We start from the raw sequence: 57,671 nt of genomic DNA, 5'->3' as shown, positions 1-57,671 counted from the left end.
CTCAACCTTCGTCTCCCAGGGGGGTGCGTCACATCGGGAGAGTTCCGCATCTTGCGCACGGGAGGGGCCTTAGGTCCGCCGTAAGAAGCTCGCGGCGGACCTAAGGCCCCTCAGGACGTGCGGTTTTCCAGACTGCTTCCCGGTGGGCGGTTCAGCCTGCGGAGGGCACGGAGAGCAGGACGTCGGAGTACTTGAGGGCGGCCAGCAGCAGGCCGACGACGGCGAGCGAGACGCCCGCCCAGGCGACCGACTTGACCCACGGGGCCTGCACCCGGTCGGGGTTCCCGAACGCGGGCCGGACGAGCACCACGACGCCGACGATCAGTGCGGCCAGCGCGAAGAACCCGCCCCACAGCGCGGTGGTCTGCCAGGCATCGCCGTAGAGCGCCTTGAGCTGTGTGGCGACGCTCGCGTTGCCCGCGGCCTGCATCTCCAGCTGGCCGGTGATCTCCTGTCGCGCGGAGGCCACGGTGCCGACCCAGCTGCCGGTCAGCGAGACGATGCCGAGCCCGGCGGAGACGACGGCGGCGGCACCCTGGCCCACACCGGAGCCTCCGGTGGCCGCACCGGCGCTGTCACCCGAGTCCGGGTGTTCCTGCTCGTCGTCCTGGTCCACCTCGGCGTCGGCCTGGTCCGCGGCCGTGTCGCCGTCCTTCGTGAGCTGCACGTCCTCCTCGTCGCGCTTTGCGTCGGTGCCGGTGGGGGTGCCGGCCTCGTCAACTGTCTTGGATCCCATGCTCCGCACCGTACGGACGCTGTCTGAGAAGTGTCTTAATGATCGCCGAGGCGCCTTAGTGATCGTCGCGAGCTGCACGCGCGCGTGCGTCACGCCATTCCGGCGCGAGCACGGACCACACTTCGAGGTCCTGGCGCCCACCCCGGTACGGGTAGCTCTCCCGGAGCACACCGTCACGGCTCATGCCCAGCCGCCGCGCCACATTGATGCTCGGTTCATTGGCTGTGGACGCCTGCCACTCCACCCGGTGGATGCCGCGCTCGTCGACCGCCCAGTCGATGAGGATCCGCATGGCGCGGGTGACCAGTCCGCGTCCCGCGGCGGCCGGCTCCAGCCAGCACCCGACCTCGCTGGTGCCCAGCTCGGCGTCGAAGTGCAGGAACAGCACCCCGCCGACGAGCTTCCCGTCCAGCCACAGCCCGTGCAGGTTGCCGGTGTCTGCGGCGCGCTTGTCGGCGTACGACTGGAGGAGTTCGCGCGCGGAGTCGATATCCGTGGCGTTCGCCCCGAAGGGGATGTGCCGTCCGATGAACTCGCGTCCCCGGTCCAGGTGCGCAAGGAACTCCTCAGCGTGCCAGGGCTCCAGGGGTCGCAGTTCGGCGCCGTCCTCACCCAGGGATATCGCGTACATCCTGCTGCCGCTCCTTCACGAGTACGTCCATCAGCGCGCCGTCGCGCGCAGCCGGAATCGTCGCATGGGAGGGGATGGCAGGGCTGGAGTCGGGCGGTTCGATGCTGATGCGCGGCAGGCGGCGGTCGAGCCAGCGGGGCAGCCACCAGTTGGCGCCGCCGAGCATGTGCATCAGGGCGGGCACCAGGAGCGTACGCAGGACGAAGGCGTCGAGCGCGACCGCGGCGGCGAGCGCGATGCCGAACATCGCGATGACGCGGTCGCCGCTGAGCACGAAGGCGAGGAAGACCGAGATCATGATCACGGCGGCGGAGTTGATCACCCGGCTGGTCTCGGCGAGGCCGACGCGCACAGCCCGCCGGTTGTCGCCGGTCTCCAGCCATTCCTCGTACATCCGGCTGACCAGGAAGACCTGGTAGTCCATGGAGAGCCCGAAGAGCACGGACACCATGATCACGGGGAGGAATGGTTCGATCGGGCCCGCGCTGCCGAGGCCCAGCAGCTCACTCCCCCAGCCCCACTGGAAGATCGCGACGACGACGCCGAAGGCGGCGGCGACGGCCGCGACATTCATCGCGGCGGCCTTCAGGGGGATGCCGACGGAACGGAAGGCGAGCAGCAGCAGGAGGCAGCCGAGCCCGATCACGACGCCCACGAACAGGGGCAGCTTGCCGATGATGACCTCGGCGAAGTCGTCATAGCCGGCCGTGACACCGCCGACGTGCAGGTCCAGCGAGGTGTCCGTCTCGGCCCGGGGCAGCACGTCGGAGCGCAGCCGGTCGACGAGGTCGCTGGTCTTCTCGGACTGCGGCGAGGACTCCGGGGTGACGGTGAGGTACGCGGTGTCGCCGCCCTGGTCGTACGTCACCGGGGTCACCGAGGCGACACCTTCGGTGGACCGGAGCGTTTCGTCGAGGTTGTCCAGGGCCAGCCGGTCCTGGCCGCCGTCGACCTCGGTGACGAGGGTCAGCGGGCCGTTGACGCCGGGGCTGAAGCCGTCGGCCAGCAGGTCGTACGCCTGGCGGGTGGTGGCGGTCTCGGGGTTGTTGCCCTGGTCCGAAGTGCCGAGGTGCAGGCCGAGGGTGGGCAGCGCCAGCACGGTCATGACGGCGAGGGCGACGACTCCGAGCAGCTTGGGATGCCGCTCGACGAAGGCGGACCAGCGGGCGGCGAGACCGGTGGGGATCTCCGGTTCGGGACCGTGTTCGTCCAGGTGGCGGCGCTCGCGGCCGCTGAGGGCGCGCATGCCGATGAAGGAGAGCAGTGAGGGCAGCAGGGTCACGGAGGCCGCGACCGTGAGCAGCACGGTCAGGGACGCGGCGATCGCGACGCCGTTCAGGAAGCTGAGCCGCAGGATGAGCATGCCGAGCAGGGCTATACACACCGTTGCACCCGCGAAGACGACCGCGCGCCCGGTGGTGGCCACGGCGTTCCGCGCGGCCTCCTCGACCGGCAGCCCGCGCTTCAGGCCGCGTCGGTGTCTGGTCACGATGAACAGCGCGTAGTCGATGCCGACGCCGAGGCCGACCAGCATGCCGAGCATCGGCGCGAAGTCGGCGACGGTCATGAAGTGGCCGAGCAGCACGATCCCCGCGTACGCCGTGCCGACGCTCACCAGGGCCGTGGCGATCGGCAGCAGCGAGGCGGCGAGCGAGCCGAAGGCCAGGAAGAGAACCACGGCGGCGACGATCACGCCGACGACCTCGGCGATATGGCCGCCCGAGGACTCGGTGAGCCCGATGGCGTTACCGCCCAGCTCGACCTGGAGGCCGTCCGTCTCGGCGTCCTTGGCGGTGTCCACGACCGCCTGGACCTGGGCCGGGTCGATGTCCTTGGACTTCTCGTCGAAGGTGACCGAGGCGTAGGCGGTGTGCCCGTCGGCGCTGATCCGCCCGGCGGTCTGGCTGTCGTACGGGTCGGTCACGGAGGCCACGCCGGGCAGTTCCTCGATCTTGTCGAGGGTGCCCTTCATCGTCTGCTCGACGTCGGCGGCTCGTACGGAACCCGCGTCGGAGGCGGTGTGCCAGACGATGGTGTCGCTGTCCCCGCCCATGTCCGGGAAGCTCTTCTGCAGCAGCTGGGCGGCGCGGCCGGATTCCGTGCCGGGCACCTTGTAGTCGTTCGAGTAGGCGGATCCGGCGACCGCCGCGGCGACGGTGGTACCGCCGAGCGCCAGGACCCAGAGCAGAACGACAAGAAGGCGGTGCCTGACACACCAGCGTGCGAGTGCTGCCACGAACAAGCTCCCAGTGGGGGTGGGGGTTGTGGATCTTTACCGGGAACCGCCGAGCAAAGAACACATGAGCAATACGTGGACAACTCTGGCAGGCCGTAGAGATCGTTAGCCGTTTTCGTGGACTTACTCACAGAAATGCGAGCGAGTTCACAGCACGCTTCTGTGAACCCCCTCGCATTTCCCGGCGTCCGCCCCACCCGGCGAATCGCCGCCGGATACTCTCGCGCGTTTCAGCCGGACGCAGTCGGTCCTAGCGAGTCGGTCCAGCCAGTCGGTCTTCAGCCGGACACGCTCGCGCGCCCGTTCTCGATGTGCCCCATCAGCCGCCTCCGGAAGGCGTCCCCGGCCGCGGTCACCTCCACGTCGTACCAGCCGTGGGCGTCCCGCGTGGCGTGCGCGAAGGCGACCGCCCGGCCCGGCTGCACGGTGACCTTCCGGTCGCCCGCGGCGGCGTAGCCGAGCTGCCGGACGGTGAAGGTCAGCGGCCTGGTTCCGGTGTTGCGGAGCGTGAGGCGCAGGGCACGCGCGCCCGCGTCGATGGCGGAGGCGAGCTCGGCACGCGCGAGCGTGTCTCCCGCGAACTCGCGCCGGAAGCCGTTCGGCCCGGTCACCGTGAAGTCGTACGACGTCCCCCGCACCGGCACCTCCCAGGCGCCCTCCCGCTCGACGTCCTGGTGCTGCGGCTTCTTGAACTCGCCGGCGTACGGGTAGAGCGCGAAGTGCGCGCTGGAGCGTCCGGCGTTGACCAGCCGTACACGTACCTTTTCGTCCTCCACGCGCGCGTGCGCGTCGGGCTGGTACGGCAGCGGGCGCGCCGGGCGGGTGCCGGGCTCCTGCCGGGGCATCGACTGCTGCGCGGGCGGCTGCGGGTTCCAGCGCCCGGTGAACGGCGGGATGACACCGGGCTGCTCGGCCTCCGGCTGCGGATGGCCGCGGCTGAAGTCGAAGGCGCCGGTGAGATCGCCGGTGACCTGACGCCGCCACGCGCCGATGTTGGGCTCGCTCACACCGGTCAGCTTCTCCAGGAAGCGGACTACGGAGGTGTGGTCGAAGACCTCGGAGCAGACGAAGCCGCCGACGGTCCAGGGCGAGACGACCAGCATCGGGACGCGCGGCCCGAGCCCGGTGGGCAGGCCCTTGAAGTACTCCTCCTCGTTCCCGGCGGCCGGAACGGGCGGGGGAACGTGATCGAAGAAGCCGTCGTTCTCGTCGTAGTTGATGAACACGGCGGTACGCCGCCAGACCTCGGGGTTCGAGGCGAGGGCGTCGAGCACCTTGTAGACGATGGTCGCACTGTGGACGGGCGAGGACACGGAGGGGTGCTCGGAGTCGACGGCCGAGGGCACCAGGTACGTCACCTTGGCGAGCTTCCCGCCCGCCACGTCCTTGGCGAACGCTTCCGCCAGCTTGCCCGTGGGCACCCGGCGCAGCCCGCGCTCGAACAGCGACCGCTCCTCGGTGCCAAGTGTGGAGACGCCCTCCTCCAGGACGGCCAGCAGCCGCTCACGCTCGGCCTCGTCGGCGGCGTCCCGCACCTTCGCGTAGAAGGCCTCCAGGTACGTGAACTCGGTCTTGGCCAAGACCTTGCGGGCGATCGCCTTGAAGGTGGTGAAGAACTCGACCTGGTTGTCGGTGAAGTTCTCCCACTCGGTGTACGTCTGCCAGCTCACGCCCGCCTTCTCCAGGCGCTCGGCGTACGTGCCCCAGTCGTAGCCGGGATGGGTGCCCTCGTCGTACGCGTCGTTGTCGACGGCCCGGTCGCCGTTCGCCTCGTAGCCCGTCTTGCCGCTCCACAGGTGGTTGCGGTTGGGGCTGGTGGAGGTGTGGATCGAGGAGTGGTAGGCGTCGCAGACGGTGAAGGTGTCGGCGAGCTCGTAGTGCAGTGGGAGGTCCTCGCGGGTGTAGTGCGCCATGGTCGCGGGCGTCTTGGCCTTGATCCAGCCGTTCATCCACCCGTCGTTCCAGGCCGTGCCGCCGCCGGTCCAGGAATGGTCGAGCGCCCCGATGTACTGGAGGTCCTTCTGCTGCGCCTCGGCGGCCTCGCGGACGGAGAACGGCAGGACGGTGCGCGAGGCGTCCGGCTGCTCGAAGACCGACGTCCCCTCGGGCAGACGGATCGCGTTGCGGTCGGAGAAGCCGCGGACGCCGCGCAGGGCACCGAAGTAGTGGTCGAAGGAACGGTTCTCCTGCATCAGGATCACCACATGCTCGACGGCCTCGAGACCGCCGCTCGGCGGTTCCTGGGCGAGCGCCTCCTGGAGGGAGGGCGGCAGGAACGAGCCGATGGCGGCGGCGCCGAGCGCGCCGCCGCCGAGGGCCATGAGCCGTCTACGGGTGAGCTCCGGTGACGAGGGTGACGAGGATGACAAGGCCGACCTCCCAGTCGAGACCAATGGTTCGCGAGTGACCCATTGACAGTCCGGCTGGGACCGTAGTGACGGCAGATGACGGACGGAAGTACCGGAACGGGCCGAGAGGCAAAAGGTCCGGAGTACGGGACCTGGGCTCCGCCCTTCCTGGACGGCGAGGTGCCTGATCCCTGAATGCCAGAACGCCGGTCGGGCTGGAGACTTCAGCCCGACCGGCGTTCAGACACGCTCCCGAAGGATCAACCCTCGACGCCCAGCTTCTCCAGGATCAGTTCCTTGACGCGCGCCGCGTCGGCCTGACCGCGCGTGGCCTTCATGACCGCGCCCACGAGGGCGCCCGCCGCGGCCACCTTGCCGCCGCGGATCTTGTCCGCGACACCCGGGTTGCCCGCGATGGCCTCGTCGACGGCGGCCGTGAGGGCGCCCTCGTCCGAGACGACCTTCAGCCCGCGCTTCTCGACGACCTCGTCCGGGGTGCCTTCGCCCGCGAGAACGCCTTCGATGACCTGACGGGCCAGCTTGTCGTTGAGTGAGCCGTCCTTGACCAGCGAGGTCACCCGGGCCACCTGCTCGGGCGTGATCGGCAGTTGGTCGATCGGACGCCCCGACTCGTTGGCGTTCCGGGCCAGTTCGCCCATCCACCACTTGCGGGCCGAGACCGAGTCGGCGCCCGCCTCGATGGTGGCGGCGATCAGATCGACCGCGCCCGCGTTCAGGATCGACTGCATGTCGTGCTCGGAGATCCCCCACTCCTCGCGCAGCCGGTTGCGGCGTACCCGCGGCAGTTCGGGCAGCCCCGCCCGCAGCTCCTCGACCCATTCGCGGGTCGGGGCGACGGGGACGAGGTCCGGCTCGGGGAAGTAGCGGTAGTCCTCCGCCTCTTCCTTCACGCGCCCGGAGGTCGTGGAGCCCGTGTCCTCGTGGAAGTGGCGGGTCTCCTGGATGATCGTGCCACCGCTGTTCAGGACGGCGGCGTGCCGCTGGATCTCGTACCGGCAGGCACGCTCCACCGACCGCAGCGAGTTGACGTTCTTCGTCTCGGAGCGTGTGCCGAACTTCTCGGTGCCGTTCGGGCGCAGCGAGAGGTTCACGTCGCAGCGCATCTGCCCCATCTCCATGCGGGCTTCCGACACACCGAGCGCCTTGATGAGCTCGCGCAGTTCGGCGACGTACGCCTTGGCGACCTCGGGAGCGCGCTCCCCCGCCCCCTCGATCGGCTTGGTGACGATCTCGATGAGCGGGATGCCGGCGCGGTTGTAGTCGAGGAGGGAGTGCGAGGCGCCGTGGATACGGCCCGTCGCGCCGCCCACGTGCGTGGACTTGCCGGTGTCCTCCTCCATGTGGGCGCGCTCGATCTCCACACGGAAGACCTCGCCGTCCTCCAACTGGACGTCCAGATAGCCGTTGAAGGCGATCGGCTCGTCGTACTGGGAGGTCTGGAAGTTCTTCGGCATGTCCGGATAGAAGTAGTTCTTCCGGGCGAAACGGCACCATTCGGCGATCTCGCAGTTCAGCGCGAGCCCGATCTTGATCGCGGACTCGACACCGGTCGCGTTCATGACCGGGAGCGAGCCGGGCATGCCGAGGCAGGTCGGGCAGGTCTGCGAGTTGGGCTCGGCGCCCAGCTCGGTCGAACAGCCGCAGAACATCTTGGTCTTGGTGCCGAGTTCGACATGGACCTCGAGGCCCATGACGGGGTCGTACGACGCCAGCGCGTCCTCGTACGACACCAGGTCGGTCGTGGTGGTCACGGTGAAACTTCCCTCTCAGCCCAGCAGGACGTCGTCGTCGCCCAGCCGCTTCAGCTCGCGGTAGAGCAGTGCGAGACCGGTGACGACGCCGGCGGCGGTCACCACGGCGTCGACGAGCCGCAGTGTGTCGTTCTCGACGCGGGCCTTCTTGATCTGCTTGGCGACACCGATCGCGCCGAACGCGGTCGTGGCGATGGACAGGTACGTGCCGGACTTCGACTTCTTGAAGCCCTTGGCCTTCGACAGTGCCTTGCTCACAGCGACGGAGCCTCCTCGATCAACGGGTGTCCCCACCTTTCCACGAAGGCGGCCTCGACCGCGGCGCCCACCTTGTAGAGGCGGTCGTCCTGCATCGCGGGGGCGATGATCTGCAGACCGACCGGGAGGTTGTCCTCCGGCGCAAGACCGCAGGGCAGCGACATGGCGGCGTTGCCCGCCAGGTTGGTCGGGATGGTGCACAGGTCCGCGAGATACATCGCCATCGGGTCGTCGGCGCGCTCACCGATCGGGAAGGCGGTGGTCGGCGTCGTCGGCGAGACGATCACGTCGACCTGCTCGAAGGCCTTCTCGAAGTCGCGGGTGATGAGCGTACGGACCTTCTGGGCGCTGCCGTAGTACGCGTCGTAGTAGCCGGAGCTCAGGGCGTACGTGCCGAGCATGATGCGGCGCTTGACCTCGTCTCCGAAGCCCGCCTCACGGGTGAGGGAGGTGACGTCCTCGGCGGAGTGTGTGCCGTCGTCGCCGACGCGGAGGCCGTAGCGCATGGCATCGAAGCGGGCGAGGTTCGACGAACACTCGGACGGCGCGATCAGGTAGTACGCGGACAGCGCCAGGTCGAAGGACGGGCAGTCCAGCTCGACGATCTCGGCGCCCAGCTCCTTGAGGAGCGAGACCGACTCGTCGAAGCGCTGCACGACACCGGCCTGATAGCCCTCGCCGCGGAACTGCTTGACGACACCGACGCGCATACCCGCGACGGATCCATTGCGGGCGGCCTCGACGACGGCCGGTACGGGCGCGGCGATGGAGGTCGAGTCGAGGGGGTCGTGACCGGCGATGACCTCGTGGAGGAGGGCCGCGTCCAGGACCGTACGGGCACAGGGCCCGCCCTGGTCGAGGGAGGACGAGAACGCCACCATGCCGTACCGGGACACCCCGCCGTACGTCGGCTTCACGCCGACCGTGCCGGTGACGGCCGCGGGCTGGCGGATGGAGCCGCCGGTGTCGGTGCCGATGGCGAGCGGCGCCTGGAAGGAGGCGAGGGCGGCGGACGACCCACCGCCGGAGCCGCCGGGGATGCGGGTGAGGTCCCACGGGTTGCCGGTCGGCCCGAACGCGCTGTTCTCGGTGCTGGACCCCATGGCGAACTCGTCCATGTTGGTCTTGCCGAGGATGACGACGTCGGCGGCCTTCAGCCGCTGGGTGACGGTCGCGTCGTACGGCGGGATCCAGCCCTCGAGGATCTTCGAACCGACCGTGGTCGGAATCCCCTCGGTGGTGAAGATGTCCTTGAGCGCGAGCGGTACGCCAGCGAGGGGGCCGAGCTTCTCCCCTCGCTCCCGCTTCTCGTCGACGGCACGGGCCTGGGCGAGCGCGCCCTCCCGGTCGATGTGCAGGAAGGCGTGCACCTTCTCGTCGACGGCCTCGATACGGGCGAGATGGGCCTCGGTGACCTGCACGGCCGTGAGCTCGCCGGCGGCGATCTTCTGGGCGATCTCGGCGGCGGTGAGCTTGATGATGTTGACGTTGCTGTCCGTCATGTCGGGTTACTCCTCCCCCAGGATCTGCGGCACCTTGAAACGCTGCTGCTCCTGGGCCGGGGCGCCGGACAGCGCCTGCTCGGGGGTGAGCGACGGACGGACCTCGTCCGCGCGCATGACGTTCGTCAGCGGCAGCGGGTGGGAGGTCGGCGGTACGTCTTGGTCGGCGACCTCGCTGACGCGGGCGACCGCGCCGATGATGTCGTCGAGCTGACCGGCGAAGTGATCGAGCTCTTCGCCCTTCAGCTCCAGACGCGCCAGCCGTGCGAGGTGGGCGACCTCCTCGCGCGTGATGCCAGGCATGCAGCGATCCTCAGGGGTGAGTGTGTGTGCTTTGGCCCAATCCTATGGCGCGCACACGACTGCCTGCGCCCGGGTTTCTGTTCTCCCACCCGCACTCTGGGGCGCCGTGCCTCCAAGGGGTCCCCTAAACGACCCGCCCCGGATCATCCGCCGCAGCCGCGGGCAGCGCGGCCCGAGGCCGCTGCCACCCCCGGGACCCGCGGGCCCGGAGCCAGGCGGTCGTCTCCTCCGCGGGCATCGCCGCGGCGACCAGCCACCCCTGAACCGCGTCGCATCCGAGGTCCCGGAGCCGCTCCCACGTCTCGTCGTCCTCCACCCCTTCGGCGACGACGAGAAGCCCCAGCGAATGAGCGAGATCGACGGTGCAGCGGACGATCTCGGCGTCCTCCGTGTCGACGGCCAGCCGGGCCACGAAGGACCGGTCGATCTTCAGCTCGCTCACGGGCAGCCGGCGCAGGTGCACCAGCGAGGAGTATCCGGTCCCGAAGTCGTCGAGCGACATCTTCACGCCGTGCCCGGTCAGCGCGGCCAGCGTGGCCGCGGCCCGGTGCGGATCCTCGAGCAGCACATGCTCCGTTATCTCCAACTGCAGGGCCCCCGCCGGGACTCCGTGCCGGGCGAGCCGCGCGGCGACCGACCCCGCGAACCCCGGCGTGTGCACATCCCGCGGCGACACATTGACCGCCACGGGCACATAAAGCCCCTGGGCCCGCCACCGGGCCACCTGCCCGAGCGCCGTCTCCAGCACGTATTCCGTGAGATGCGGCATCAGCCCGGACGACTCGGCGATCGCTATGAACTCGTCCGGCGGCACCTTCCCGCGCTCGGGATGCACCCACCGTACGAGCGCCTCGAGCCCGGCCACCTGCCCGTCGAAGCGGACCTTCGGCTGGTAGTGCAACTCGACGTCCCCGGAATCCAGCGCCCGGCGCAGATCCCCCAACAGCCCCAGCCGGTCAGGGGTGTTGGAGTCCCGCTTGGACTCGTACACCTCCACGCCCGTACGGTCCCGCTTCGCCTGGTACATCGCGACATCCGCCCGCCGCAGCAAGCCCTCCGCGTCCAGCGCGTGATCGGGGAAGACGGCGAGCCCGGCGCTGGCCTCCAGTACGAGCGTCAGCCCGTCGAGATCCAGCGGCGAACCGAGCGCGCCGACGAGGTTACGAGCCACCCGCGTCGCGGACGTCGTCGAATCGGCCACCGGCAGCAGTACGGCGAACTCGTCACCGCCGAGCCGCGCGGCCTCCGCCCCGCGCGGCAACGCCAGCCGCAGCCGATCCGCGATCTGCAACAGCAGCCGGTCCCCCGCAAGATGCCCCAGCGTGTCATTCACGGACCGGAAACGATCCAGGTCGATCAGCATTAGTGCGGAACGCGCACCGATCCGCTCGGCGTCCTCGAGCGCCGTCCAGGTGCGTTCGAGGAGCCACTGACGGTTGGGCAGCCCGGTGAGCGGGTCGCGCAGTTGTTCCTCGGCCCGGGCGCGGGCTATCCACAGACTGAAGTCGAGCGCGATGAGAGGGATCGAGAAAAGCGGCAGCAGTACGGGGAGAGACATGGCGACGACGCAGATCAGCGGGGCGATACCGAGCAGCGCCACGGCCACGAGCCCGTGTCTGACCAGTGCCGTGCGGGCGATGGTCGGCACTCCGGCACGGGGCGCATGGAGGTACCAGAGGAGCGCGCGCGTCACAGCGAGGTACGCGACTGCCACCAACACCACCTCGGGCGCGGTGTAGACGGTCCAGCTCTCCGGGTTCCAAGGCTCCTCCACGGACGGGACCCGGCCGAACACGGCCAGCACCAGCGCACCGCCGCCGATACCGAGAATGTCCACCGCGCCCTGCAGCACGCCCTGCCGCCAGCGGTGCCGCCGGGCTATGCCGACGAGCACGACGACGGTGAGGCTGACCATCCCCGCAGGCACCCAGCCGTACAGCAGCAGGACGGCGAGCGTGAGGGCCGCGCCAGAGCCCGTGCTGCCCCACCAGCGGGCGCGGCCGAGCGCCAGCAGATGGCCGACGATGAGGCCGACCAGCACGGCGAGGGACCAGCCGACGGAACCGGACGGAAAGAGCGCCTGGTGCCCGGTGAACCCCCGGAAGAAGCCCGCGCCCAGCACGAACCCGGCCGCCGCGACGACCGCGGTGGGCAGTGTGGGCCAGTGCGTCTGCCGCTCGGATTCATGGCCGGGCAGCCCGTGCCCGGAGCCGGTGCTTCCCTGGCCGGATGTTCCCAGCCCGGAACCCGTGCTCTCCCGGCCCGGCATCCCAAGTGCGGGGCGGGTCCCGGAGTTCCCGAGCTCGGAGCGGGTGCCAGGGTTCCCGAGCCCGGAGCCGGCGCTCATCTGGCCCTGCCCGCGCCCCTGTCCGCGCGGGTCCGTGCCCGGCTCCTGCCCGTCCACTCCATTGCGCTGCCCGCCCACGACTCGCTGTCCGGCGGCCCCCAGGGACGCCCCCCATCTCCGCACGCCGGTCACCCAGCGCGGGCGCAGCCGTGAGTCCGGGGCGGCGCTCTCGGTCGGTTCCATTCCCGTCCCTCTCACAGCCGGCGGTGCCCACGCCACGCGGCCCGATGCCCGACACACCCTCAACGGCACCGCGTCTGAAAACTCTTCCCCCGCTCTTGACGAGCGGGGGATGCCCCAACCGCAGCTGGGCACGGCAGGCGCACATCTCAACAGTAGGCCGCAGAAGGCTTCTACGGGCACCGGTCGTCTACCGTTGCCCGAATGCGACCCGGCCATCCGTATGCATCTGGTATGCGCCGAACGGATGGCCTTCAATCGCTACTCCTCGATCGGAAGCGCGACTTCAGCGGCTGCTTCCGGCCCTTGTTCGAGCAGAACGGCAAAGCCGTCCTCGTTCAGAACAGGCACTTTGAGTTGCATCGCCTTGTCGTACTTCGATCCAGGATTGTCACCTACGACCACGAAAGACGTCTTCTTCGAAACCGATCCGGTCACTTTCGCACCCCGGCTCTGGAGTTCCTCTTTCGCGACGTCCCGTGTGTGGTGTTCGAGCGTTCCGGTGACGACGACGGTGAGCCCTTCGAGCGGGCGCGGTCCTTCGTCCTCGCCCGAACTCTCTTCCGCCATCCGGACACCGGCGGCCCGCCACTTACGCAGTATTTCCTGGTGCCAGTCCACCGCGAACCACTCTTTCAGGGAGGCCGCGATGATCCCGCCGACTCCCTCGGTGCCGGCCAGCTCCTCCTCCGTGGCCTGCTCGATACGGTCGATCGAGCGGAACTCACGCGCCAGTGCCTCAGCCGCGACCGGTCCGACGTGACGGATCGACAAGCCGGTGAGGATACGGGCGAGCGGGCGCTGCTTGGCGGCCTCGATGTTCTCGAGCATCGCCAGCGCGTTCTTCCGCGGCCCGCCCTCCTTGTTGGCGAAGATCCAGGCGTCCTTCTCCTCACCGGTCTCCGGGTCCCGCTTCGGCAGGCCGCTGTCCTGGTCGAGCACGTAGGCCTTGATGGGCAGCAACTGCTCGATGGTGAGGTCGAAGAGGTCGCCCTCGTCTTTCAGAGGCGGCTCCGCCGGCTCCAGAGGCTTGGTCAGCGCGGCGGCGGCGACGTATCCGAAGTTCTCGATGTCGAGCGCCTTGCGTCCCGCGAGGTAGAAGAGGCGCTCGCGCAACTGGGCCGGGCACGTACGCGCGTTGGGGCAGCGCAGGTCGACGTCGCCTTCCTTCATCGGCCGCAGCGCCGTACCGCACTCGGGGCACTCGGCGGGCATCACGAACTCCCGCTCGCTGCCGTCGCGCAGATCGGCGACCGGACCGAGGATCTCCGGAATGACGTCACCGGCCTTGCGCAGCACCACCGTGTCGCCGATGAGGACGCCCTTGGCCTTGACCACGTCCTGGTTGTGCAGCGTGGCGAACTCGACCTCGGAGCCCGCCACGGTGACCGGCTCCACCTGCGCGTACGGAGTGACGCGGCCCGTACGGCCCACGCCCACACGGATGTTGACCAGCTTGGTGTTGACCTCCTCCGGCGCGTACTTCCACGCGATCGCCCAGCGCGGGGCGCGCGAGGTCGAGCCGAGGCGGCCCTGGAGGGGAATCTCGTCGAGCTTCACGACGACGCCGTCGATCTCGTGCTGCACGGAGTGGCGGTGCTCGCCGTAGTACGCGATGAACTCCCGTACGCCATCCAGGTCGTCGACCACCTTGCTGTACGGGGTCGTCGGCAGGCCCCATTCGCGCAGCAGGTCGTAGGCCCCTGAGAGCCGGTCGAGTCCGTCGAAGCCCTCTCTGGCGCCGATGCCGTGGACGACCATGTGCAGCGGGCGGGTGGCGCTGACGCGGGGGTCCTTCTGGCGCAGTGAACCCGCCGCGGCGTTGCGCGGGTTGGCGAAGGGCTTGTCTCCGGCCTCCACCAGGCGGGCGTTGAGCTCCTGGAACTTCTCCATCGGGAAGTAGACCTCGCCGCGGATCTCCACGAGGCCGGGGATGCGGTCGCCCCTGAGGCGGTCGGGGATCTCGGCGATCGTCCGGACGTTCGGCGTGATGTCCTCGCCCGTGCGGCCGTCGCCGCGGGTCGCCGCGCGGGTGAGACGGCCGTGCTCATAGGTGAGATTGACCGCGAGGCCGTCCACCTTCAGCTCGCACAGGAAGTGGTGGTCGGAGGTGCCGACCTCCTTGGCGACGCGGTCGGCCCAGGCCGCCAGCTCCGCGTCGTCGAAGGCGTTGTCCAGCGACAGCATGCGCTCGCGGTGCTGGACGGCCGTGAAGTCCGTCTCGTACGCCCCCGCGACCTTCTGGGTAGGCGAGTCGGGGGTGCGCAGCTCGGGATGCTCGTCCTCCAGGGCCTCCAGGGTGCGCAGCAGCCGGTCGAAGTCCGCGTCGCTGATGACCGGCGCGTCCTTCACGTAGTACCGGAAGCGGTGCTCCTCGATCTGCTCCGCGATCTGTGCGTGCTTCTCCCGTGCCTCGGCGGGCACGGGCCCCGCAGTCGAGCCAGTCTGTGCGTCCTTGTCGCCGGCCACCGTGTCGTCCTCCCGTTACTCTGGGTTGTCCGCGAGGGATCTCGCCGCCTGGACGCAGTGGGCGAGCGCCCGGCGTGCGTACTCGGGCGAAGCACCCGCGAGTCCGCACGTCGGAGTGACCGTGACCGACTCCGCGAGAAGCCCCGGATTCAGCCCCAGCCTGCGCCACAGCGTCCTGACACCCATGACGCTACCGGCAGGGTCTGACAATGGTCCGTCCGTGCCCGGAACGACGCCCGCGAACAGCTTCGTGCCCCCCTCCACTGCTTCCCCGATCGCGTCGTCGTCACGCTCGGTGAGGAGCCCGAAGTCGAAGGAGATCGCGGTGACCCCGGCCCGCCGCAGCAGGGCGAACGGGACGTCGGGGGCGCAGGTGTGCAGGACGACGGGCCCGCCGTCCTGCACGCCGGCGACGTCCCGCAGCGTGCTCTCGGCGACCTGGCGGTCCACGGCCCGGTGGGTGCGGTAGCCGCTGGCGGTCTTCACCTGGCCGCGCAGCACGGAGACGAGCGAGGGCTCGTCGAGTTGCAGCACGATCTCGGCGCCGGGCACCCGCCGACGTACGTCGTCGAGGTGGGCGCGCAGTCCCTCGGCGAGCGATCCGGCGAGATCCCGGCAGGCTCCGGCGTCGGACAGCGCGGCCTCGCCGTTCTTCAGCTCCAGCGCCGCCGCGAGCGTCCAGGGCCCCACCGCCTGCACCTTCAGCGGCCCCTCGTATCCCTGCGTGAACTCCTCCAGCGCGTCGAGATCCTGGCCGAGCCACGACCTGGCCCGCCGGGTGTCCCGCCCCGGCCGGTCCCCGATCCGCCATCCGCTGGGCTCCACGCGCGCGTACAGCTCGACCAGCATCCCGGCGGTCCGCCCGATCATGTCGGCCCCGGGCCCCCGGGCAGGCAGCTCCGCCAGATACGGCATCCCCGTCTCCGGCCCCTCGAAAGTGCCGGTCACGGTTTTGGCGGCCTCCCGGGCGTCCTCGCCCGGCATCGACCCGATGCCGGTCGCGGGGCCGGGCCTGAACTCGCGTTGGCTGGGGGTCCGGGGGGCTTCCCCCGGGAAAATGGTGTCGCTCACTCGGGAAGTGTCGCTCACCCCGGAAGCGTACGGAATCCGTACGGGATCCTCGTGCCGCGGTCAGCGCCCCGGCCGCACCGTCAGGTCGTGGACCTCCGCGTCCCGGGGCAGGTCGAGGGCCATCAGGATCGTCGTCGCCACCGTTTCGGGGTCGATCCACTTCGAGGGGTCGTACTCCTTGCCCTCCTGCTGGTGGACCTTGGCCTGCATGGGGCTGGCGGTACGGCCCGGGTAGACGGAGGTGACGCGGACGCCGTTCGTGTGCTCCTCGTGGCGCAAGGAGTCGGCGAGGGCCTTCAGGCCGTGTTTGGAGGCGGCGTACGCGGACCATTCGCGGCCGGCGTTGAGACCGGAACCGGAGTTGACGAAGATCACATGCCCTTGGGCGGCGCGGAGTTGGGGCAGGAAGTGCCGGGTCAGCTCGGCGGGCGCGATCAGGTTGACGTTCAGCTGGTGGCGCCAGGTCTTGGGGGTCAGCTCGCCGACCGTCCCGAGGTCGATGACGCCCGCGATATGCATGAGCGAGTCGATCCGGTCGGGCAGCGTCTGGTGCGAGAACGCCCAGGACAGTCGGTCCGGGTCCGCGAGGTCGCCGACGAGGGTCTTGGCCCCCGGGAACTCTGCGGCCAGCTCCTTCGCGCGGCCCGCGTCGCGCGCGTGCAGCACGAGTTCGTCCCCGCGCGCATGAAGGCGGCGGGCGACGGCCGCGCCGATACCGGAACCGGCCCCGGTGATCACATGTGTAGCCATGCCCGCCATGCTCGCATCACCGCTGGCCCAACGACTCCTCCAGGTACGCCAGCGCTCCCACCGGCTCCTCGGCGAAGAACACCAGGTCGGTCAGCGGCACCGGCAGGAAGCCTTCGTCCTCCATGCGCCGGAACTGCTCCTTGAGGCCGTCGTAGAAGCCCGCCGTGTTGAGCAGCACCACCGGCTTGGTGGTGTGGCCGTGCTTCTTCAGCTCCAGGATCTCCGTCGCCTCGTCCAGCGTGCCGGTCCCGCCGACCATGATCACCACGGCGTCGGCCTTCTCCAGAAGCAGTCTCTTCCGCTCGGCGAGATCGCGCGCCACCACCATCTCGTCGGCGTCCGGCCGCGTCCTGGCCGCCAGGAACTCCACGGAGACCCCGATCAGCCGCCCACCCGCCTCCTGCACCCCGTCGGCGACGACCTTCATGAGCCCGACATCCGAACCGCCCCACACCAGGGCATGCCCACCCTTGCCGAGCAGTTCGGCGAACTCGCGGGCGGGACGCGTATAGCGCGCGTCGAGGTCGGCGGCCGAGAGGAAGACGCAGATGTTCATGGCTTCACGGTACGGGCCACCTCTGACATGTGGGTCACGCGGAGCTTCGACTGACCGTGCGGCAGCTTCTCCCAGTCGTCCATGAACTGGGCCGAAAGGCCGTGTTTCGCGGCCAGTTGGACCAGCGTCTCGGTGCGGTAGTAGAAGTCCTCGTGCAGCACCTGGTGTTCGCGGCCCTCGGTCCGGTCGAAGGTGAAGTCGAACCACCCGCCGGGCGCGAGTACACGGCCCACGTTGGCGAGACACTGCTCGATGACGTCCGGCGGCGAATGCGAGAACACGCTGTGCGCGTGCATCACGTCGAAGGACGCGTCGGGCAGGAAGGCGAAGGTCAGATCGTCCGTGAGCGTCAGATGGGGCAGCTTGTCCTGGAGACCTTCTCGTACGAGGGTGTCCTGGGCCGCGATCAGGATGTCCGGCGAGATGTCGATCCCGTAGTAGTTGCCGCTCTCCAGGTAGTCGATGAACAGCCGCCCGGCGCGCAGGTTCCCGCAGCCGATCTCCAGCATCCTGTGCTGCGGCTTCAGGCCGTGCCCCACCAGGTAGTCGAACTGCATGCGCCCGAGCTTCGCCCACCGCTCGCGTGACGGGTTGTGGCCCACCGCCGCCTCCGTGCTGCGCGCGGCGTCGGAGGCCATCACAGCCCGGTAGTACGCGATGTGGTCGCGGTACCTGAGCCGCAACCAGGCGTCACGCGCGGCCCGGCGGGCGTACGGGGGCACCTTCTTGGGGTTCCGCAGCGCGTAAGTCACTTGGTGGGCAAGGCTCTTGCGGTAGCGGCTCAGTCGTGTGGCTCCCATAGGGACTCCTGATCCAGACGATGTCAGGGAAGAATCCGCCGGCGACGTGCGCTTGCACCCGGTGAGACCCCTACGCGAGGAGCCGGAACGTGACCGCAGGCCACCGCATCACCATCGAGCAGGGCACCGAGCACGTACGCGTGGTGCACGACGGGCAGGTGCTCGCGGAGAGTACACGCCCCTTGCTGCTGCGCGAAACTGGCTTGCCCGTGCGCTATTACCTGCCTATGGAGGACGTACGCACCGAATTGCTGACGCCCTCGGACACCCACACCCACTGCCCCTTCAAGGGCGACGCGTCCTACTGGTCAGTGCCCGGCGCCCCCGACCTCGTCTGGACCTACCCGGACCCGAAGCCGGAGGTCGCGGAGATCAAGAACCACGTGTGCTTCTACGAAGTGAAAGTCATCTGACCGAAACCAGGCCGGCCAGGCCGACCAAGCCACCAACCTGGCCGACTAGGCGACCGCAGTCGTCGCCCGCACCGTAGTGGCGATCGTCGCCGAGCCCACCACCCGCGTGCCGTCGTACAGGACGATCGCCTGGCCGGGGGCGACGCCGCGGACGGGCGCGGTGAAGGTGACCTCCAGGGAGCCGTCGACAAGTTCGGCCGTGACCGTCGTCTCGCCTCCGTGAGCGCGGAGTTGGGCCGTGTAGGTGCCGGGGCCGGTGGGGGCCGCGCCGCACCAGCGGGGCTTGATGGCCGTCAGGGCGCGGACGTCCAGGGAGGCCGCGGGACCCACGGTCACCGTGTTGTTCACCGGCGAGATGTCGAGGACGTAGCGCGGCTTGCCGTCGGGGGCGGGCGTGCCGATGCGGAGCCCCTTGCGCTGGCCGATCGTGAAGCCGTACGCGCCCTCGTGGGTGCCCACCTTGTCACCCGACTCGTCGACGATGTCGCCCTCCGACTTGCCCAGCCGGTTCGCAAGGAAGCCCTGGGTGTCGCCGTCGGCGATGAAGCAGATGTCGTGCGAGTCCGGCTTCTTGGCGACGGCAAGGCCCCGGCGCTCGGCCTCGGCGCGGATCTCGTCCTTCGTCGTGACCGTGTCGCCGAGCGGAAAGAGAGCGTGCGCGAGCTGGCGGTCGTCGAGGACTCCGAGGACGTACGACTGGTCCTTGGCCATGTCGGAGGCGCGGTGCAGCTCGCGCGTGCCGTCGTCGTTCACGATCACCTTGGCGTAGTGACCGGTGCAGACGGCGTCGAAGCCCAGGGCGAGGGCCTTGTCGAGCAGGGCCGCGAACTTGATCTTCTCGTTGCAGCGCAGGCAGGGGTTCGGGGTGCGCCCGGCCTCGTACTCGGCGACGAAGTCCTCGACCACGTCCTCCCGGAAACGCTCGGCGAGGTCCCATACGTAGAAGGGGATGCCGATCACGTCCGCGGCGCGGCGGGCGTCGCGCGAGTCCTCGATGGTGCAACAGCCACGCGCGCCCGTGCGGAACGATTGCGGGTTCGCCGAAAGGGCGAGGTGGACACCGGTCACGTCGTGGCCGGCTTCCGTGGCGCGGGCGGCGGCGACGGCGGAGTCCACACCGCCGGACATGGCGGCGAGTACGCGAAGGGGGCGCTGTGAGATCTCTGTCATAACGCTTCCAGGGTACGGGTCTCCGGGAACCGGGGCCCGCGGGTATCCGTTGGCCCTTTCATGGGAGAGGACTGGACGAATCAGTGGTCAGGTCTGCGGGCGGCGGACTCCCGGGAGGAGTCCCGGCAGGAGCCCCGCCCGGAGTCCCCTCAGCCCCGGCCGGAGTCCCCCCGCAGACACCGCCGGGAGAAGGAGGCAGGGCGGCCCATCGGCCGGCGGGCGCTGATCGTCGGTGGGGCCGCGGCTGCCGTGGGCGGGGCCGTGCTGGGCTGGGACCAGATGGCGCAGGACGGCGCCATGCGCGAGGGGATGGCCCGGGACATGTGGAAGGTGCCCGGCATGCGCAAGCCGCGGAAAGAGGGAGAGGTCGACTTCACGGGCGCCCAGTGGGTCGCCGCGTCCTCGGCGAACTGGCGGATGGCGGACCGGCCCGCCGACTACACGATTGACATGGTCATCATCCATGTCACGCAGGGCAGTTTCGACTCGGCGGTGAAGGTCTTCCAGAATCCGGCACACGGCGCGGCGGCGCACTACATCTTCCGCAAGGACGGGCATGTCGCCCAAATGATCCGCGAGCTGGACGTGGCGTACCACGCGGGGAACCGGGAGTACAACGAGCGGAGCATAGGCATCGAGCACGAGGGCTTCGTGGACCGTCCGGAGGACTTCACGGACGAGATGTACCGCGCGTCGGCACAGCTGACCGCCCGGCTCTGCGCGCGGCACAAGATACCCGTGGACCGGAAGCACATCATCGGCCACATCGAGGTGCCGGAGGCGACCCACACGGACCCCGGGGACGGCTGGGACTGGGACAAGTACATGCGGCTGGTACGTGCGGCGCGCAGCGCAAACGCGTGAGCGCACCGAACTTCGGCGAGCCCGCTTAGCTCAGCCCTGCCGTCCGCGCCCTCTCCACCGCCGGGCCGATCGCCTTGGCCACCGCTTCGACGTCGGCCTCCGTGGAGGTGTGGCCCAGGGAGAAGCGGAGGGTGCCGCGGGCCAGGTCCGGGTCGGCGCCCGTGGCGAGGAGGACATGGCTGGGCTGGGCCACGCCCGCCGTGCACGCCGAGCCGGTGGAGCACTCGATGCCCTGGGCGTCCAGGAGCAGCAGCAGTGAGTCGCCCTCGCAGCCGGGGAACGTGAAGTGGGCGTTCGCGGGCAGTCGGCCCTCGCCGGCCGGGTCGCCGCCGAGGATGGCGTCGGGGACGGCCTTGCGTACGGCGTCGACCAGGTCGTCCCGCAGCGCACCGATCTCCCGGGCGAACCACTCGCGCTGCTCGGCGGCGGTCCGCCCGGCGACGGCGAACGCGGCGACGGCGGGCACGTCCAGAGTCCCGGAGCGGACGTGACGCTCCTGGCCACCGCCGTGCAGGACGGGTACGGGACTGTGCTCGCGGCCGAGGAGCAGAGCACCGATGCCGTACGGGCCGCCGATCTTGTGACCGGAGACGGACATCGCGGCGAGCCCGGAAGCACCGAAGTCGACCGGAAGCTGGCCGAAGGCCTGGACGGCATCGGCATGCAGCGGGATGTCGAACTCGGCGGCGACATCGGCCAGTTCACGGACCGGCAGCACCGTGCCGATCTCGTTGTTCGCCCACATGATCGTGGCGAGCGCCACATCGTCGGGGTTACGGGCGATGGCCTCGCGCAGGGCTTCGGGGTGGACGCGGCCGTACGCGTCGACCGGGAGGTACTCGACTGTGGCGCCCTCGTGTTCGCCGAGCCAGTGCACGGCGTCGAGGACGGCGTGGTGCTCGACGGGGCTGGCCAGGACCCGGGTGCGGGCCGGGTCGGCGTCGCGGCGGGACCAGTACAGGCCCTTGACGGCGAGGTTGTCGGCCTCGGTGCCGCCCGAGGTGAAGACCACCTCGCTGGGGCGTGCGCCGAGGGCTGCCGCCAGGGTTTCGCGGGCTTCCTCGACGGTTCGCCGCGCGCGGCGGCCGGCTGCGTGCAGGGACGAGGCGTTGCCGGCGACGCTCAGCTGGGCGGTCATTGCCTCGACCGCCTCCGGGAGCATCGGGGTGGTCGCGGCGTGGTCGAGGTATGCCATGGTGGCCCAATTCTAGAGCCCGCCGATGTGTGACTCCGCTGGGCCAGTCCGTCAGCCGCCGAGGCTCCACGACAACGTGTTGTCAGCCGACATGAAGGCCGCCAGGACCAGGAGGTCGGCGATGCCGAGGCCCAGGCCGAGGTAGGCGCGGCGGGGCCGGGTGGTGTTGCGGTAGAGGGCCACGGATGCCAGGGCTATGGCGATGGGGCCCAGGAAGATGTTGAAGACCAGGAGGCCCACGAGTCCGAGGATGAAGGACGCCACGGCCATGCCGTCGGCGTCGCGACGGACGGCGTTACGGCGCTGGGGCGCGGCGGTGGTCAGTTGCATGGGTCTGCTCCCAACAGGCGTAGGGACGTTGTCAGTTGGTGTTCTCGCGGCGGCGCGAGTGACGCTCGCGGGCCGCGAACACGGCCAGCCAGGCGCCGATGACCGCGGCGGCGACGAGGGTGACGGGGAGCGGCGCGTGGGCCACGGTGCCCAGGACGACGCCCAGCAGCAGGAGTGCCGCGACGAGGAACAGCATGGGATGCCTCTCGTGATGTCGTGGGGTCGTGTTCGTTGGTCGGTTGAAGTTCGCAAGTCGGTGAACGCTTGTAGTTACAGTCGTTCACTGACTAACGAGTCTAGCGCGTCCCTGACTTTTCAAATCACAGAGAACAGTTGTTAACTGCATGGCATGAGTCACACACTCGGCGTCCGACAGGCCCGAAAGCAGAAGACGAGGCAGGCGTTCCTGGACGCCGCGCTGAGCCTGCTGGAGGAGCAGAGCCTCAGCAGTCTGGGGCTGCGCGAGGTCACCAGGGCCGTGGGCGTCGCCCCGACCGCCTTCTACCGGCACTTCCCCTCGACGGCGGATCTAGGGGTGGCCCTGGTCGAGGAGGCGCTGGGCAGCCTGCACACGGTGATCGCCGGCACGGTGTCCGCGGCCGGTGACGGCGACGAACGTATCCAGCGCGCCGTCGAGCTGATCGCCCGTCACGTACGCGAGTACCCAGCCCACATCCGCTTTATCGCCCGCGAACGGAACGGCGGGGTCCAGAAAGTCCGGGCCGCGATCGCGGAGCAACTCGCCCGGTTCACCGACGAGGTGAGGACCGCGCTGGCCGAACACCCGGAGTCGGCCGGCTGGAGCGACGACGACCTGCTGATGCTCGCGGGCCTGTACGTCGACCAGATGCTGATGACCGCCTCCAACCTCCTGGACGCGTCCCCCGAGGAGCAGGACCAGGTCCTCCGGGTGGCGACCCGCCGGATGCGCCTGATCGCCGTCGGACGCCGGCACTGGCTGGGGTGACCTCCCCCGCGCAAGGACGCGCACGCAGGATGGCGAAAGGGCGCGTACGAAGCTGCCGTACGCGCCCTTTCGCCATCCTGCGCGCAACGGGCCTGCGCGCAACAGGCCTGCGTGCAATAGGTCAGAGCCTGACCCGTGCGAGCTGTCGCGACTGCGCCACCAGCCGGTCCGCGCTGTCCCAGACCTCGGCGTCCTCCTCCAGGAAACCGCCGGCGAGGTTGCGCGTGGTGATCGAGACCCGCAGCGGACCCGGCGCCGGACGGCAGCGGATGTGCACGGTCAGCTCGACGGTCGGGACCCAGCCGGACAGGCCCAGTTCGAAGGCGGTCGGCGGCAGCGCGTCGACCGCGAGCAGCAGCGAGAGGGGGTCTGCGTCCCGGCCGTCGGCGAGCCCGAACCAGGCCCGCATCTCCCCCTTGCCGGACGGCGAACCGAGGGCCCAGCCCAGGGTGGAGGGGTCGAGCTTGAGCATCAGCCGGTCGGTGATGGCGGAGCTGCCGGGTACGGGACCGGGCGAGTCGGCGGGCCCGAAGCACTGGTCGAGCGGCGGAATCGCGGGCGGCTTCGCCATCGTCCGTACGTCGTCGGGGAGCGCGTCCAGGTCCCCGTAGGAGGCGAGGACGCGGATCCGTTCGACCTCCCGGCCCGCGTCGTCGTACTGGAAGAGGGAGGCCTGACCCGTCGACAGGGTGCGGCCGGTGCGTACGACATCCGTGCGGACGACTGCCGGACCCGGCTCGGACGCGGTCAGGTAGTGCGCGGAAACGGTGAACGGGTCGCCGTGCGGCAGGGCGTCCGCGAGTGCGCGGCCCAGAACGGCCAGCAGGTAACCGCCGTTGACGGCGTTGATGATCGTCCATCCGGCAGACAGGTCGATGTCGTAGACGCCGGGGGCGCGGCGCGTGACCGCGGTGTCGCGGTCGAACTCGCTGTCGCCGATCGCTGCCTGTACGAGAGCTGCTTCTGACATGCCTGAACGGTACAACAACTAACTACTAAGCAGTAGCTTTTGAGATGTCAGCCACGTGACATCTCCCCCGCGCACCACATCTCTCCCCGCGCACAGAAGCGGGAGAGCGCGTGTGCGCTCTCCCGCTTCCGTATGCGTGGGCTGCTACTTGGCGTCCTCGGGCTCCTCGCCCGTCGCCTCCGCCCGGGCCTTCTGCGCCGCGTCCGCCGACACCACCGCGTCCGGTACCAGCTCCACCGCCTCCTTGGCGGCCGTCAGCAGCACCGTGTCCTGCGGCGCCTGGTCCTCGGCGTTCTCCGGGTGGTGGCAGGCCACCTGCTGACCGGGCTTCAGCTCGAGGAGCGGCGGCTCCTTGGTCGTACAGATCTCCGTGGCCTTCCAGCACCGGGTGTGGAAGCGGCAGCCGCTCGGCGGCGAGATCGGCGAGGGCACATCGCCCTTGAGCAGGATGCGCTCGCTCTTGGCGGCCCGGCGCCGGGGGTCCGGGATGGGCACGGCCGACATCAGCGCCTTGGTGTACGGGTGCATCGGCGCCTTGTAGAGCGACTCACGGTCCGCGAGCTCGACGATCTTGCCGAGGTACATCACCGCGATACGGTCCGAGACATGGCGTACGACGGACAGGTCGTGCGCGATGATCACGTACGTCAGGCCCAGCTCCTGCTGGAGGTCGTCCAGCAGGTTCACGACCTGCGCCTGGATCGACACGTCCAGGGCGGAGACCGGCTCGTCCGCCACCACCAGCTTCGGGTTGAGCGCGAGCGCGCGGGCGATGCCGATGCGCTGGCGCTGGCCGCCGGAGAACTCGTGCGGATAGCGGTTGTAGTGCTCGGGGTTGAGGCCGACCACCGAAAGGAGCCGCTGGACCTCCTTCTTGATGCCGCCCTCGGGCGTGACGCCCTGGAGCTTGAAGGGGGCCCCGATGATGGTGCCGATCGTGTGGCGCGGGTTCAGCGACGAGTACGGGTCCTGGAAGATCATCTGGACGTCGCGGCGCATCGGGCGCATACCACTGACGCCCAGGTGCGTGATGTCCCTGCCCTCGAACTCCACGGTGCCCGCGGTCGGTTCGAGCAGCCGGGTGATCAGCCGGCCCATCGTCGACTTGCCGCAGCCCGACTCGCCGACGACGCCGAGCGTCTCGCCGGACTTGACCTCGAAGTCGATGCCGTCGACCGCGCGCACCGCGCCGACCTGCCGCTGGAGCAGGCCCTTGCGGATCGGGAAGTGCTTCTGGAGCCCGGTCACCTTCAGCAGGGTCTCGCCGGGGGCGGCGTCCTTGGTGAGGGTCGTCCCCGCGGCCGGCTTCGGGCCCGCGCCGTCGCTCTGTGCGGATGTGGTCACTGCCGCGTCCTCGGGTTTCTCACTCACAGCTTGGGCGCAATCTCTTCGGTCCAGATACGCTCCCGCTGCTCCTGCGTCATATGGCAGGCGGCCCAGTGCTGGCTGCCGACCTCGGTCAGCTCGGGGCGGACCGTGCGGGTGACGTTGTCCTTGGGGACGTCCGCGTACGGGCAGCGCGGGTTGAAGGCGCAGCCCGACGGGATGTTGATCAGCGAGGGCGGGGAGCCCTTGACCGGGATGAGCCGCTCCTGCTGTTCGCGGTCGAGGCGCGGCATCGAGCCCAGCAGGCCCCAGGTGTAGGGGTGGCGGGGCTCGTAGAAGACCTTCTCGGCGGGGCCACGCTCGACGCAGCGGCCGCCGTACATCACCAGGAGATCGTCGGAGAGCTCGGCGACGACGCCCAGGTCGTGGGTGATGATGATGACCGCGGAGCCGAACTCCTTCTGCAGATCCCGGATCAGGTCGAGGATCTGCGCCTGGACGGTCACGTCCAAGGCGGTCGTCGGCTCATCCGCGATGAGCAGTTCGGGGTTGTTGACCAGCGACATCGCGATCATCGCGCGCTGGCGCATACCGCCGGAGAACTCGTGCGGGTAGCCGTCGACGCGCTTGTCCGGCTGCGGAATGCCCACACGGTCGAGCATCTCGATCGCACGCCGCCGTGCGGTCTTCTTGTCGACGTCGTGGTGTATGCGGTACGCCTCCACGATCTGGTGGCCGATCGTGTAGTACGGGTGCAGCGCCGACAGCGGGTCCTGGAAGATCATCGCCATCTCGCGGCCACGCAGTTTGCGTACGTGGTCGGGGTCGGCGGTGAGCAGTTCCGTGCCGTCCAGCCAGATCTCGCCGGAGATCTGCGCCTTGCGCTTGCCGTACTGGCCGGTGGTGTGCAGGCCCATGATGCCGAGCGAGGTCACCGACTTGCCGGAGCCGGACTCGCCCACGATGCCGAGGGTCTTGCCCTTCTCCAGCGAGAAGCTGAGCCCGTCGACGGACTTGACCAGTCCGTCGTCGGTCGGGAAGTGCACCTTCAGGTCGCGGACTTCGAGGAAGGCGGTCGGGGCGGGCGAGTCCTTGACGGGCTCGCCCAGCGCCGACCCGCTCTTGCTGAGTTCGGTCATGCGAGCCTCACTCGGGGGTCGATCACGGCGTACAGGATGTCCACGACGAGGTTGGCGACGATCACCGCGAGCGAGGTGATCAGCGTGACGCCCAGGATCACCGGGAGGTCCTTGTCGCTGATCGCCTTGAGCACGGCGGCGCCGAGGCCCGGCAGGCTGAACGTGGTCTCGGTCAGGATGGCGCCGCCGATCAGAGCACCGAGGTCCATGCCGAGCATGGTCAGGATCGGCGTCATGGTGGAGCGCATGGCGTGCTTGCCTATGACGACGGGTTCGCGCAGGCCCTTGGCTCGGGCGGTGCGGATGTAGTCCTCGCCCATGATCTCCAGCATGGTCGCTCTGGTGATACGGGCGTACATGGCCGCGTAGAGGAAGGCGAGGGTGATCCAGGGCAGGATCATGCCGCCCAGCCAGCCGCCGAAGCTCTCCTCGAGCGGGACGTATTGGGCGTCGAGCCAGCCGAGTCCGTAGCTGAAGATCGCCAGCGACAGCAGGCCGGTGAAGTAGATGGGGAGCGAGACGCCGCCGAGGGCGACGACCATCGCGCCGCGGTCCCACAGGGAGCCGCGCTTGAGCGCGGAGAGCACGCCCGCCGCGACACCGAACAGCAGCCACAGAACGGCGGCACCGAGCGCGAGGGCCAGGGTGACCGGGAAGCGGTCGGTGAGCACCGGCCAGATGGCCTGCTCGTTGCGGAAGGAGTAGCCGAAGCACGGCGCCGCGCACTCCGTGACGTCACCGCCGGCCGCGTACGTGCGACCCGCGAAGAGGCCTTTGAAGAACTCCCAGACCTGCACGAGGATCGGATCGGCGAGGCCGAGCTTCTGCCGCACGTCCTCGATGGCCTGCGGGTCGGCCTGCTTGCCCACGAACATCGTGGCCGGGTCCACGCCCGCCCACCTGGGGACGAGGAAGAAGATGCAGAAGACCACCAGAATGATGACCACCAGCATCACTGCGGCGGCGAAGAGCCGCCTGAAGAGGTATGCGAGCACTGCTCTCGGCCCGGCGGCGGACCGTGGGCCACCGGAGGTCTTCCGGTGGCCCACGGGTTACGCCGCGCCGGCCTTCACCTGCCTTTCGTGCCGTATGGCGGGTGCGCCGGTCGGAATTACTTCTTGAGGCCCAGGTTCACGAAGTCGTACTGACCGCTGTAGTTGTCGGTCGTGTAGACGTTCGCCAGGTTGGATCCGCGCCAGTTGATGAACTTCTCGAAGACGAAGGGCAGGTAGTAGCCGCCCTCCATGACCTTGTGGTTGATCTCCGTGGAGATCTGCTCCTTCTTCGCCTCGTCCAGCTCGGTGACGTAGTCGGCGAAGAGGCCGTCGATCGTCTTGTCGTCGATCATCGCGAAGTTGTTGTTGCCGCTCTCAAGGATGTACTTGCTGTTCCACAGCGGCAGACCGAAGCCCTGGACGGTCGGGAAGTCAGGACCCCAGCCCATGATGATGATGCCGTAGCCCTTCTTCTTCACGTTCTCGGGGCTGCCGATGATGCCGGTGGTCTGCGCACCGTCGTACTGGTCGATCTCGACGTCGATGCCGACCTTCTTCAGGGACGCCTGCAGCGACTCGGCGGTGGCCACCTCGACCGGCTTGTTGTTGCGGACCGCGATGGTGGTCTTGAAGCCGTTCGGCTGACCGCAGGCCTTCAGCTCTTCCTTGGCCTTGGCGACGTTGCCCTTCTTGTCCGCACCGGCCATGTCGTACGGGTCGTACTTCTGGCCCTCGGCGCCCGGCACGGACGGCGGCAGCATGTTGGTACCGATGTCGCCACCGGCGACCGGGCCACCGCGCGCGGTCTGCAGCGACTCGTGGTCGGCGCCGTAGATCACGGCCTTGCGGCAGTGGATGTTGTCGAACGGCTTGACCGTCTGCGGGAAGACCGCGTAGCGGACGTAGCCGGAGACCGGGTTGTCCAGGTTGCCCTTGTGCTCCTTCAGGGCAGTGGTGCGGCCCTGCGGGGACATGCCGGTCTGGTTGATGTCCAGGTCGTAGTCGCCGTTGATCAGGCGCTGGTCCATGTCATTGGCGTTGGTGAACAGCGTCAGCGAGATCTTGTCCGGGTAGGCCTTGCGGACCGGGTCCGAGGCCTGCTTCCAGTTCTCGTTGCGGACCAGGACCAGCTTCTTGTTCGGCGTGTACGACTGGAACTTGTACGGGCCGGACGAGAACGGCTTCAGGCCGTACTTGGACTTGGTGTCCTTGTCCTGACGGACCGGCGAGGCGAAGGCCATGCCGAGCATGTCCTCGAAGTCCGAGTTGGCCGCGGGCAGGTTGAAGACGATGGTCTTGTCGTCGGGCGTCTCGATCGCCTTCAGACCCAGCTTGTCCGGGGACTTGTCCTTGTAGGGGCCCGGGTACTCGCCCTTCGGGTCGAGCACGTCCTTCAGGTAGACCGGGCCGCCGGACAGCACGTCCTGCGCCCACTGGCGCTCGATGCCGTACTTGACGTCCTTGGAGGTGATCGGCTTGCCGTCCTCCCAGGTCACCCCGTCACGCAGCGTGTACGTGTACGTCTTGCCGTCGTTGGTGATCTTCGCCGTGCTGGTGGCGAGGTCCGGGGTGACCTCGGCGCCCTTCGCTCCGGGCTCCGCCTTGCCGGTCACCAGCGTGCGGCTGTAGTAGCGCATGAAGTTCCAGGCGAAGCCGTAGTAGCCGCGCGTGGTGTCCCACGAGTCGGCGTCCTGGACGCCGGCGAACTTCAGCTCGCCGCCCTTCTTGGCCTCGGAAGCCTGGGCGACCTTGTTGTTGGCGGCGTCGAAGCCGGCCGCGCCGCCTTCCCCGCCGTCGTCGGTGCCGCCGCCGCCGCACGCCGCCGTGGCCAGCAGCGCAGCGGCCAAGGCTGCGGCGGCCACGGCCTTTTTACGCCGCCCTTTGGTGCGTTGGGTAATCACTCGGATCCTCCGTGTGTGTAGCGGCCCGCCGACAGTGACGGGCCCTGGGGGTACGGCAGTTCAGCGGGAACCCTTCGGATCCAGCGCGTCGCGCACGCCGTCGCCGAAGAGATTGAAGGCAAGCACGGTGATGAAGATCGCCAGACCCGGGATCACCATGTACATGGGATCCGAGTCGTAGTAGTCGATCGCGCTCGAGAGCATCTGCCCCCAGGAGGCGGTGGGCGGCTTGACGCCCACACCCAGGAAGCTGAGGGCCGCTTCGGTGAGGATGTTGGTCGGGATCATCATCGTCGTGTACACGATGATGGGCGCGACGAGGTTGGGCAGCAGCTCCTTGAACAGGATGTACAGCCGCCCGGCGCCGAGACTGCGGGCGGCCTCGACGTACTCGCGCTCACGCAGCGAGAGTGTCTGGCCGCGCACCACGCGTCCGACATAGGGCCAGCCGAAGAAGCCGATCACCAGGATCATCACGAAGATGCGCACGCCTGTGCCGGTGAGGCCCAGCATCTCGTTCGGCATGACCGAGACCAGCGCGATGATGAAGAGCAGCTGAGGGAACGCCAGCAGACCGTCCATCACACGGCTGATGACCGCGTCCAGCCAGCCGCCGAAGTAGCCGGCGAGAACACCCAGAACCGTGCCGAGCACCACCGCGACGAGGGCGGACAGGAAGCCGACCAGGAGCGAGATACGGGCGCCGTAGACGATCCGGGCGAACACGTCACGCCCGTTGACCGGTTCGACGCCGAAGGGGTGGTCCGCGCTGATGCCGCCCAAGGAGCCTTTGGGAGTCGAGAAGAGAGGGTCGATCAGATCCTCGTGGTGCGTCTCGGGGTCCTGCCCGACCAGGTTGGTGATCACCGGTGCGAGCAGTGCGATCGCGATCAGTACGAGCACGACGATGCCGCCCGTCAGGGCCAGCTTGTCGCGCTTGAGGCGCTCCCAGGCGATCCGGCCGAGGGAACGCCCCTGTACCGCCTTGCCCTCGGCGGAGCCGGCGAGCACCGCCTCCTCGGCAGCACTCGGGGCCGCTTCCGCGGTCGGCTCGTGCAATGGTGCCGTCATCGTGGCAGCGACCCCTCTCAACCGGCTGTAGCCGGCCCCCACATGCCGCTTGTAAGCGGCGTGATCAGTCCGTCGTACACAGGGGCGAACACCCCCGAAGCCGGAGTCTTCAACGGTTCAGCGATCTGTTGCCAGACCTGGCGGTGAATGGATGCCTAAACGTGATGCTGTCTCGGACGTTCCGTTATCCGAACGGTATGTAGCGAGCTCCGGACGCGGGACAGTTGATACTCAAGAGTCACACGCCGCGTTTACTCGCGTAGATCGGGACAATAAACCCGAACCGGATCCGAAGTCGAATCGAGGTCGAACAGAAGCCGAACGTGCGGGTCAGACAGGGCAGCCGGGGTCAGCCGGGCCCGGAAAGAGTCCGACGGCGCGTCAATACGAGCGTGACAGTACGAGCCTGGCATTACGAGCGGGTCAGTACGAGAGGTCAGTAAGAATCCGGGTAGCCGTAGCCGCCCGCCACCGGTGCCTGTGCGGGGGCCGCGTGGGCCTCGCGGTCGTAGAACGGTCGCGTCATGGCCCGCATCCACATGGCCACCGGGTCGTACTCGTCGGACATCGCGACGGTCGACACCGGCAGCCCTTCCGGCACGGCACCGATCGACTGCTGCATCATCGCCCGCACCGAGTCCACGGCGGGCGGACTCGTGTCGTACACATCGAGGCCGATGGCCAGATACGGGGCGCCCAGCGCGGGCTGTACCCAGGCGCGGCGCAGCGAGCGCACGGCGGCGGTGCGATGCGCGTTCTGTGCGAGGAGGGCGTAGAACTGCGGGAGTTCGATGCTCGGCTCGGCCATCCGGAGCGGTCCCGCGGGCTGCCGCTCCATCCCGGTGGCGATACGGCGCAGGTCGAGCCAGGGGACGCCGACGCCGCCGCCGGGCGCGTGCGGGTTCAGCCACAGGCCGTAGTGGTCGGGGTAGAGGGTGCGGGCCACATCGAGACCGTCGACGACTTCGTACGAACGGTTCCAGCCGCTGGCCGAGAGCTCCTGGGCGGAGGTGACGCAGGGCGCGTAGCTGAAGCCCTCCACCTCCATGTTCCCGTACTGGGCGTCCGGTGAGCCGGCCTGGCCGTGCCAGAGCAGCATCCAGATCTGGCCCGCCGAAGGGGTCGCGAGCGCCCGCAGGAGCGCCTCGTAGGCGTCGTAACGCCCGGGCGTGACCTGGCGCAGCATGTGCTCGACCTGCCCGGCCGCGATGCCGCTGGCGCTCACCTGTACCGCCCCTTCGTGAAGTTGACTCGGATATGAAACCAGCTTATGCGCTGCGCTGGCTTGAGCAGTTGTCGCTGGCCTCCGCTGTAAGTGCCGATTTGAGCTCGGGGCTCCTTGTTGATTGCGGGCTGCGGGTGCGTCGTGGCTGATCGCTCCCCCACTCTCGGCTTCTCCCCCACTCTCGGCTTCGCTCGAGCGGGGGGACCCCCATGAGCGGGGGGACCCCCATCGCGGCGGAGCCGCATATTGATGCAGCCCCGCGCCCCTGAAGGGGCTCCTACAGCTGGCCTGTGTAGAAGGGGCGGACCCGTTCTCGTAGCCAGGTGGTTACTGGGTCTGCCGCTGCTTCCAGGAAGACCAGGTTTACTGGCCAGGGGGCTGGGGCTCGGGTTAGGGCTCTGCCCAAGGCGTCCAGGGGGCGGGCTCGGGCTTCCGGGTCCCAGGAGGTCAGTTCTACGCCTATGAACAGGACCGGATCCGCTGTTTCGATGGCTGCCAGGCAGCGGCGGGCCGTTCGTACGGCACCAGTGGCTTCGAACTCGGTCGCTGCGGCCGTCAGGAAGTCCACCGGGTCCTGCTGCCAGTCGGGCTCGTACAGGCGGACCCGGCCGCCGCCCGCGGGACCGTCCAGCTCGCTGCGGCCGGCGCGGCACAGTTCGGCGACGGCGGGCGGGGGCAGCGGGATGCCGACCGTGCCCTCCGGGTTCACCGCGATGCCCACCTGCGGCGGCAGCCCGCGCGCGAACTCGACGGCGGGCGCGATCGTGTACGGCATGTGGTCGCCGACGATCTGCCGGAACTGCTGCTCCGAGCTGAAGACCGGGACATACGCCTGTCCGTCGAGCTCCATCGCGGGCAGGTCCAGCGGGCCGCTGTGCGGGCCGCCGCCGTTCGGCAGTGGCACCCAGAGGAAGCTGCGGCCGAGGACCTCCACGATCCGGGCCCCGGCCGACGGCCCCGCCGGGGCGCCGAGGGACGCGGCGAGCACCTCCTCCAACTCGTTGCCGGGCCAGCCGACATGGGGATGGGGGTGCGCCTGTGCCGGGAAGTCCATCTGCCTCTACCACCTGCTCGAAATCCACTGCTGCACAGCAAACGCTGCGCCGGAAAACCCTAGCGCCCGCCTAGGTGGACTTGCCGAAGTCCGGTGCGTTGCCGCGCCCCTTTCAGGGGCGCGGGGAACTGCGCGACCAGCCACAACGCACCCGCAGCGTAGAACCGCCTCACCCAGCGGAGCGCCCGTCACCGAAGTCGATCCGCCGCAGCACATCCGCCGCCGACCGGTCGATGAGGACCGCCGAACCGCAGCCCTCCGGCAGGTCGCCCTTCTCCACGGAGCGGAGCAGTCGGGCGACCGCGGCGCGGTGCCGGGCGAAGGCGTACCGCGAGACGCCGCGGCCGCGCTCGCGCTGGCCGTCCAGGGCCGTGTCCGGCGGGACGTCGATGAGCAGCAGATGCAGCGTGCCGCCGCGGCGCCGGGCCTCGCGCGCGATCCAGTTGCGCACCCAGGCCTGGGTGCCGCAGTCGTGCACGACGACTCCCTCGCCGGAACGCAGGGCGCGGCGCAGGCCCGCGTAGTGCGCGGCCCGTACGAGGGGGCGGTAGACCGCGTACGGCAGAAAGCGGGACAGGCGGTGGTCCCAGCGGTCGCGGGTGTCCTGCGAGTCGATGCGTACGCCCGTCACGGCGCGGCGCATCAGGGTCGACTTGCCGCTGCCCGGCAGGCCCGTGACTACGACGAGATCGGCCGCGCCGAAGCGCAGGCCGTGCGGACTGTGTCCCGCCCGCTCCCGTAGATCACGGACGACGGGCGCCGGGAACGGGCCGCACGCCTCCCTGGCCGGGGCAGCCGGGACAGCGGGCTGCTTGGGCAGTGCGACGGCGGCACCGGTCGCGTAAGCCGTGGTCCTGTTCACGCTGTTCGTCCTCCCCATCGGGTCGGAAGACCCATCCCCGTCGAGTGTAAAGAGAAGGTAATGCGTGCACCCATTCGTTTTCGTTCTTGCCCTGCCACAACCCCGTCACAGATCACTGTGAACGCCTGTGGGCCCGCTGTGAATGACCCCCCTGCCGTGCCGCACCGATGCGTGCGATGATGTGCGCGCCAACTGCATACCGGCCGCTTGAATCCGCGCGGGAGAGTTCCGGGTACGTGTACACGAAGGTGTACGGGTGTCCGGGCGCCGAAGGAGCAAGTCCCTCCCTTGAATCTCTCAGGCCCCGTTACCGCGCGGGCGAGGCACATCTGAAAAGCGGGCTGTCTCCTGGTAGTCAGGGCGGCGGCTCCACCCACGGTGCAAGCCAGTGACCGTACCGGTCATGGCGAACCTCTCAGGTTCCGATGACAGATGGGGAGGAACGACCTCGCCGTCATGCCTTGGGAGCCCGTCCGATGAGCAGCACCACTCCACGCCACACAGCACTCGATGCCCTGCATCGCTCGCTCGGCGCCACGATGACCGACTTCGCCGGCTGGGACATGCCCCTGCGGTACGGCTCCGAGCGCGACGAGCACCTGGCCGTACGTACGAAAGCAGGTCTCTTCGACCTCTCTCACATGGGCGAGATCACGGTCACCGGACCGGAGGCCGCCGCCCTGCTCGACTACGCGCTGGTCGGGAACCTCGGGAGCGTCAAGGTCGGCCGCGCCCGCTACACCATGATCTGCCGCGAGGACGGCGGCATCCTCGACGACCTGATCGTGTACCGGCTCGGAGAGACCGAGTACATGGTCGTGGCCAACGCCTCCAACGCCCAGGTGGTCCTGGACGCCCTGACGGAGCGCGCTGCGGCTCACGGGGATTTCGATGCCGTCGTACGCGACGACCGTGACGCGTACTCCCTGCTCGCAATCCAGGGCCCCGAGTCCCCCGGCATCCTGAAGTCGCTCACCGACGCCGACCTGGACGGCCTGAAGTACTACGCGGGCCTGCCCGGCACGGTCGCCGACGTCCCGGCCCTGATCGCGCGGACCGGCTACACCGGCGAGGACGGCTTCGAGCTGTTCGTCGCGCCGGCCGACGCGGAGAAGCTGTGGCAGGCGCTGACCGAGGCGGGATCCTCGGCGGGCCTCGTCCCCTGCGGCCTGTCCTGCCGGGACACGCTGCGGCTGGAGGCGGGCATGCCGCTGTACGGGCATGAGCTCTCGACCTCGCTCACCCCCTTCGACGCGGGGCTCGGGCGGGTCGTGAAGTTCGAGAAGGAGGGCGACTTCGTGGGCCGCGAGGCGCTCGCCGCGGCCGCCGCCCGCGCCGAGTCGTCGCCGCCGCGCGTCCTCGTCGGCCTGATCGCCGAGGGCCGTCGCGTCCCGCGCGCCGGGTACGCGGTCGTCGCCGGCGGCAAGGTCGTCGGCGAGGTCACCTCCGGCGCGCCCTCGCCGACCCTGGGCAAGCCGATCGCGATGGCGTACGTCGACGCCGCGCACTCCGCACCCTGCACGCCCGGTGTCGGCGTGGACATCCGGGGCAGCCACGAGCCGTACGAGGTCGTGGCGTTGCCGTTCTACAAGCGCCAGAAGTAGTCCCGCCGGCGGTTCGGCGGCGCGGCGACGTGGCGTACGTTCCCGTGTGCCGTCTCGTATCCGCGTGTCGTGTCTCGCGTCGTCTCCGGGTCTCGTCACGCACGACAACCCGTTCATCACCCTTCCCCCGCGTACAGGAGAATTCAGGCCATGAGCATTCCCCAGCAGCTGCGCTACAGCAAGGAGCACGAGTGGCTGTCGGTCGCCGAGGACGGCGTATCGACGGTCGGCATCACCGAGTTCGCGGCCAACGCGCTCGGCGATGTCGTGTACGTACAGCTCCCCGAGGTGGGCGACACGGTGACCGCGGGCGAGACCTGCGGCGAGCTGGAGTCGACGAAGTCGGTCAGCGATCTGTACTCGCCGGTCACCGGTGAGGTCACCGAGATCAACCAGGACGTCGTGGACGACCCGGCGTTGGTGAACACCGCGCCCTTCGAGGGCGGTTGGCTGTTCAAGGTACGAATCGCGGAGGAGCCGAAGGACCTGCTCTCCGCCGCCGAGTACACCGAATTCTCCGGCTCCGACTCCGCCTCCTGAAGGACTCCTGACTGATGTCGCTTCTGAACCAGCCCCTGCACGAACTCGACCCGGACGTCGCCGCCGCCCTCGACGCCGAGCTGAACCGTCAGCAGTCCACCCTGGAGATGATCGCCTCGGAGAACTTCGCTCCGGTCGCGGTCATGGAGGCCCAGGGTTCGGTCCTCACCAACAAGTACGCCGAGGGCTACCCGGGCCGCCGCTACTACGGCGGCTGTGAGCACGTCGACGTCGTCGAGCGGATCGCCATCGAGCGGATCAAGGAGCTCTTCGGCGCCGAACACGCCAACGTCCAGCCGCATTCGGGCGCCCAGGCCAACGCCGCCGCGATGTTCGCCCTGCTCAAGCCCGGCGACACGATCATGGGCCTGAACCTCGCCCATGGCGGGCACCTGACCCATGGCATGAAGATCAACTTCTCCGGCAAGCTCTACAACGTCGTCGCGTACCACGTGGACGACGCGACCGGCCAGGTCGACATGACCGAGGTTGAGAAGCTGGCCAAGGAGTCCCAGCCGAAGCTGATCGTGGCCGGCTGGTCGGCGTATCCGCGACAGCTGGACTTCGCCGCCTTCCGCCGCATCGCCGACGAGGTCGGCGCGTACCTGATGGTCGACATGGCGCACTTCGCGGGCCTGGTCGCTGCCGGTCTGCACCCGAACCCCGTCCCGCACGCGCATGTCGTCACGACCACCACGCACAAGACCCTGGGCGGTCCGCGCGGTGGCGTGATCCTGTCCACGGCCGAACTCGCGAAGAAGATCAACTCGGCTGTCTTCCCCGGTCAGCAGGGCGGTCCTCTGGAGCACGTGATCGCCGCCAAGGCCGTCTCCTTCAAGGTCGCGGCCTCCGAGGAGTTCAAGGAGCGCCAGCGGCGCACGCTGGAGGGCGCGCGGATCCTCGCCGAGCGCCTGATGCGGGACGACGTCACCTCGGCCGGCGTCTCGGTGCTGTCCGGCGGCACGGACGTACACCTCGTCCTGGTCGACCTGCGCCACTCCGAACTCGACGGGCAGCAGGCCGAGGACCGCCTCCACGAGGTCGGCATCACCGTCAACCGCAACGCCGTCCCGAACGACCCCCGCCCGCCGATGGTGACGTCAGGGCTCAGGATCGGTACGCCCGCCCTCGCCACGCGCGGCTTTGGGGCCGAGGACTTCGCCGAGGTCGCGGACATCATCGCCGATGCGCTGAAGGCGGCTTCTCCCTTCGGGGAGGCCGACGCCGAGTCGCTGAAGGCCAGGGTGTCCGCGCTGGCCGACAAGCACCCGCTGTACGCGGGCCTGAAGTAAGTACGCGGGCCTGAAGTAAGTACGCGGGCCTGAAGTAAGTCCGTACGTTCCGTACGACTTATCCGTACGACTTGTTCGGGCGCTTTCTTCGGGGCACCGCGCACACTGAGACGTACGTGCGCGGTGCCCCTCCCCATGCACCACCCCGTTATTAGGAGTCACCGTGGCCATCTCCGTCTTCGACCTTTTCTCGATCGGCATCGGCCCGTCCAGCTCCCACACGGTCGGCCCGATGCGCGCGGCACGCCTGTTCGCCCGCCGCCTGAAGAACGAGGGCCTGCTGGCCCCGACCGCCTCGATCCGCGCCGAGTTGTACGGTTCCCTGGGCGCGACCGGGCACGGCCACGGCACCCCGAAGGCGGTACTGCTCGGTCTGGAGGGCGCCTCCCCGCGGACCGTGGACGTCGAGACGGCGGACGAGCGCGTGGACGCGATCCGCTCCGAGAAGCTCCTGAACCTGCTCGGCAAGCGAGAGATCCCCTTCTCCTTCGACGACGACCTGATCCTCCACCGCCGCAAGACGCTGCCGTACCACGCGAACGGCATGACGCTCTGGGCGTACGACACTGCCGGCGCCGAACTCCTGACGAAGACCTACTACTCCGTGGGCGGCGGCTTCGTCGTCGACGAGGACGCGGTGGGAGCCGACCGCATCAAGCTCGATGACACGGTCCTGAAGTACCCCTTCCGCACCGGCGACGAGCTCCTGCGCCTGACCCGGGAGACGGGCTTGTCGATCTCCGCGCTGATGCTGGAGAACGAACGTGCCTGGCGCACCGAGGACGAGATCAGGGCCGGTCTGTTGGAGATCTGGCGGGTGATGCAGGCCTGCGTGGCACGCGGCATGTCGCGCGAAGGCATCCTGCCCGGCGGCCTGAAGGTCCGCCGTAGGGCGGCCGTCTCTGCACGTCAACTCCGGGCGGAGGGTGACCCGTTGGCGCATGCCATGGAGTGGATCACGCTCTACGCGATGGCCGTGAACGAGGAGAACGCGGCGGGCGGCCGAGTGGTCACCGCCCCGACGAACGGCGCGGCGGGCATCATCCCGGCGGTCCTGCACTACTACCTCAACTTCGTGCCCGGCGCCGACGAGGACGGAGTCGTCCGTTTCCTGCTCGCCGCCGGAGCCATCGGCATGCTCTTCAAGGAGAACGCCTCCATCTCCGGCGCCGAGGTCGGCTGCCAGGGCGAGGTCGGCTCGGCCTGCTCCATGGCCGCGGGCGCCCTCGCCGAAGTCCTGGGCGGCTCCCCGGAACAGGTCGAGAACGCCGCCGAGATCGGCATGGAACACAACCTCGGCCTCACCTGCGACCCGGTCGGCGGCCTGGTCCAGATCCCCTGCATCGAACGCAACGGCATGGCCGCGGTCAAGGCCGTCACGGCCGCGAAGATGGCCATGCGCGGCGACGGCTCCCACAAGGTCTCCCTCGACAAGGTCATCAAGACCATGAAGGACACCGGCGCCGACATGTCCGTGAAGTACAAGGAAACGGCGCGGGGCGGGCTCGCGGTGAACATCATCGAGTGCTGAAACGAGCGCTGATGGGATGGGCGTCACCCGGTGCCTGGGCGGGGCGGCCGTCGAGGAGGGCGAGGCCCACCGGGGTGAGTGAGTGGTGTACGGCGTTGCGTTGGCGGGTGCTGGAGATCAGGCCGGCTTCGCGTAGGACTGCGGCGTGTTCGCTGGCGGAGGAGAGGGATACGCCGGCTCGGCGGGCCAGTTCGGTGGTGGTGCAGTCGCCGCCGAGGGTCTGGAAGACCGCGGCCCTGGTGTGTCCGAGGAGGCGCGCGAGATGCGAGCCTGCGGCGTCGGCCGTCAGGGGCGCGCCCGCCGCCGGAGGGCTCGGCGAGACCGGATAGACGAGTGTCGGCGGCAGGGACGGGTCGGCCAGCGCGACCGGCTTGTGGCGGCAGAAGTACGACGGGATCAACAGCAGCCCGCGACCGGCCAGGTGGATGTCCCTGTCCACCGCATAGTCGGCCTCCAGCACGGGCGGACGCCAGCGGATTCCGGGACCGAAGGTGCGGAGCATGGCGTCCGTGCCGCTGTACCACTGAGTGCGGGCGCGCCAGGTGCGGTCGGGCTCGGTCCGTGCGCGGACGCGCTGCCACGACGGGCCGAACGCGATGCGCTGGTAGTCGCGCATGGCTTCGCCGAGCCGCCGGAGCGCGGGTGCCGTGCCCTCGGCGACAGAGCGGGCCCATCCGCCAAGAGGAGAACCGCTGGTCGCCAACCGGCCGATCTGGTCGCGTAGTTCGCACCGCGGCGTGGACAGCACGGCGTCCAGGCCCGCTTCGAAGCCTTCGGCGCTCGCCGCGGGTGTGAGGAAGTCCGGGAAGTAGCCGCGGGCGGGAACGAGCGGCAGTAGCAGGTCCAGCGGCGCCCGCGCGTTCCTGTTGACGCGCTCCCGCCAGCCGACCAGGTCGGGCTCGGGGCGCCTCGCCCATACCTGATGCAGGCTCAGTACCGATTCCCAGAACGGATCCGGCCCGTCGGCGACCCGCGTACGGGCGATGTCCCCAGCGGTGAAGTGCATACGCAGCATGGTGCTGTCCCCCGATGTGCCAAGCGTGTGTGACACCGCTCCCCCCGTCATCCGAGCGGTGTCCCTGCGACCTTGCTCGTCCGGCTGGTTCGGTGGCAAGGAGAAACGGGGAGATGGGACGGTGGGACGGCGGTACCGGGATGAAGTGCGGCTTTTCGCGGCGGTGGGACAGCCAAATGCGCACGTCCCACACATCGGGGGCGAGGAAACGGGGGTTGCGATGCCATCCGACGGCGGAACGACGGGCCGGCCGGGACAGCCGGGGGTATCGGAACTGGCGGACCTGCTGGAGGAGTTGAAGCGGCGCAGCGGGCGCAGCTATGCGGCGCTGGCCCATCGCACGGGACTCAGCCGGTCCACCCTCCACCGCTACTGCCAGGGCACCACCGTCCCGGGGACGTTCGGCGCGGTCGAACGAGTGGCGCGCGTGAGCGGGGCCAGCCCGGCGGAGCTGGACCGGCTCTACCGCGCGTGGTGGCGGGCGACCGCCGGGGACGCAGGGCAACAGGACGCGAGACAGGAAACGGGGCAGGAGGATGCAGGGCAACGGCCCGCGCAGCCACCGGAGTCGGCTGAAACGGTGGAGTCGCCGGGCCATGGCGGCGGCGCGACGCAACTGCCGCAGCACGCGCACCCGACGGAGGCCGGCCGCGACGACGCCGGTACGGGCAGGCGTGAGCTCGGCGCCCGGCTGCCGTTACGGCTGCACAACTGGCTGCGCCCGGCGGCGCTGCTGCTCGCCCTCGTCATCGCCTCGGCCGGGAGCGCCCCCTTGTACGAGGCCGGTAAGGGCCGCGACGACGCCGGAGGAGCCGTCAGTGCCGGCACGGCGAACACCGGCGGAGACGGAGCCGGCGTCGGCAGCGGGGCCGCCACCGGCTCCGGCGGCGAGCAGCGTCCCGAGGGGCCGGAGTGGAGCGAGGCACCACGCCGGCCAGCACCCGAGTTCATCGGCATGACGATCAACAGCGACACGGGCCACATGCCCGGCTTCCGCACCGGTTCCGCACGGCTGTGGAACAGCGAAACCCGCTGGGGCACCATCGAAACCGCCCGCGGCACATACGACTGGACGACCCTGGAACGCCTGGTCCGGGCCGCCGAACGGGACCGGCTGCCCGTCCTGTTCACCATCGCCGGCACCCCATGGTGGGCCGCCCCCAAGGGCCGTAAGTCCGGCTTCGCCGACTCGACGGCCTCGCCCCCGGACGACCTGAGGGACTGGGACCGTTTCGTGGAAAAGCTCGCCACGCGCTACCGCGGCCGCATCGAGTCGTACGAACTCTGGGACTACCCGAGCCACCCGCTGATGTTCGCAGGGAGCCTCGAAACCCTCGCCGAGATGGTCGAGCGCGCCTCGCGGATCATCCGCCGCGTCGATTCGAAAGCACGGCTGGCCTGCCCGTCCTTCGGGTCGCTGTGGACGAGGAAAGGCCGGACGCTGCTACGGGAGTTCGCCCGGACAGGCGCGTACGAACACTGCCACGCGGCCGCGCTGAAGATGCCGCCCCGTAAGGGGAACGGCCGGCCGGAGGAGATCATCGAGCTCGCCCGGAGCGTGCGGAACCTCCTCCACGACGAGAACGTGAGCGACATCGAGCTGTGGAACACGGGCCCGGACTGGGACATCGACTCGACGCCGCCGCTCGATGCCCGCCAGGCCCGCGACTACGCGGTGCGCTTCTATCTCGCGGGGCTCTATGCGAGCCACTACAGCATGCGGCGGATGTACTTCTACAACTGGGGCAGCACCCATGTGCCGATCGTCGTCCAGCCCGTGGGCGGCCCTCCGGCGCCGCCCGGAAAGCGCGTCGGGCGGCTGGCAGCGTGGCTGGACGGCGCCCGGATCAGCGCCTGCGGACAGGGCACGGCGATGGACCTGCCACCGGGCATGTACTCCTGCCGCTTCCAGCGGGACGGCCGGGGCGACCGTGGCAGCGAACCGTTCACCGTGCGCTGGTCCACTCGCGGCCGGGCCGAGGTAGCACTGGAAAAGGGCGCGTACCGCCTGCGTCGTATGGACGGCAGTACGGTACGCGCCCGGCCCGGCGAACGGATCAGCATCGGCGAGGAGCCGGTGCTGATCGAGCACCGCTCGGGGTGAACACCCCGGGAATCAGCAGCTCTTGACCCACTTGTGGGAGGAGATCTTGTTGTTGGCCTTCTTCAGCTTCTTGATGTACTTGCCGTCCTTCAGACAGAGCGAGCCGCCGTCGTAGCCCTTGCCGTCGTAGAACCTCACGTCGGAGTAGGTCGAGCTGTACCCCTTGTTCAGAACGGAACTCGAGCGGTTGTTCGCGCCCTTGCAGTCGCCGCCCTTGCTGTAGTTCTTGTCGTTGTCGTCGTCGGCGCAGATCGGCTTACCGATGCAGTTGTACGTCGCGTACACGTACACAATGCCGTTCCGCCCGTCCGCCAGTTTGTCCGCGCAGTCCCTGGCCGCCGCGCCGACCTCCCTGACCTGGCTGCGTGCCGGGGACTGCTCAGCCGCCGACGCCGTCATGGTCGGAAGCACACCGCCGATGAGTACAGCGGAGGTCGCGCCGGCCATCATGAGGGTCATTTTGCGCATGGTTGTTTCTCCCCGATTCTCTGTGATCGCGTACTGATGGTTGGTTGTTGCGTCAGCTGCGGCGTTCCGCAGGGTCCCGGGTGGTGTTGCCGGTGATCTCCCGGGCACGTTTCAGTGCCGCCAGTTGCATCCGGCGCTTGGTGTCGATGTCGCTGCCGTACTTCTCGCGGACGACGTTGTCGTAGTGCCGCGTCAGGGAACGCACCGTGGCCGACAGCGGAGTGCTGCGGGCGCAGGAGGCTTCAGCGGTCGCCAGCCGCACCTCTGTCCGGTGTGCCTCGCCTCGGCTCAGGTCGCCGGTGCGTTCCTCCAACGCTTGCCGCAGGTGAGACGGGCTCTTGTAGGGGTGCCCCTTCTCCGCCATACACGCGGACCAGCTCTCGACGGCGCCCCGGAAGCGCGGATCCCGTCGGATGTCGACGCTGTGGTCGGGAAGATTGCCGGTGATCACGCTGACGCGGAACCATTCGCGGAAGTCGCCGTAGAGCGTCCCTTCGGCCTCCGCGAGGCAGCCCGTGCTGTTCTGGCCGATGTCCAGCCCGTTCGGTGCGGTCACTTCCAGGCTCTTGCCACCGTCACCGGTCCTGGCGGCCACGTAGTCCTGCTGCCGCGCGGGCGAAAGCCGTTTGACGTAGGCGACGGTGGGATCGTTCCTCCTTTCGTCCTCCGCCCTCTGCTGAAGGTCGCCGCCGTATCCATGGCTGCGAGCCCAGGCCATGTCGTCGATGACATACGGGAAATCCTTCAGCTCGTCCGGCTCCGAGGGAGGGGCAGGCCAGTAACGGAACCCCCGCTGTTTCATGCAGCGCTGGACCAGTTCCTCCTGAGCCTCGTCCAGCAGCGCCGTTTCGGCGGGCGTCGGCTCACGGGGCCTGTCCGCCGAGCCGTTGCCCGCGCCCGCCCCACATGCCGCCGCGTTCATGACGAGGAGCACGCTCCCCAACACGGCGGCCGACGCCCTGTGCCCGATGACGTTCCCCACGACTCCCCCTGCACCGCGTCCCTCCGATGCACAGCAGCCTGCCGGAGGCGCGCAGCCGCCCGACATATGTTCCGGACGACGCCGAAACACCGCGTCTGGCGTGCAACACAGCGCCTGGAGCGGGTATGGGCCGGCTCGGCAGGTATGGACCCACATGCCCTGGGCGGGCGGCCACGTTCGGCAGAACATCCATGCGAGGGTGGGACCGGTGAAGTAAGGGAAAACGCAAGGTAGTTGCTGCTTCCCTGAACGACACCTCTTCCCTCTCCCCCACCGCACGGAGGATCCCCCCATGCTGCGCGGCATCGATGTCAGTTCCTACCAGTCGTCCTCGTACGACACCGATGGCCTGTCCTTCGTCTTCGTCAAGGCGACGGAGGGCCGTTCGTACGTGAACCCCAAACTCGGCGCCCAGACGAAGACCGCCCGCGACGCCGGCTGCGTGGTCGGCTTCTACCACTTCCTCTGGCCCGGCAACCTCACGGCCCAGGCCGAGTACTTCGTCAGCAAGGCCCCGGAAAAGCGGGGCGACATCCTCGCGGTGGACTGGGAAACGACGAGTGAGGGCACGCGTGCGAGCAACTCGGAAAAGGACCGGTTCATCCGCAAGGTGAAGGAACTGCGGCCCAATCACCGCACCATCCTGTATTGCAACCGGAACTTTTGGCTGAACCACGACAGCACCTCGTACGCGGGCGACGGCCTGTGGATCGCCGATTACGTGACCGCCGGCAAGCCCCGCATCCAGGCCAAGTGGCGCTTCCACCAGTACACCGACAACCCGCTGGACAAGAACGTGGCCGACTTCAGCAGCAAAGCCGCACTGAAGGAATGGGCCCAGGGCGGCTGACCCGCCTACTCATGCGACATGGTTCAGAGTTGGTGCCGCGTCCCGGCGTCCTGGCGCAGGCGCCCGGCCGGGAGTCCCGGCCGGGCGCCTGCGTCAACTGCACGCCGCCAGAGGGTCAGACCTTGGCGGGCGTCCGCTCCTCCTTCTCGGCGGGCGCGCCCTCGGTGAGGCCCAGCCGTCCGTGCACCGCGCGCAGCGGCTTCGGCGCGTACCAGGCCGTACGGCCGAGGAGGCGCATGGCCGCCGGGACCAGTACCCCGCGTACGGCCACCGCGTCGATCAGGATCGCCAGGCCGCTGCCGAGCCCGAACATCTGGATGAAGCTGACCTGGGCCGTGCCGAAGGCGAAGAAGCTCACCGCGAGCAGCCCGGCGGCCATGGTCACGATCCGCCCGGTGTGCGAGAGCCCGCTGGTGACGGCGGTCTCGGTGTCGGCGCCCGCGTCGTGCAGCTCCTTGATCCGGCTGGTCACGAAGACCTCGTAGTCCATGGACAGGCCGAAGGCGATGCAGAACATGAGCACCGTCATGGAGGTGTCCATCGGCTGTGGCGTGAAGCCGAGCAGAGACGACAGGTGGCCGTCCTGGAAAATCCACACCATCACGCCGATGGCCGCGGTGAGGCTGATGGCGTTGAGGACCAGCGCCCGCAGTGGCTGCACCACGCTGCCCGTGAACAGGAAAAGGAGTACGAATGTGGTGACCGCTACGAGAGCGATGGCGGCCGGGAGCCGGTCGGCGATCGAGTCCTTGGAGTCGACGAGGCGCGCGTCGGTGCCGCCGACCAGTGTCTCGGTCCCGGCCGGCGGATCCACTGCCCGTACGTCCTTGACCAGGTCCTGGGCCTCGTCCGACTTGGGGGTGAGGCTGGTGACGACCGTGATCCGCTGGGCGTCGGGGCGGCCCAGTGCGGCGTTCGCGGGGCCCGGCGGGGTGGCGCGGCCCTCGCTGAAGGTGCCGGCGGACGTCTCGACCCGCACGGCGCCGTCGAGCCGCGACAGCTCGGTCGCGTACGAGCGCAGCCCGTCCGCGGCCACGGGCCCGGTCGTGACGATCTGAACCGCTGACTCGTCGCTGCCTGTGAAGTCGCGCTGGACTTCGGTGGCGACCTGCCGGCTCTGGGCACTCTCCGGCAGCACCCGCTCGTCCGGCGTGCCGAAGGTGACGCCGAGCAGCGGACTCGCGGCGAGCAGCAGAATCCCGAGGACCGGAAGTGCGGTCAGCGCGGGCCTGCGCATGACCGTGCGGGCCAGCCGGCCCCAGAAGGGCGCCTCGGCACTGCGTACGGTCTGTGCCCAGGGCAGGCGGCCGTTGTTGACCCGGTGGCCGAGCACGGCGAGTAGCGCCGGGACGACGAGCAGGGCGCTGACGGCGGCGATGATCACCACGCCGATGCCCGCGTAGGCGAAGGAGCGCAGGAAGAACTGCGGGAAGACCAGCAGGGCGGCGAGTGCGGCGGCTACGGTCGCCGCCGAGAAGACGATGGTCCGCCCGGCCGTCCTTACGGTGTGCCGGAGTGCCTCGGGAACGTCGGCGCCCTCCGCGAGGTGCTCGCGGAACCGGCTGATCATGAGCAGGGCGTAGTCGATGCCGAGACCGAGGCCGAGGGCGGTGGTGAGGTTGATCGAGAACACCGACACGTTGGTGATGCTGCCGAGCACATAGAGCTCGGCGAAGGTGCCGACGATCGCGATCAGCCCGATGACCAGGGGCAGCAGCGCCGCGACGAGGCTGCCGAAGGCGATCACGAGCAGGATGAGGATCAGGGGCACGGCGATCGTCTCGGCCAGCGCGAGGTCCTTGGCGACCTGGGTGGGTACTTCGTCGCCGACTGCGGCCTCTCCGCCGGCCTGCACGGTCAGCCCGTTCCGGTCGCCCGTGTACGCGTCGATGAGCGCCGAGGCGTTGTCGCCCTGCTCGGTGTCGTCGCCCTTGACGTGGGCCAGCACCAGCGCCGCGTCGCCGTCCCGGGAGGTCAGCGTGGCGGCGCCGGTGTCCCAGTACGAGATCACGTTCGCCACGGTGGACTCGCCCTTGAGCTCCGAGGTGAGGGTGCGGCCCGCGCGTTCGGCGTCGGCGGAACGGAGGTCGCCGTCGTCGGCCCGCACCAGCAGGACCAGATTGGTCTCGCCGCCGAACTTCTCGTCGATGAGCTCCTGGGCTTGGGTCGAGGGCGCGTTCGGATCCTCGAAGCCGCCGCCCAGGAGCTTGCCGAACGCCCCGAAGCCGATGGCCCCCATCGCGACCACGGCCACCACGGTCAGTGTCAGTACGAGTCGGCCCCGGTGCAGGGCCAGCTCGGCAATTCGATCGAACACGGTGATCGCCCCCAGATGTTTATGCTGTTAACATTGAGGATGGCACAGGATGTTAACGGCGTCAACTTCAGCCTTCGAAGCAGGATGGAGTCATCGGGCAGGATGGAGTCATGGGAGCGATCACTGGCGGCAAGTCCCGCTACCACCACGGAGATCTCCGTAACGCGCTGATCGGGGCCGCCGTGGAACTCGCGGCCGAGGGCGGCCCCGAGCGGGTCGTCCTGCGCGAAGCGGCCCGCAGCGTCGGCGTTTCGCCCACCGCCGCGTACCGCCACTTCAGCGGCCAGGGAGATCTCCTCCATGCCGTGAAGGCCCGCGGCCAGCAGGCGCTCGCCGCGTCGATGACCGAGACCCTGCACGCACGACCCCGGCTCGACGACCCCGGGGAGGAGGCCGTGCGCAGGGCCGAGGCGATCGGGCGCGGGTACGTACGGTTCGCGATCGAGCACCCGGGGCTCTTCCGTACCGCCTTCTGCCGTACGACCCCGGAGGCGCCCGATGACTTCACCGGCCTCCAAGCCCCCGACGACAGGCCGGAGTTCGCGGCGTTCGTGGAGCTCTCCGACACGCTCGACGCACTCGTGGCCACGGGCCGGATGCGACCGGAGAACCGGCCCGCCGCCGAAGTCGCCGCCTGGTCGACCGTCCACGGCCTCTCGCTGCTCATCCTTGACGGACCCCTCGCCCACCTCCCCGCCGATCAGCGCGACGCCGTCGTCGAACGCACCATCACCACGATCGTGGCGGGCCTTGTCCGGTAGGTGTCGTGCCTCAGGGGGTTGGTTCCACGGCCCCGCCCCTCACGCCAAAGACCCGTACAACCACGGAAGTTGAAGCCGCCTGGTTCAATGCGAATGTTTCGGCTCGTGAATTGCGCGAGAGGTATTGACGCTCATCACCGGAACCTCAATCATCCCAATTGCTCGACACTTCGACCCTAGTTCGGCATGTCGAACATTCAGGGCCGCACCGCACCGGCATCCAAACAGCCTCTGACGGGGCAACCCGGAGCCGCATGCTCAAGGATGACGAGGTCCTTATGCACAGACGTAGTTTCAGCCGCAGACATCCCTCTGCAGTGCTCGCCGCCGCGGTTGCGGCCCTGGCCGCGTTGGCGGCGCTGCTCGTCGCCAGCCCGGCTCAGGCGGCCACCAGCGGCGACTTGCGCAGCGTTGCTTCCGGCCGGTGTCTCGATGTGGCGGGCTTCAGCCAGACCGACGGCGCGAACGTGCATATCTGGGACTGCCACGGCGGAACCAACCAGCGGTGGACGTTGACGGACAACAACCAGCTGACCGTGTACGGCAACAAGTGCCTGGATGTTCCCGGCCACGCCACCACGTCCGGGACCCGGGTGCAGATCTACACCTGCAACGGCGGTACGAACCAGCAGTGGCGAGTGAACTCCGACGGCACGATCGTCGGCGTCCAGTCCGGGCTGTGCCTGGACGTCTCGGGCGGCGCTACGGCCAACGGCACGGCGGCACAGATCTGGACGTGCAACGGCGGCAACAACCAGAAGTGGACCGGCCTTTCCGAGACGGGCAACGCGTGTGCTCTTCCGTCGACGTACCGGTGGACCTCGACGGGACCGCTGGCGCAGCCGGCGAACGGGGGAGTCTCGCTGAAGGACTTCACCACCGTGACGCACAACGGCAGGCACCTGGTCTACGGGACCACCTCCAACGGAACGTCGTGGGGCTCAATGGGGTTCAGTCCCTTCACGAACTGGTCGGACATGGCGTCGGCCCCCCAGACCGGGATGAACCAGATCGCGGTGGCGCCCAAACTGTTCTACCTCTCCACCAGGAACATCTGGGTGCTGGTCTCAAATGGGTGGGGTACCAACTGGACCTTCACCTACCGCACGTCCAGCGACCCCACCAACCCCAACGGCTGGTCCGCCCCGCAGGCGCTGTTCACCGGCACCTTCCCCGCCGGTGAGGGTGGCGTCCCGATCGACCCGACCATGATCGCCGACGACCAGAACATGTACCTGTTCTTCGCCGGTGACAACGGCAAGATCTACCGGTCGACCATGCCGCTCGGGAACTTCCCCAGCAGCTTCGGCTCCTCGTACACGACGATCATGAGCGACACCGAGGACAAGCTGTTCGAGGCGCCGGAGGTCTACAAGGTCCAGGGCCAGAACCAGTACCTCATGATCGTCGAGGCGAAGGGTTCGGGGCGCTACTTCCGCTCGTTCACCGCTGCCGGCCTGAACGGTCCGTGGACCGTCCAGGCCGGCAGCGAGAGCAGCCCCTTCGCGGGCAATGCCAACAGCGGTGCCACCTGGGCCAACGGCATCAGCCACGGCGACCTGGTCCGCAACAACCCCGACCAGACCATGACCATCGATCCCTGCAACCTGCAGTTCCTCTACCAGGGCTACTCCACCAGCACACCGCCGAACACCGGCTACCTGCAACTGCCGTACCGGCCGGCCCTGCTCACCCTGCAGCGCTGACCCGCCTGACCCGCCTGACCCGCCTGACCCACGGTGATCGCGATGTGGTGCGGTCCGCCGACGCGTAGACGAGCTGTCTACGGCGTGAGCAACTCCACCTGCTGACCGATACCCACCGCCTTGAGGAACCCCAGCCGCACGCCGGCTGGGGTTCCGCGCACCCGCGACTACGTCGCTCGACGCACCGCCGAAGGGCTCACCAAGAAGGACACCATCCGCTGGCCGGCAGCAGCCTTGTCGACCCGGTGGTAAGACGAACCAGCGGCAAAAGGGGCGACGCTCCGCCAACCAACGGACGCCGCCCTCATCCTCGGCTCACTTGTTCAGGTTCGCCCAGAACTCGTCGAACGAGAGGAGCTTGTCGCCGTTGAGGTCCCGGTCGGCGATCACGGTCTCCGCCACGGACTCGGTGACGTTCCAGTCGCCGCCCTGGGCCAGGGCGGTCTTGAACTCGGCGGCGGTGACGAAGCCGTCACCATCCGTGTCAATCCGCTGGAACTGCTTACGTGCTTCCTCGATGTCCGCCACCGGGTCCGCCCCTTCGTACTGTGTCGCTGTCAACCATGACCTGCTGTCGGAGGTCAGATTAACGGGCGGGCTGGGAACGGATCGCGGCGGCCACCAGGCCGGAGTGGACAGCTAGCAATTACTAGGTCATGCTAGCCAACGGCAGACCGCAGACCGCACCAGGGAGCAGCCATGCAGGCCCAGGACACCAAACAGCTCAACGTGCGCCTCCCCGCCGAGTTGGTCGACAAGGCGAAAGCCATAGCGCACGAGCGCGGCATGATGCTCTCCGGCTACATCCGCACCCTGATCGAGCGGGACCTGGAGGGCAAGGACACCCCGGACGAGAACGTGCCGCCACATGTGCTGGCCGCCGCGAAGGCCTTCGCCGAGGCGCTGGAGGCCGGGCGCAGCTAGTGGACCTCAACGTAGATCTGCGCTGGGCGCTCGTCATCGCCGACCAGTTGACCAGCGCCCCGGAAGTGCAGGACATCCCCGCGCTGGAAGCGGCGATCGCCCGGCACGCGAGCAAGAACCAGCCGGAGGCGGACAACGCCTGGAGAGCGGCGACACTCGCCGCGACCGTGGTGCAGTTGCATCCGTTCGCCTGCCGAGACGAAGAGGTGGCGGCCCTCTACGCGTACACGTTCATGGTGCACGCGGACGAGCCCCTCACCCGTCGAGGCGGCACACCTGGTCGCAACCCTGCGCAAGGTGCGCACCGGTGAGATCGGCATCGACATGCTCGCGGCATTCTTGCGCAGCGCCCGCACCGCATGACGGAGGGGCGCTCCCGTACAACCGGCGGGCGCCCCATACTCAAGCCCGTGGAGGGGACCTCATGCCCGACACCTTGCGGGACATTCTCGACGCGGCGACCCGTGGGGAGTTCCCGCCGGCGGACGGTGGCGTCACCGTCGTACCGCAGCATGATCGGCGGGACGCCGGCGTCATCGCCTTCACCGCGCACTCCGTCGTGTTCACGGACGAGGATCCGGAGTGGGTGCGTACGCTGTTGCGGTCCCTGGACTGCGATGCCCTCGCGGCGGCCATGAACCCGCGGTTCCTGGCCGCGTTCATGGACCGGACGGGGCGTACGACGGACACCATCGATCTGCTGACCGTCGCCACACCCGTGCCGGGTCCGCCGCGTCCCCCGTCGCTCGCGCTGTCCGAGCTTCGCGACCCCGACCATCCCCGGGTCGCCCGCGCCCGCAAGCGGCGTGACGACGTGCGGGTGTGGGCTGCCGACGGTGGCGTACTCGTCCTGGGGCGTGGGGTGGCGGGACGCCTTGAGGTCGCGGTCGAGGTGGACGAGGGGGTACGGCACAAAGGGCTGGGGCGGGCGCTCGCCGCGGCGGCGCGGCGACTGGGCGGAGGCGAGCCGGTCTGGGCGCAGCTGGCCGCCGGCAACGCCCGCAGCGTACGGGCGTTCCAGGCGGCCGGGTTCCGTCCGGTCGGGGCGGAGGCGCTGCTCGTCGCGCAGTGAGCCGGGCGGTCGCCCGTGGGGCTCGCTGAAAAATTCAGCCCGTCCGGCGATTGAGGACCGGGGGTACGGGGGCTGGACCCCGAAGCGGGGTCCGGGGCGGAGCCCCGTGCGGCAGTCGCCCGTGCGACGCTCGTCAGTGGTGGTCCGGGGTCACCCGGATCTCGAACCACGTCGTCTTGCCGCGAGGCAGGAGGTCGACTCCCCAGCGGTCGGAGAGTTTGTCGACGAGGGTCAGGCCTCGGCCGCTGACGTCCAGGTCGCGGACGGGCATGAGGCAGGGCAGGCCTCGGGACGGGTCGCGGACCTCGATACGGATCCAGCCGCGGCGGCTTCGCATGCGGAGGCCGAACACGCGGGCGCCGGTGTGGCGTACGGCGTTGCCGACGAGTTCGGAGACCAGGAGTACGGCGTCCTCGGTGATCTTCGGGGAGAGTCCCCACTCGCGCAGGACGACCACCTGGGTCAGCCGGCGCGCGGTGGCCGCCGACTCGGGGCGGGACGGCAACGGAACCTCGGCCTTTGTCGGATTGCCGAACAACTCCAGTGCCTTCAGTGCGCGTTCGTCCTCGACTCCGGGTGACCAACGCGCCGCGGTCGCACTCGCGTGCCGCCGCGGCTGTTCCATACCCTCCAGCCCCGCCATGCCCCCATCATGGCCGCCCAGAGCGCCTTTCGGGGCCGTTCCAGGGGAATACGCCCCCGGGAACCCTCCGTTCCAAGCCACCCGGAAGGCATATGCCACGGGTAGTGCGCGAGGCGGCGCAGACCGATTGACCTGCCAGGATGCGTCCGTTGGGGGCAATCGCCGACGACCCCCGACCAGGCGACCTCGAGTTCGGCTCAAGGCTCATATAAACCGCCCCATCGGGGGACACCGGCGTAAGACGCCGCGTCAACTGCCAGTTGATCAGGGCAAGTTGATCGTGGAACAAGTCGATCAGAGGAACTTCGCCTTCCCCGGCCCTTCCTCCACAAAGCTCCGCATCCCCCGCTCCCGGTCCTCCGTCGCGAACAGCCCCGCGAACCAGTTGCGTTCCACCGCGAGCCCGGTTTCGAGGTCCGTCTCCAGGCCCACGTCCACCGACTCCTTGGCGGCGCGCAGCGCGAGCGCCGGCCCCTTCGCGAGCCCCGCGGCCCACGCGTGCGCCTGCTCGTACACCTCGGCGGCGGGCACCACCCGGTCCACCAGGCCGAGCGTGAGCGCCTCGTCGGCCCTGACCATACGGCCCGTGAAGATGAGGTCCTTGGCGCGCGAGGGCCCGATCAGCCGGGACAGCCGCTGGGTGCCGCCCGCACCGGGGATCAGTCCGAGCAGGATCTCCGGCTGGCCCAGCTTCGCGTTGTCCGCGGCGATCCGGTAGTCCGCGCAGAGCGCCAACTCGCAGCCTCCGCCCAGTGCGTAACCGGTGACCGCGGCCACCACCGGCTTGGGGATACGGGTCACGGCGGTGAAGGAGTCCTGCAGGGCCCGGGACCGTACGACCATCGCCGTATGGTCCATGGCCTGCATCTCCTTGATGTCCGCGCCCGCCGCGAACACCTTCTCGCCGCCGTAGAGGACCACCGCGCGCACGTCCTCGCGACGCGTGGCCTCCTCCGCGAGCTCCTTGAGCCTGTCCTGCGTGGCGACGTCCAGTGCGTTCATGGGCGGACGGTCGAGACGGATCGTGCCGACACCTTCGGCGACTTCGAGATGCACAGTCATGAACGAACCGTATCGGGGGGTCTGGGGGGTCGCCCCCCGGGGAGACGCAGCACGGGCACTAACGACGAAGGGCCCGGTGTGCTCAGTCACAACACACCGGGCCCTTACGGACTACGACCAACAGTCGGTCACCACTTGTCCCACGGCATGTTCCAGCCGTTGAGCCCGTTGTCCGGGTCGATGATCCGGTCGTTGGAGTTCTTCACGATCACCACGTCGCCGACTATCGAGCGGTCGAAGAACCAGCCCGCCGGGCTCGAGGAGCTGCCGCCCTTCAGGTCGCGCAGGCCGATGCAGCCGTGGCTGGCGTTGTAGTTGCCGAAGGCGTCGCCGCCCCAGTAGTTGCCGTGGATGAAGGTGCCCGAGGTCGACAGGCGCATGGCGTGCGAGACGTCCTTGATGTCGTACTCGCCGCCGTAGCCGACCGTTTCGCCGTTCATACGGGTCATCTCGTGGCGCTCGGTGATGACCATCTGGCCGTTCCAGGTCTCGTAGCCCGGCTTGCCCGTCGTGACCGGGATGGTCTTGATGACCTTGCCGTCGCGCTTGACCGTCATCTTCTTGGACTTGACGTCCACGGTGGATATCTGGCTGCGGCCGATGGTGAACGACACGGTCTTGACCTGCTCGCCGTAAACGCCGGACCGGCCTTCCACGCCGTCCAGGTTGAGGTCGACCGTGACCTTCGTACCCTGCTTCCAGTATTTCTCCGGGCGGAAGTCCAGCCGGTCGTTGCCGAACCAGTGGCCCTTGACCTCCACCGCGGGCTCCGTCTTGATGCGGATGGCCTTCTCGACGTCTTCGGGCTTGGTGATGCCCCGTGTGAAGTTGAGCGAGAAGGGCATTCCGACGCCCACCTTGGAACCGTCCTCGGGTGTGAACATGCCGACGAAGGTGTTCTTCGGGGTCAGTGTCGTGAAGCTGGACTCTTCGGTCGCCTCGCGGCCTTCGGAGTCCTTGGCCGTCGCCTGGACCTTGTACTTCGTGTCGGACGCCAGGTGGTACGCGGGCGTCCAACTCGCCCCGCCCTCAGCGATCTTGCCCTCGACGGCCTTGCCCTTGGAGTCCGCGACCTTGACCTCGGTCAGCTTGCCTTTGGCCGCGGATATCTTCAGGGCGCCGTTGGTGTCCACGTCGTCGGCGCCATCCTTGGGCGCTATGGTCACGACGGCCTGCGAGGTTCTGGACTCGGCCTGGTCAGAGCCGCCCTTGTCCCCGTTCTTGCCGCCGTCGGAGCCCGAGTTCGAGTCGGAACCCCCTCCGCCGCCGCACGCCGTCACGGCGATCAGCAGCACGCCGAGTATCAGCGCCAGAAGCCCCGTACGTCCCGTACGTCCGCGCCCCCGTGCGCCAACCGACGCCCCCGATATCGGTCGCCCGTTGTTCAACTTGCTTCTCCCCTCGCACGGCCCGTCAACCGGGCCCGCACTCCTGCGCGTCGCACGCGCGTACCGCGCCAATTAACCATATGACCAGCAGCGGTGGCTCCCCGTAATTGTCACTTTTCCGTCCCAAGTTCAGCTGAAAGTGATCTCGTGTTCACCCCCGCTATCTCCCTCTTATGTCCTGCCCATGTCCGTCTAATTCATGGCGGAGCCCGCCTTCCACTCCTTCCAGGAGATGTTCCATCCGCCAAGTCCGTTGTCTGGCGCGACCATCTTGTCGTCGCTGTGCACGACTTCGACGACATCACCGATCAGGCTGCGGTCGAAGAACCAGCCGGCCGGGCTCGCGGAGCTGCCGCCCTTCACATCGCGCAGGCCCACGCAGCCGTGGCTGACATTGGCGTTGCCGAACACGCCCCCGGCCCAGTAATTGCCGTGCAGGAAAGTCCCGGAGGAGGTGAGCCGCATCGCGTGCGGGACGTCCGGGATGTCGTACTCGCCCTTGCCGTCGGCGTCCTCGAAGCCGACCGTGGCGCCGTTCATCCGGGTCACCTCGAGCTTCTCGGTGACCACCATCTTCCCGTTGTACGTCGTCGTCTTGGGGGCGCCCGCCGTGATCGGCACGGTGGCGACGAGTTCGCCGTCGCGGCGTACCCGCATGGTGTGTTCGGCGGCGTCGACGACGCTGGTCTGGCTGCGGCCGACGGTGAAGGAGTGTGTCCGGTGCCGGAGCCCGTACACGCCGGGCGCCGCTTCGACACCCCGCAGCGGCAGGCCGATGGTGACCTTCGTGCCCGGCTTCCAGTACTTCTCGGGCCGGAAGTCCAGGCGGTTTCTGCCGAACCAGTGCGGGCGGATCTCGACGGCGGGACGCGCCCGCACCCGGATCGCGCGCTCGACGGCCGCCCGGTTCCGGATCTCGCGGTTGAACTCCAGCGAGACGATCATTCCCGTGCCGACGGTCGACCGGTGCTCCGGGGTGACGCGTCCGATAAGCCGCTCACCGGGGCCGTACGTCCGGAACCCCACGTGCCGCACCAGCCGCCGCCCGTGCCCGTCGAGGGCGACCGCGTGCACGGTGTACGCGGTGGCCGGCGACAGCCTTCCGTCGCCGTCCGGCCGCCAGGTCATGCCGTCTGCTTCGATGCGCCCGGGCACTCGGAACTCGCGCGCGCCCCGGGACTTGACGACCTTCACGGACTCCAGGCGCCCGGACGCCACGCCCACCTCCAGGTCCTGGTCGGGGCGTACGGCCCTGCCGGCGTCGTCGGGCCGGATGTGGATCGCCTCCTCCGGTGAGCGGGGCTTGCCGCGCAGGCTGTCGAGCCCGTTGGACGTGCAGGCCGAGGTCGTGGCCAGCAGCGCTGCCATGGTCAGTACGACGGCCAGTGCTGACCCTGCGCGCCGCGCGCGCCTTTGTGCATCCATCACGTGCACTCAACGATCTGTCCGGTCATGGGGAAACGTGAGTGCGAGCCCCGCTCTGGGCAGAACAGTGGGAAGGACGACGCGACGATGAGCCATGGCCGGCCGCGAGCCGAAGGGGCGCGTCGGTGTCGAGAGGGCGAGCGCGCGGAGGCCCGAAGGGCTGAGCACGATCGGCCTCTCGACACCGACTGGAGCGCCCCGGAGGCGAGCCAAAAAATATAGGGCCATGTGTTCTTCTTGGCGCCGTTCAACCGAGCCGCTGGAGGTTGAACAGGTGTCGAGCGCACCCGAGCAGGAGGCCGAGCAGCAGGAGGAGCGCGCGCCGGGCGACGGGCTGTCCGGTCAGCAGGACCGCGCCCCGGCCAACGGGCTGCCCGTTTCCTCTCCCGAGGGGCGTGCCCCGTCCGTCGTGCTGAACGGCGCGGCGCGTACGGCGCCCGCCATGCCCGTATGGCCAGGTGCCCCGACCCCGCTGGGGGCGCGCTTCCGCGTCGGCCCCGACGGCGTGGCGGGCACCAACTTCGCGCTGTGGGCGGGCGGCGCGGAGTCGGTCGAGCTGTGCCTCTTCGACGACGACGGCGTGGAGGCGCGGGCGCCGCTGACCGAGCTGACCCATGAGATCTGGCACGGTTTCGTGCCGGGCGTGCGGCCGGGACAGCGGTACGGCTTCCGGGTGCACGGCCGCTGGGACCCGTGGACGGGCGCCCGCTGGAACCCGGCGAAGCTCCTCCTCGATCCGTACGCGCGTGCCGTGGACGGCGCCAAAGGGAATGATTACAGCAGCCTGCCGCCCGAGGTGTACGGGCACGTGCGCGACTGGCCTCAGCAGCAGGTCGCCGACACCGTGCGCGACGACCGGGACTCCGCGCCGTACGTCCCGAAGGGGGTCGTCGTCCACGACGACGCACCCGACGACGAGTGGACGGACGACCGCCGCCCGAAGACACCGTGGGCGGACTCGGTGATCTACGAGGTCCATGTACGCGGCTTCACGCGCCGGCACCCGGACATCCCCGAGGAACTGCGGGGTACGTACGCGGGGTTGGCGCACCCGGCGGCGATCGAGCACCTGGTGAAGCTGGGCGTGACGGCGGTCGAACTGCTCCCGGTGCATCAGTTCGCGCACGAGGACCATCTGCTGCGGCGGGGCCTGAAGAACTACTGGGGCTACAACTCCATCGGCTACTTCGCCCCTCACGCGGCGTACGCGGCCTCCGGGACGAGGGGCCAGCAGGTCGGCGAGTTCCGGCGCATGGTGCGCGCGCTGCACGCCGCCGGCATCGAGGTCATCCTCGACGTGGTCTACAACCACACGGCCGAGGCAAGCGAGCTGGGCCCGACGCTGTCGCTCCGCGGCATCGACAACCGCGGCTACTACCGGCTCCAGGAGGACGCCCGCCGGTACGCGGACTACACGGGCTGCGGCAACACCCTGCACGTCGTCCAGCCGCACGTCCTGCGCCTGATCACGGACTCGCTCCGCTACTGGGTGACGGAGATGGGCGTGGACGGTTTCCGCTTCGACCTGGCGGCGGCGCTGGCGCGCTCGATGCACGACGTGGACATGCTGTCCCCGTTCCTGGCGGTCATCGCGCAGGACCCGGTCCTGCGCCGGGTGAAGCTGATCGCGGAGCCCTGGGACGTGGGGTCTGGCGGCTACCAGGTCGGGGCGTTCCCACCCCTGTGGACGGAGTGGAACGACCGCTACCGCAACGCGGTACGCGACTTCTGGCGGGGCGCCCTGCCGGACGTACGCGACCTGGGGTACCGGCTGTCGGGGTCGAGCGACCTGTACGCGTGGGGCGGCCGTCGCCCGTACGCCTCCGTCAACTTCGTCACCGCCCACGACGGCTTCACCCTCCGCGACCTGGTGTCCTACGAGCACAAGCACAACGCGGCGAACGGCGAAGGCAACCGGGACGGCACCGACGACAACCGCGCCTGGAACTGCGGGGCGGAGGGCGAGACGGACGACCCGTCGATACGTGCGCTGCGGCGCCGTCAGCTCCGTAACCTGCTGACGACTCTGCTGCTCTCGACGGGCGTGCCCATGCTGGTCGCGGGCGACGAGTCGGGGCGGACGCAGCGGGGCAACAACAACGCGTACTGCCAGGACAACGAGCTGAGCTGGGTCGACTGGAGTCTGCTGGACGACCCCGAGTGGCGGCCCCTCTTCGACCTCACCTCGCGGTTGATCGCCCTGCGGCATGAGCATCCGGTGCTGCGGCGGCGGGCGTTCTTCTCGGGCAAGGCCCATTCCACGGACGGGCTCCGCGACCTGGCCTGGTTCACCGCACACGGCAAGGAGATGACGGAACAGGACTGGTACGCCCCGACCACCACGCTCGCCATGTACCTCTCCGGCCGCGACATCCCGGGCCGGAACGCTCAAGGCACCCCGATCACGGACGACAGCTTCCTCGCGATCCTCCACGCGGGGGATCGCCCGGCGGACTTCGTCCTCCCCGGGTCGCCTTGGGCGGAGAGCTACGAGGTCGTGGTGGACACGTCGCTGGAGGAGCAGGGGGTGGCGCCCGGGGTGGTGC

The 57,671-nt window shown here is 69.1% G+C and carries 51 protein-coding genes and 2 riboswitches; of the genes, 15 read left to right on the top strand and 36 right to left on the bottom strand.

Translation table 11 applies throughout. The features are described from left to right. Positions 1–151: 151 nt before the first annotated feature. The 14 genes from G6048_RS10150 to G6048_RS10085 form a co-directional block, all read right to left on the bottom strand. A complete protein-coding gene (locus tag G6048_RS10150; protein WP_165339137.1) occupies positions 152–736 on the bottom strand; it encodes a hypothetical protein in 585 nt (194 codons plus the stop codon). Between the two features lie 55 nt (positions 737–791). Then, entirely contained in the window at positions 792–1,367 is a 576-nt protein-coding gene (locus G6048_RS10145) for a GNAT family N-acetyltransferase (protein WP_165339136.1), read from the bottom strand. After that, entirely contained in the window at positions 1,345–3,603 is a 2,259-nt protein-coding gene (locus G6048_RS10140; RefSeq protein WP_165339135.1) for an MMPL family transporter, read from the bottom strand. Before G6048_RS10140 ends, G6048_RS10145 begins: the two co-directional genes overlap by 23 nt. Before the next feature lie 278 nt (positions 3,604–3,881). Then, entirely contained in the window at positions 3,882–5,924 is a 2,043-nt protein-coding gene (locus G6048_RS10135) for a phosphocholine-specific phospholipase C (protein ID WP_165339156.1), read from the bottom strand. Between the two features lie 287 nt (positions 5,925–6,211). After that, positions 6,212–7,723 carry an Asp-tRNA(Asn)/Glu-tRNA(Gln) amidotransferase subunit GatB gene (gene gatB / locus G6048_RS10130; protein WP_165339134.1) on the bottom strand — a complete coding sequence of 504 codons (1,512 nt, stop codon included), beginning with the start codon at positions 7,721–7,723 and terminating at the stop codon, positions 6,212–6,214. A gap of 15 nt (positions 7,724–7,738) precedes the next feature. Next, positions 7,739–7,981 (bottom strand): hypothetical protein, encoded by a 243-nt coding sequence (locus tag G6048_RS10125; RefSeq protein ID WP_165256369.1) that lies wholly within the window; start codon positions 7,979–7,981, stop codon positions 7,739–7,741. Continuing rightward, positions 7,978–9,483: an Asp-tRNA(Asn)/Glu-tRNA(Gln) amidotransferase subunit GatA gene (gene gatA, locus G6048_RS10120; RefSeq protein WP_165339133.1), complete on the bottom strand. Its 1,506-nt coding sequence runs from the start codon at positions 9,481–9,483 to the stop codon at positions 7,978–7,980. The genes G6048_RS10125 and gatA overlap by 4 nt, the downstream gene beginning before the upstream one ends. Positions 9,484–9,489: 6 nt before the next feature. Further along, the gene (gene gatC / locus G6048_RS10115) at positions 9,490–9,786 is read right to left on the bottom strand and encodes an Asp-tRNA(Asn)/Glu-tRNA(Gln) amidotransferase subunit GatC (protein ID WP_165339132.1); all 297 of its coding nucleotides are present in this window, start codon (positions 9,784–9,786) and stop codon (positions 9,490–9,492) included. 124 nt (positions 9,787–9,910) lie between these two features. Beyond that, entirely contained in the window at positions 9,911–12,316 is a 2,406-nt protein-coding gene (locus G6048_RS10110; protein WP_165339131.1) for a putative bifunctional diguanylate cyclase/phosphodiesterase, read from the bottom strand. A gap of 258 nt (positions 12,317–12,574) precedes the next feature. Next, positions 12,575–14,782 (bottom strand): NAD-dependent DNA ligase LigA, encoded by a 2,208-nt coding sequence (ligA, locus tag G6048_RS10105; protein WP_165339130.1) that lies wholly within the window; start codon positions 14,780–14,782, stop codon positions 12,575–12,577. Positions 14,783–14,797: 15 nt separating this feature from the next. Beyond that, positions 14,798–15,841, bottom strand: a complete 1,044-nt coding sequence (locus tag G6048_RS10100) for a methionine synthase (protein WP_328825730.1) — start codon at positions 15,839–15,841, stop codon at positions 14,798–14,800. Between the two features lie 72 nt (positions 15,842–15,913). Further along, on the bottom strand, positions 15,914–16,612 hold the full coding sequence (locus tag G6048_RS10095; RefSeq protein ID WP_165339129.1) for an SDR family oxidoreductase: 699 nt from the start codon (positions 16,610–16,612) through the stop codon (positions 15,914–15,916). 7 nt (positions 16,613–16,619) lie between these two features. Further along, a complete protein-coding gene (locus G6048_RS10090) occupies positions 16,620–17,159 on the bottom strand; it encodes an LOG family protein (protein ID WP_165339128.1) in 540 nt (179 codons plus the stop codon). Then, positions 17,156–17,959 carry a class I SAM-dependent methyltransferase gene (locus G6048_RS10085; protein WP_206341402.1) on the bottom strand — a complete coding sequence of 268 codons (804 nt, stop codon included), beginning with the start codon at positions 17,957–17,959 and terminating at the stop codon, positions 17,156–17,158. Before G6048_RS10085 ends, G6048_RS10090 begins: the two co-directional genes overlap by 4 nt. 89 nt (positions 17,960–18,048) lie before the next feature. On the opposite strand from G6048_RS10085, the gene G6048_RS10080 reads away from it, so the two are divergent. Continuing rightward, positions 18,049–18,372, top strand: a complete 324-nt coding sequence (locus G6048_RS10080) for a DUF427 domain-containing protein (protein ID WP_165339127.1) — start codon at positions 18,049–18,051, stop codon at positions 18,370–18,372. A 45-nt stretch (positions 18,373–18,417) separates the two neighbouring features. Here the strand turns inward: G6048_RS10080 and mnmA are convergent, their stop codons facing one another. Then, positions 18,418–19,542 carry a tRNA 2-thiouridine(34) synthase MnmA gene (gene mnmA, locus G6048_RS10075; RefSeq protein ID WP_165339126.1) on the bottom strand — a complete coding sequence of 375 codons (1,125 nt, stop codon included), beginning with the start codon at positions 19,540–19,542 and terminating at the stop codon, positions 18,418–18,420. 60 nt (positions 19,543–19,602) lie between these two features. Here mnmA and G6048_RS10070 point away from each other — a divergent pair, with 60 nt between their 5' ends. Then, complete coding sequence (locus G6048_RS10070; protein WP_165339125.1) at positions 19,603–20,406, top strand: N-acetylmuramoyl-L-alanine amidase; 804 nt, start codon at positions 19,603–19,605, stop codon at positions 20,404–20,406. Positions 20,407–20,431: 25 nt separating this feature from the next. Here G6048_RS10070 and G6048_RS10065 read toward each other — a convergent pair whose 3' ends face one another. The 3 genes from G6048_RS10065 to G6048_RS10055 are packed head-to-tail and all read right to left on the bottom strand — an operon-like array spanning position 20,432 to position 22,127. Continuing rightward, the gene (locus G6048_RS10065; RefSeq protein WP_165339124.1) at positions 20,432–21,601 is read right to left on the bottom strand and encodes a cysteine desulfurase family protein; all 1,170 of its coding nucleotides are present in this window, start codon (positions 21,599–21,601) and stop codon (positions 20,432–20,434) included. Positions 21,602–21,652: 51 nt separating this feature from the next. Beyond that, positions 21,653–21,931 carry a DUF4190 domain-containing protein gene (locus tag G6048_RS10060; protein WP_165339123.1) on the bottom strand — a complete coding sequence of 93 codons (279 nt, stop codon included), beginning with the start codon at positions 21,929–21,931 and terminating at the stop codon, positions 21,653–21,655. Between the two features lie 31 nt (positions 21,932–21,962). Continuing rightward, positions 21,963–22,127, bottom strand: a complete 165-nt coding sequence (locus G6048_RS10055; protein WP_165339122.1) for a hypothetical protein — start codon at positions 22,125–22,127, stop codon at positions 21,963–21,965. Between the two features lie 153 nt (positions 22,128–22,280). On the opposite strand from G6048_RS10055, the gene G6048_RS10050 reads away from it, so the two are divergent. Further along, positions 22,281–22,898 carry a TetR family transcriptional regulator gene (locus G6048_RS10050; protein WP_165339121.1) on the top strand — a complete coding sequence of 206 codons (618 nt, stop codon included), beginning with the start codon at positions 22,281–22,283 and terminating at the stop codon, positions 22,896–22,898. 121 nt (positions 22,899–23,019) lie between these two features. On the opposite strand, the gene G6048_RS10045 is transcribed toward G6048_RS10050, so the two are convergent. The 9 genes from G6048_RS10045 to G6048_RS10005 all read right to left on the bottom strand — a co-directional run bounded on the left by G6048_RS10045 (position 23,020) and on the right by G6048_RS10005 (position 33,441). Then, positions 23,020–23,868 carry a thioesterase family protein gene (locus tag G6048_RS10045; protein WP_165339120.1) on the bottom strand — a complete coding sequence of 283 codons (849 nt, stop codon included), beginning with the start codon at positions 23,866–23,868 and terminating at the stop codon, positions 23,020–23,022. A gap of 144 nt (positions 23,869–24,012) precedes the next feature. Continuing rightward, complete coding sequence (locus tag G6048_RS10040; RefSeq protein WP_328825728.1) at positions 24,013–25,212, bottom strand: ABC transporter ATP-binding protein; 1,200 nt, start codon at positions 25,210–25,212, stop codon at positions 24,013–24,015. Positions 25,213–25,235: 23 nt separating this feature from the next. After that, on the bottom strand, positions 25,236–26,333 hold the full coding sequence (locus G6048_RS10035) for an ABC transporter ATP-binding protein (RefSeq protein WP_165339118.1): 1,098 nt from the start codon (positions 26,331–26,333) through the stop codon (positions 25,236–25,238). Further along, complete coding sequence (locus G6048_RS10030; protein ID WP_165339117.1) at positions 26,330–27,328, bottom strand: ABC transporter permease; 999 nt, start codon at positions 27,326–27,328, stop codon at positions 26,330–26,332. Before G6048_RS10030 ends, G6048_RS10035 begins: the two co-directional genes overlap by 4 nt. A gap of 116 nt (positions 27,329–27,444) precedes the next feature. Beyond that, positions 27,445–29,229, bottom strand: coding sequence for an ABC transporter substrate-binding protein (locus tag G6048_RS10025; protein ID WP_165339116.1), 1,785 nt, complete (start codon positions 29,227–29,229; stop codon positions 27,445–27,447). A 60-nt stretch (positions 29,230–29,289) separates the two neighbouring features. After that, a complete protein-coding gene (locus G6048_RS10020; protein WP_165339115.1) occupies positions 29,290–30,300 on the bottom strand; it encodes an ABC transporter permease in 1,011 nt (336 codons plus the stop codon). Between the two features lie 436 nt (positions 30,301–30,736). After that, a complete protein-coding gene (locus G6048_RS10015; protein WP_165339114.1) occupies positions 30,737–31,525 on the bottom strand; it encodes an enhanced serine sensitivity protein SseB C-terminal domain-containing protein in 789 nt (262 codons plus the stop codon). 277 nt (positions 31,526–31,802) lie between these two features. After that, positions 31,803–32,579, bottom strand: coding sequence for an enhanced serine sensitivity protein SseB (locus G6048_RS10010; RefSeq protein WP_165339113.1), 777 nt, complete (start codon positions 32,577–32,579; stop codon positions 31,803–31,805). Positions 32,580–32,748: 169 nt separating this feature from the next. Next, positions 32,749–33,441: an AAA family ATPase gene (locus tag G6048_RS10005; RefSeq protein WP_328825727.1), complete on the bottom strand. Its 693-nt coding sequence runs from the start codon at positions 33,439–33,441 to the stop codon at positions 32,749–32,751. A 208-nt stretch (positions 33,442–33,649) separates the two neighbouring features. Beyond that, positions 33,650–33,764: riboswitch (glycine riboswitch) on the top strand. Then, positions 33,765–33,883: riboswitch (glycine riboswitch) on the top strand. A gap of 34 nt (positions 33,884–33,917) precedes the next feature. On the opposite strand from G6048_RS10005, the gene gcvT reads away from it, so the two are divergent. The 4 genes from gcvT (at position 33,918) to G6048_RS09985 (ending at position 38,408) form a co-directional block, all read left to right on the top strand. Next, positions 33,918–35,045 (top strand): glycine cleavage system aminomethyltransferase GcvT, encoded by a 1,128-nt coding sequence (gene gcvT, locus G6048_RS10000; RefSeq protein ID WP_165339111.1) that lies wholly within the window; start codon positions 33,918–33,920, stop codon positions 35,043–35,045. 150 nt (positions 35,046–35,195) lie between these two features. After that, on the top strand, positions 35,196–35,585 hold the full coding sequence (gcvH, locus tag G6048_RS09995) for a glycine cleavage system protein GcvH (RefSeq protein ID WP_165339110.1): 390 nt from the start codon (positions 35,196–35,198) through the stop codon (positions 35,583–35,585). A 14-nt stretch (positions 35,586–35,599) separates the two neighbouring features. After that, entirely contained in the window at positions 35,600–36,877 is a 1,278-nt protein-coding gene (gene glyA / locus G6048_RS09990; RefSeq protein WP_165339109.1) for a serine hydroxymethyltransferase, read from the top strand. Between the two features lie 163 nt (positions 36,878–37,040). Continuing rightward, positions 37,041–38,408: an L-serine ammonia-lyase gene (locus tag G6048_RS09985; RefSeq protein WP_165339108.1), complete on the top strand. Its 1,368-nt coding sequence runs from the start codon at positions 37,041–37,043 to the stop codon at positions 38,406–38,408. Here the strand turns inward: G6048_RS09985 and G6048_RS09980 are convergent. Further along, entirely contained in the window at positions 38,395–39,414 is a 1,020-nt protein-coding gene (locus G6048_RS09980) for an ArsR/SmtB family transcription factor (protein WP_235989575.1), read from the bottom strand. The genes G6048_RS09985 and G6048_RS09980 overlap by 14 nt on opposite strands. A gap of 229 nt (positions 39,415–39,643) precedes the next feature. On the opposite strand from G6048_RS09980, the gene G6048_RS09975 reads away from it, so the two are divergent. After that, positions 39,644–41,527, top strand: coding sequence for a helix-turn-helix domain-containing protein (locus G6048_RS09975; RefSeq protein WP_165339106.1), 1,884 nt, complete (start codon positions 39,644–39,646; stop codon positions 41,525–41,527). Between the two features lie 12 nt (positions 41,528–41,539). Here the strand turns inward: G6048_RS09975 and G6048_RS09970 are convergent, their stop codons facing one another. Both G6048_RS09970 and G6048_RS09965 read right to left on the bottom strand, forming a co-directional pair. Beyond that, positions 41,540–41,995 carry a hypothetical protein gene (locus G6048_RS09970; protein WP_165339105.1) on the bottom strand — a complete coding sequence of 152 codons (456 nt, stop codon included), beginning with the start codon at positions 41,993–41,995 and terminating at the stop codon, positions 41,540–41,542. Positions 41,996–42,047: 52 nt separating this feature from the next. After that, positions 42,048–42,977 (bottom strand): hypothetical protein, encoded by a 930-nt coding sequence (locus tag G6048_RS09965; protein ID WP_165339104.1) that lies wholly within the window; start codon positions 42,975–42,977, stop codon positions 42,048–42,050. Between the two features lie 292 nt (positions 42,978–43,269). On the opposite strand from G6048_RS09965, the gene G6048_RS09960 reads away from it, so the two are divergent. After that, entirely contained in the window at positions 43,270–43,827 is a 558-nt protein-coding gene (locus G6048_RS09960; RefSeq protein WP_165339103.1) for a glycoside hydrolase family 25 protein, read from the top strand. A 115-nt stretch (positions 43,828–43,942) separates the two neighbouring features. Here the strand turns inward: G6048_RS09960 and G6048_RS09955 are convergent, their stop codons facing one another. Continuing rightward, positions 43,943–46,144: an MMPL family transporter gene (locus tag G6048_RS09955; protein WP_165339102.1), complete on the bottom strand. Its 2,202-nt coding sequence runs from the start codon at positions 46,142–46,144 to the stop codon at positions 43,943–43,945. 110 nt (positions 46,145–46,254) lie between these two features. On the opposite strand from G6048_RS09955, the gene G6048_RS09950 reads away from it, so the two are divergent. Next, positions 46,255–46,905: a TetR/AcrR family transcriptional regulator gene (locus G6048_RS09950; protein ID WP_165339101.1), complete on the top strand. Its 651-nt coding sequence runs from the start codon at positions 46,255–46,257 to the stop codon at positions 46,903–46,905. Positions 46,906–47,183: 278 nt separating this feature from the next. Then, complete coding sequence (locus tag G6048_RS09945; protein WP_165339100.1) at positions 47,184–48,611, top strand: non-reducing end alpha-L-arabinofuranosidase family hydrolase; 1,428 nt, start codon at positions 47,184–47,186, stop codon at positions 48,609–48,611. 315 nt (positions 48,612–48,926) lie between these two features. Here the strand turns inward: G6048_RS09945 and G6048_RS09940 are convergent, their stop codons facing one another. Then, a complete protein-coding gene (locus tag G6048_RS09940; RefSeq protein ID WP_165339153.1) occupies positions 48,927–49,139 on the bottom strand; it encodes an EF-hand domain-containing protein in 213 nt (70 codons plus the stop codon). A 171-nt stretch (positions 49,140–49,310) separates the two neighbouring features. On the opposite strand from G6048_RS09940, the gene G6048_RS09935 reads away from it, so the two are divergent. From G6048_RS09935 to G6048_RS09925, 3 genes are all read left to right on the top strand, one after another. Next, positions 49,311–49,535: a hypothetical protein gene (locus G6048_RS09935; protein ID WP_165339099.1), complete on the top strand. Its 225-nt coding sequence runs from the start codon at positions 49,311–49,313 to the stop codon at positions 49,533–49,535. Continuing rightward, positions 49,535–49,846 (top strand): hypothetical protein, encoded by a 312-nt coding sequence (locus tag G6048_RS09930; protein WP_165339098.1) that lies wholly within the window; start codon positions 49,535–49,537, stop codon positions 49,844–49,846. Before G6048_RS09935 ends, G6048_RS09930 begins: the two co-directional genes overlap by 1 nt. A 113-nt stretch (positions 49,847–49,959) precedes the next feature. Next, positions 49,960–50,607 (top strand): GNAT family N-acetyltransferase, encoded by a 648-nt coding sequence (locus tag G6048_RS09925; protein WP_165339097.1) that lies wholly within the window; start codon positions 49,960–49,962, stop codon positions 50,605–50,607. A gap of 133 nt (positions 50,608–50,740) precedes the next feature. On the opposite strand, the gene G6048_RS09920 is transcribed toward G6048_RS09925, so the two are convergent. The 4 genes from G6048_RS09920 to G6048_RS09905 form a co-directional block, all read right to left on the bottom strand. Beyond that, positions 50,741–51,250 (bottom strand): ATP-binding protein, encoded by a 510-nt coding sequence (locus G6048_RS09920; RefSeq protein WP_235989574.1) that lies wholly within the window; start codon positions 51,248–51,250, stop codon positions 50,741–50,743. A 294-nt stretch (positions 51,251–51,544) separates the two neighbouring features. Beyond that, complete coding sequence (locus G6048_RS09915) at positions 51,545–52,312, bottom strand: enoyl-CoA hydratase/isomerase family protein (protein ID WP_165339095.1); 768 nt, start codon at positions 52,310–52,312, stop codon at positions 51,545–51,547. A 128-nt stretch (positions 52,313–52,440) separates the two neighbouring features. After that, entirely contained in the window at positions 52,441–53,700 is a 1,260-nt protein-coding gene (locus G6048_RS09910; protein WP_235989573.1) for a L,D-transpeptidase, read from the bottom strand. Between the two features lie 192 nt (positions 53,701–53,892). Then, complete coding sequence (locus tag G6048_RS09905) at positions 53,893–55,068, bottom strand: L,D-transpeptidase (protein WP_235989572.1); 1,176 nt, start codon at positions 55,066–55,068, stop codon at positions 53,893–53,895. Between the two features lie 331 nt (positions 55,069–55,399). On the opposite strand from G6048_RS09905, the gene glgX reads away from it, so the two are divergent. Further along, positions 55,400–57,671: glycogen debranching protein GlgX (glgX, locus tag G6048_RS09900; protein ID WP_165339093.1), on the top strand; the 2,272-nt coding region annotated here is incomplete at its 3' end.

The organism is Streptomyces ureilyticus, from assembly GCF_011045025.1.
Classification (GTDB): Bacteria; Actinomycetota; Actinomycetes; order Streptomycetales; family Streptomycetaceae; genus Streptomyces; species Streptomyces ureilyticus.
Note: the sequence above shows the minus strand (reverse complement) of the source record. Positions and strands in the feature narration are given on the sequence as shown.

What these genes read in the sequence shown, in the direction of transcription:
- G6048_RS10085 (WP_206341402.1), bottom strand. Translation starts at nt 17,959, where the DNA reads ATGGGAGCCACACGACTGAGCCGCTACCGCAAGAGCCTTGCCCACCAA.
- gatA (WP_165339133.1), bottom strand. Translation starts at nt 9,483, where the DNA reads ATGACGGACAGCAACGTCAACATCATCAAGCTCACCGCCGCCGAGATC.
- G6048_RS10070 (WP_165339125.1), top strand. Translation starts at nt 19,603, where the DNA reads ATGGGAGAGGACTGGACGAATCAGTGGTCAGGTCTGCGGGCGGCGGAC.
- G6048_RS10110 (WP_165339131.1), bottom strand. Translation starts at nt 12,316, where the DNA reads ATGGAACCGACCGAGAGCGCCGCCCCGGACTCACGGCTGCGCCCGCGC.
- G6048_RS09980 (WP_235989575.1), bottom strand. Translation starts at nt 39,414, where the DNA reads ATGCACTTCACCGCTGGGGACATCGCCCGTACGCGGGTCGCCGACGGG.
- G6048_RS09945 (WP_165339100.1), top strand. Translation starts at nt 47,184, where the DNA reads ATGCACAGACGTAGTTTCAGCCGCAGACATCCCTCTGCAGTGCTCGCC.
- G6048_RS10065 (WP_165339124.1), bottom strand. Translation starts at nt 21,601, where the DNA reads ATGGCATACCTCGACCACGCCGCGACCACCCCGATGCTCCCGGAGGCG.
- G6048_RS10150 (WP_165339137.1), bottom strand. Translation starts at nt 736, where the DNA reads ATGGGATCCAAGACAGTTGACGAGGCCGGCACCCCCACCGGCACCGAC.
- G6048_RS10010 (WP_165339113.1), bottom strand. Translation starts at nt 32,579, where the DNA reads ATGGACTTCCCGGCACAGGCGCACCCCCATCCCCATGTCGGCTGGCCC.
- gcvH (WP_165339110.1), top strand. Translation starts at nt 35,196, where the DNA reads ATGAGCATTCCCCAGCAGCTGCGCTACAGCAAGGAGCACGAGTGGCTG.
- G6048_RS09950 (WP_165339101.1), top strand. Translation starts at nt 46,255, where the DNA reads ATGGGAGCGATCACTGGCGGCAAGTCCCGCTACCACCACGGAGATCTC.
- G6048_RS09925 (WP_165339097.1), top strand. Translation starts at nt 49,960, where the DNA reads ATGCCCGACACCTTGCGGGACATTCTCGACGCGGCGACCCGTGGGGAG.
- gatC (WP_165339132.1), bottom strand. Translation starts at nt 9,786, where the DNA reads ATGCCTGGCATCACGCGCGAGGAGGTCGCCCACCTCGCACGGCTGGCG.
- G6048_RS09905 (WP_235989572.1), bottom strand. Translation starts at nt 55,068, where the DNA reads ATGGCAGCGCTGCTGGCCACGACCTCGGCCTGCACGTCCAACGGGCTC.
- G6048_RS10035 (WP_165339118.1), bottom strand. Translation starts at nt 26,333, where the DNA reads ATGACCGAACTCAGCAAGAGCGGGTCGGCGCTGGGCGAGCCCGTCAAG.
- gcvT (WP_165339111.1), top strand. Translation starts at nt 33,918, where the DNA reads ATGAGCAGCACCACTCCACGCCACACAGCACTCGATGCCCTGCATCGC.
- G6048_RS09975 (WP_165339106.1), top strand. Translation starts at nt 39,644, where the DNA reads ATGCCATCCGACGGCGGAACGACGGGCCGGCCGGGACAGCCGGGGGTA.
- G6048_RS10050 (WP_165339121.1), top strand. Translation starts at nt 22,281, where the DNA reads ATGAGTCACACACTCGGCGTCCGACAGGCCCGAAAGCAGAAGACGAGG.
- G6048_RS10060 (WP_165339123.1), bottom strand. Translation starts at nt 21,931, where the DNA reads ATGCAACTGACCACCGCCGCGCCCCAGCGCCGTAACGCCGTCCGTCGC.
- G6048_RS09970 (WP_165339105.1), bottom strand. Translation starts at nt 41,995, where the DNA reads ATGCGCAAAATGACCCTCATGATGGCCGGCGCGACCTCCGCTGTACTC.
- glyA (WP_165339109.1), top strand. Translation starts at nt 35,600, where the DNA reads ATGTCGCTTCTGAACCAGCCCCTGCACGAACTCGACCCGGACGTCGCC.
- G6048_RS09920 (WP_235989574.1), bottom strand. Translation starts at nt 51,250, where the DNA reads ATGGCGGGGCTGGAGGGTATGGAACAGCCGCGGCGGCACGCGAGTGCG.
- G6048_RS10145 (WP_165339136.1), bottom strand. Translation starts at nt 1,367, where the DNA reads ATGTACGCGATATCCCTGGGTGAGGACGGCGCCGAACTGCGACCCCTG.
- mnmA (WP_165339126.1), bottom strand. Translation starts at nt 19,542, where the DNA reads ATGACAGAGATCTCACAGCGCCCCCTTCGCGTACTCGCCGCCATGTCC.
- G6048_RS10135 (WP_165339156.1), bottom strand. Translation starts at nt 5,924, where the DNA reads ATGGCCCTCGGCGGCGGCGCGCTCGGCGCCGCCGCCATCGGCTCGTTC.
- G6048_RS10045 (WP_165339120.1), bottom strand. Translation starts at nt 23,868, where the DNA reads ATGTCAGAAGCAGCTCTCGTACAGGCAGCGATCGGCGACAGCGAGTTC.
- G6048_RS09915 (WP_165339095.1), bottom strand. Translation starts at nt 52,312, where the DNA reads ATGACTGTGCATCTCGAAGTCGCCGAAGGTGTCGGCACGATCCGTCTC.
- G6048_RS09935 (WP_165339099.1), top strand. Translation starts at nt 49,311, where the DNA reads ATGCAGGCCCAGGACACCAAACAGCTCAACGTGCGCCTCCCCGCCGAG.
- G6048_RS09960 (WP_165339103.1), top strand. Translation starts at nt 43,270, where the DNA reads ATGCTGCGCGGCATCGATGTCAGTTCCTACCAGTCGTCCTCGTACGAC.
- G6048_RS10095 (WP_165339129.1), bottom strand. Translation starts at nt 16,612, where the DNA reads ATGGCGGGCATGGCTACACATGTGATCACCGGGGCCGGTTCCGGTATC.
- G6048_RS10020 (WP_165339115.1), bottom strand. Translation starts at nt 30,300, where the DNA reads ATGACGGCACCATTGCACGAGCCGACCGCGGAAGCGGCCCCGAGTGCT.
- G6048_RS10090 (WP_165339128.1), bottom strand. Translation starts at nt 17,159, where the DNA reads ATGAACATCTGCGTCTTCCTCTCGGCCGCCGACCTCGACGCGCGCTAT.
- G6048_RS10055 (WP_165339122.1), bottom strand. Translation starts at nt 22,127, where the DNA reads ATGCTGTTCCTCGTCGCGGCACTCCTGCTGCTGGGCGTCGTCCTGGGC.